Below are 54997 nucleotides of genomic sequence, written 5' to 3'. Positions count from 1 at the left end.
CGCTGTTGAGTTCTCAAAGATCGGACGCACCCGGGTTCCAGCCTCACGGCCATCTCCCCAGGGCAACTTCTCTATCTTACACACCCTGTCTCGCTAGTCAAGTCGGCGTGTTCCGAAGCACAAGGGCTCCCGACACGATCGACCGGCGATCCGGAGGAGTGGAAGAAATCCCATCCTAGACCGGAACCGGACAACCCGCCAGAAGCGGGATCGGATGGGGTGGTCCGCTGCTTGAGGGGAGCCAGACCTTCCGGTCTTCGCTCAAACCCTTTGGGGCGAACTCGTAATACTTTACGTGCGCCTGGCGGGTCCGTCGAATCATCCCGGCATCCCGGGCGTGTCGCACCTCGACTGCCCCGGAAAGACGCGGGACCGGCATCCACTCGGGTACCGCGCTAGCGTTGACGGCATGACCGAAGAACGCTGGGTGTGGGGCGCGGGCCTCGCCACGATCGCCGAAGACGGAACCGTGCTCGACACGTGGTTCCCCTCCCCCGTCGCAGGACGCATCCCGCTCGGGTACGACCCGCAGCTGCCGCCCGACGAGCTCGACCGCCTGGCGGTGCCGGACCCGCGCCGCGCCGTCGACGTGGAGATCGTCACGATCGAGATCGACCTCGCAGCCGCTCCCGCGTCGACCTCCGACGCCTACCTGCGCCTCCACGCGCTCTCGCACCGCCTGGCAGAGCCGAACACTGTCAACCTCGACGGGATCTTCGCCTTCCTGCCGAACGTCGCGTGGACCAATGCCGGCCCCGTCCACCCCGATGCCCTCGCCCGGCTGCGGCCCTTCCTCGCGCGCGAAGGGATCCAGGTCCAGGGACTCGACAAGTTCCCCCGCCTGCTCGATTACGTCACGCCGGCCGGCGTGCGGATCGCGGACGCCTCGCGCGTGCGCCTGGGTGCGTACCTCTCCCCCGGGACCACCGTCATGCACGAGGGCTTCGTCAACTTCAATGCCGGAACCTTGGGCCAGAGCATGGTCGAGGGCCGCATCTCGCAGGGCGTCGTGGTCGGCGACGGCAGCGACATCGGCGGCGGCGCCTCGATCATGGGCACCCTGTCGGGCGGCGGCACCCACAAGGTCTCGGTCGGCGCGCGCACCCTGCTCGGCGCCAACGCAGGAATCGGAATCTCGCTCGGCGACGACTGCGTCGTCGAGGCCGGTCTGTATGTGACCGCGGGCACGAAGGTCATCCTCGCCGACGAACCGCGACGCGCCGATGGCTCGCCCACGACCGCGAAGGGCGCTGACCTGTCGGGCCGCGACGGGCTGCTGTTCCGTCGCAACTCGCTCACGGGCGCTGTCGAGGCGGTGCGCCGCGCGGGCGTCGGCGTCACCCTGAATGAGGCGCTTCACGCCTGATCCCCGTGGAGGACAGGCCGTCGGCGGATGCCGGCGGCCTTTCCCGTCAGCGGCGGATGGCGTTGATCGCGAGATCCAGCACGCGGGTGCGCTGCGCATCGTCGTCGAACGACGCGACGGCGGCGACACCCGAGACCAGCTTCACCACATCGCCGATCGTGACGTCCGGCACCACTTCGCCCGCCTCCTGCGCACGGGCGAGCAGCGGCTCCCCCGCCGCGAACATGATCGTGCGGCACTCGGCCAGGACCGGTGACCGGCGGTTGAGCCCCTCGAGCAGAGCGTGCTTCGTGCCCACATAGGCGACGAACCGTTCGAGCCACGCACGCAGCGCGTCCCAGGGTTCCCGGCCCGAGAGCTCGTCGGCCGCACGAACCAGCGCGTCGACCTCGCCGAGGTACAGCGTCTCGATGAGGTCGTCCCGCGTCGGGAAGTTGCGGTACAGCGTCCCGATACCCACGCCCGCACGCCGGGCGATGTCTTCGAGGGATGCCGCCGACCCCTGCTCCGCGAAGGCCTCACGGCCGGCGGCGACGAGCGCGTCGAAGTTGCGCGCGGCGTCCGCTCGCTGGGGACGGCGCGCCTCCAGCGCTGAGATCCGCTCGGCGACCGGCATCGCATTGACCTCCGGGGTGACGAAAAGAGATGGTTGCGAAACGGAGGCATCCTCCGCTAATCTCCAAAGCGGAGGCTCCCTCCGTTCGGAGACCTACCTCCACTTTATACGGATCCGCTCGGATCCGCACCCATCGGAAGGCCACTCGATGCCCCTCTCCACCTCATCCTCCCGCGCGGCGTTCGCTGCGATCGCTATCAGCGTCGCCTCCCTCGCGCTCCTGCAGAACCTCGTCATCCCCGTCATCCCGCTGATCGCCGCGGACTTCGGCGTCACACCCGACGCGGCATCATGGACCAATACCGCGTGGCTCATCGCCGCGGCCGTCGCGACTCCGCTGCTCGGCCGCATCGGCGATCTGCGCGGTCGCCGCAACACGTTCCTCGTCGTGCTCGCCGTCGTCGCGATCGGCGACATCGTCGCCTCGTTCGCGGCGAACCTGCCCGTGCTGATCCTCGCGCGGGTGCTGCAGGGCGTCGGCGGCGCCCTGTTCCCCCTCGCCTTCGGGCTCCTGCGCGACGTCATGCCGCGCGAGCGGCTCACCGGCGCGATCGGCGCCACCAGCGCCATCATCGGCATCGGCGGCGCGGCCGGCAGCGTGCTCGCGGGGCCCCTCGCGGGCCTGCTGGGCTGGCACGGCATCTTCGCGGTGCCCTTCATCGCCGCCGTGGCCGGCATCGTGCTGACCATCTCGCTCGTCCCCCGCATCGGCGCGCGCGCGCACGGGCACGTCAACGTGCTCTCGGCGACGCTGCTGTCGGGCTGGCTCATCGCACTGCTGGTCCCGCTCAGCTCGGGCGCGCGCTGGGGCTGGACCTCTCCGCTCACGCTCGGACTGTTCGCCCTGGCCCTCGTGCTCATGATCGGGTGGGTCGTGTCGGAACTGCGTTCGGACAGCCCGCTCGTCGACCTGCGGCTGATGGCCGCGCGGGCGATCTGGCCGGTCAACGCCGCCGCACTGCTCATCGGCGTCGCGGCGTTCGGATTCTGGGGCTACCTGCCGCAGTTCCTCGAGACACCGGCCGGCTCGGGCTGGGGTCTCGGACTCTCGGTGCAGGCCGCCGGCTTCGCGCTGCTGCCTCTTCTGATCGGCATGTCCGGCGTCGGGTTCGCCGCGGGGGCGATCGCGCGCATCGTCCCGCTGCGGGTGATGATGGCGACCGGCGCACTGTTCATGGCCGGCGGAGTCGTCCTGGCGGTCGTCGAGCACAGCACGCTCACGACGCTCGCCATCGCGGGCGGCGTGTTCGGCGTCGGCATCGGCCTCGCCTACGCGTCCGCCGCGAGCATCATCGTCGAGAGCGTGCCCGCCGACCGCACCGGCATCGCCACCGGCGTCAACGCGAACCTGCGCACGATCGGCTCGGCGATCGGCTCGGCCTTCACCACGGCGGTCGTGTTCGGGTCGGTCGCCCCCGGCGACTCCCCCGCGTTCGACCAGTACGCGGTGGCGTGGCTGAGCATCGCAGGCGCGGCGGTCGTCGCGGCGGTGATCGTGCTCGCAGTGCGGCCTCGTCGGACGGATGCCACCACCGCGCGTCCGCTCGAGACCGCTGACGAATCACCGGCATTCGCTGAAGCCGCCTGACGCCATGGGCGCGCGTCGCAGCGTGCCGCACAAGCGATGGATGCCGCACCCCTCGGGGTGCGGCATCCATTCGTCTTCTCAGCCGAGGCCGGGGTACGTGCGCTCGGGCGCACCCACGTACAGCTGCTGCGGGCGCCCGATCTTCGTCTGCGGGTCGCTCGCGGCCTCGCGCCACTGCGCGAGCCAGCCGGGGAGCCGGCCGATCGCGAACAGCACGGTGAACATGCGCGTGGGGAAGCCCATCGCCTTGTAGATCACGCCGGTGTAGAAATCGACGTTCGGGTACAGGCGGCGGTCCTGGAAGTACGCGTCGTTGAGCGCGATCTCTTCCAGCTCCTTGGCGAGGTCCAGCAGCGGGTCGCTCACGCCGAGCGCCGACAGCACCTCGTCGGCGGACTCTTTCACGAGCTTCGCGCGCGGGTCGTAGTTCTTGTAGACGCGGTGACCGAAGCCCATGAGCTTCACGCCGTCTTCTTTGTTCTTGACGCGCTCGACGAAGCGCTGGACGCTCTCGCCCGAGTCCCGGATGCGCGCCAGCATGTCGAGCACCGCCTCGTTCGCGCCGCCGTGCAGCGGGCCGTAGAGGGCGTTGATGCCGGCAGAGATCGACGAGAACTGGTTCGCGCCGGTCGAGCCGACCAGACGCACGGTCGAGGTCGATGCGTTCTGCTCGTGGTCCTCGTGGAGGATCAGCAGACGCTCGAGCGCCCGCGACATCACCGGGTCGACCTCGTACACCTCGGACAGCACGCCGAAGTTGAGCTTCAGGAAGTTGTCGACGAAGCCGAGCGAGTTGTCGGGGTACAGGAAGGCCTGGCCGATGCTCTTCTTGTGCGCGTATGCCGCGATCACGGGCAGCTTCGCGAGCATGCGGATCGTGTTGAGCTCCACGTGCTCGGGGTTGTTCGGGTCGGACTGGTGCTCGTAGTACGTCGACAGCGCCGAGACCGCCGACGACAGCACCGACATCGGGTGCGCCGTGTGCGGCAGCGCCGAGAAGAAGCGCTTGAGGTCTTCGTGCAGCAGCGTGTGCCGGCGGATCTTCTCGTCGAACTCGCCCAGTTCGTCGGCCGTCGGCAGCTCCCCGTAGATGAGCAGCCACGCCACCTCGAGGTACGTGCTGTTCTTCGCCAGCTGCTCGATCGGGTACCCGCGGTAGCGCAGGATGCCCTGATCGCCGTCGATGTACGTGATCGCCGACTTGGTCGCCGCCGTGTTCACGAAGCCGTAGTCGAGAGCGGTGTGGCCGGTCTGGCGGGTGAAGGTGGAGAAGTCCACGCTCGGCGTGCCGTCGGTGCCCCGCAGCAGCGGGAACTCCGCGGTGGTATCACCGATCGTGAGGGTGGCCTTCTCCTGCTGGGTGCCCGCGTCGTTCACGGCGCCTCCTCGCGATTTCTGGTCGTGCCGGGGGTGTCGTCCTGTCCTGGGCGATGCCGTGACGGCTTCTGCCTCAGAACGGAGATACGGGACGGGGGATGCCGCGTCGCCGCGTCCTACAGCCTAGTCCGCTGCCGCGCCTACTGCTGACACAGCCAAAGGGACGAGGCATCCGATGGAGGATTCATCAATCTTCGAGAACCGATGCCGCGCGCAGCCGTTCCGCCGCCGTGGCGATGCGCTCGTCGGTCGCCGTGAGCGACAGCCGGACGTGCTGCGGGAAGTGCGTGCCGTAGAAGTGCCCGGGGCCGGCCAGGATGCCGAGGTCGGCGAGACGGCCGAGGCTGTCCCATGCGTCACGGCCCTCGGTCGCCCACAGATACAGGCCGCCCTCGCTGCCGTCGATGTGGAAGCCGGCGGCCTCGACGGCGGGCTTGAGCACCTCGCGGCGGCGCCGGTATCGCTCACGCTGCGCGGCCACGTGCTCGTCGTCGTCGAGGGCCGCCGCCATCGCCGCCTGGACCGGGAGCGGCAGCATGAGGCCGAGGTGCTTGCGGGCCGTGAGCAGTTGCGCGACGAGCTCGGGATCGCCCGCGAGGAAGGCCGCGCGGTAGCCCGCGAGGTTGGACTGCTTGCTCAGCGAGTAGACCGAGAGGATGCCGCGCACGTCGCCGCCGGTCACCTGGGGATCCAGCGCCGAGGGCACCGGTTGGGCGTCCCACGGGGCCTCCCAGCCGAGTTCGGCGTAGCACTCGTCCGAGGCGAGCACGGCACCGAGCTCACGGGCGCGCGCGGTCGCCGCACGCAGCGCGGCGACATCGAGCACACGTCCGTCGGGGTTGCCCGGCGAGTTCACCCAGACCAGACGCGTCTCGGCGGGCCACTCGGCGGGATCGTCCGACGCGAGCGGCGTGGCCCCCACCAGCCGGGCACCGACCTCGTAGGTGGGGTAGGCCGCGCGCGGGTGCACCACGACATCGCCCGGACCGAGTCCGAGCAGGAGCGGCAGCAGGGCCACGAGCTCCTTGGAGCCGACCGTGGGCAGGACGTGGGCGGGAGTGAGCCCCGGGACCCCGCGACGACGGTCGTACCAGCGCACGATCGCCTCACGCAGGGCGGGCGTCCCCACGGTCTGCGGATACGCGTGCGCGTCGGTCGCGGCACGAAGGGCCTCGGCGACGACCGGCGGGGTCGCGTCGACGGGAGAGCCGATCGAGAGGTCGACCAGTCCGTCCGGGTGGGATCGCGCGCGCTCGGCGTACGGCGCCACCGCATCCCAGGGGTAGTCCGCGAGGTCCGCGACCCCCACGTCAGTGTTCCTGCGGGGGAAGCGCCTCGATGATCGGGTGGTCCTTGTGGATCACGCCGACCTTGGCCGCGCCGCCGGGCGAGCCGATGTCGTCGAAGAACTCGACGTTGGCCTTGTAGTAGTCCTGCCACTCGTCGGGCAGGTCGTCCTCGTAGTAGATCGCCTCGACCGGGCACACCGGCTCGCAGGCGCCGCAGTCCACGCACTCGTCGGGGTGGATGTACAGCGAGCGATCACCCTCGTAGATGCAGTCCACCGGACACTCGTCGATGCAGGCGCGGTCCTTGACGTCCACGCAGGGAAGGGCGATCACGTACGTCACACGGCCAGTCTAGCCGCGGCGTCCATGGCACGGCGGCCGTGCGTCGTTCCGTCCGGTCAGTCCTCCTCGGACGCAGCGGGCGCCACCGGCCCCATGCGCGGGAGGGTGTCGGGCCACGCGATCACGACTGTCGCGGCCAGCGGCACGATGATCGTCCAGAGGATGCCGGGGTTGAACTCCCCCGCGGGCGCCTGCGGCACGACGACGGACCCGCCGGGCCCGGCGCCCGAGAACACGAGGGTCGCCACCATCACACCCAGGCCCGTGGCCAGCGCCGCCCAGCGATCGCCGGTCAGCAGTCGCACCGCGACCAGCAGCGCGATCACGCCGATGAGGGCCAGCACCAGGCCGAGCGGGAACCACCCCAGTTCATACGCCTGGGCGATCGTGCCGGCCACGCCGTAGACGGCGCCGACGACGAACGCGACCACCCAGGTGCCGAACCTGGACCACGAGAATCTCACCGGCCAAGTCTAGGTCTCACGCCGCCCAGCCCCACAGCCGCAGAAGCGCGGCCACGACGGCCGCGGCGACCACCACGACGAGGAACGGCGCGCGCAGCAGCAGCAGGCCCGCCGCGACGAGCACCGCAGGCACGCGTGCGTCGACGACGACCGCCTGACCGGCCCCGAGCGTCTGCACGGCGACGAGCGCGGCCAGCAGCGCCACGGTCAGCAGGTCTGCGATCCGCATCGGCCGCGGTGCCTCGACCCACCGGGGCGGGATCAGATAGCCGACGGTCTTGAGCGCCACGCAGACGATGGATGCCACCAGCACGGCGGTCCACATGGTCACGGCAGTCCCTCCCGCTCGGCGACGTCGTCGGGTTCGGCATCGGGGCTGTCGTCACGGCCCAGCCAGTTCGTCCAGCCCACGACGACCGCCACCAGCGCGGCGACGATGACCGGCAGGCCGGGCATCAGCACAGGGGTCAGCACGGTCGCCACGACCGCCGCCGCGACGCCGACCACGATGGGCTGACGCGCACGCAGGCGAGGCCACAGCAGGGCGAGGAACGCGGCGGCGGCCGCGGCATCCAATCCGTACACGCGCGGGTCGCCCAGCACGTCGCCGAGCAGTGCCCCGGCGAGCGTCGACAGGTTCCAGCCGATGTAGATGCCGAGTCCGGTCACCCAGAAGCCGAGCGTGCGCGCACGCCGCGTCGTCTGCGCGAGCGACACGGCGGTGGACTCGTCGATCGTGAACTGCGCGGCCGCCGCGCGTCGCCAGAAGCCCGCGCCGATCACGGGCGACATGCGGATGCCGTAGGCGACGTTGCGCACGCCCAGCAGAGCCGCCGAGGCGATCGCCGCCGGGACGGCCGCGAGTCCGCCGGCGCCGACGATCCCGACGAAGGCGTACTGCGAACCACCGGTGAACATCACGAGGCTGAGGACGCACGTCTGCCACACGTCGAGACCCGCGGCCACCGCGAGGGCGCCGAACGAGATGCCGTACGCACTCGTCGCCAGCGCGACGCCGAGCGCCTCGCGCACCGCACGGCGCGACTGGACGGCACCGTGTGCGTCGTCGAAGTGCGGGTCGAGAGTCACGGGGTCGATCGTAGCGACGGGCTCCCCCACCGATCGCATCTTGCGCTCCAGGCTGTTCGACAGCATGCTGGTCGCACCGCAGAAAACGCTTCCTCGCTTGTGGGTGCCGATGCGCCCGTTCTCATCACGGATTCTGCCCAGGACGAAGGAGTCCCATGAGAACGACGTTGCACGCGCCCGCCCGCCGGCACCCGGGCAGGAGGCACATGCTCGCGATCGGCGCCGCCGCGATCGTGATCGCGATCGCACCGATCACCGCGGCCGCCGCCGCGGCGCCCGCCTCCGCCGCGGCATCCGCGGGCGCGACCGACCTCGGCACCGAGGTGCTCCCGGCCGGGGACGGCTGGGCATCGTGGACCGGGACGACCTCGCCCGAGCGCGTCACCCGCGACGCCGAGCCGGTCACCGGCGGCTCGGCGGCAGCGCCCGCCGAGGTGTACGCGGTCGGCACGTGGCAAGAACTGCGCGACGCCCTCGCCGGCGCATCGGGCGGTTCGCAGAACGATGCCCGCTACAACCAGGTGCCGCGGATCGTGTACGTCACAGGCACCATCGACCCGTGGCTGCGAGTCGACGGTAGCCGGCTCACCTGCGACGAGATCGCATCGCAGATCGCGGTGCCCGGCACCGGAGCGCCGTTCGCGATGGCCGACTACATCGCCGCCTTCGGCCCCGGTGTCGACCCGTCCGGGCCGCTCGAGCAGGCGCGCGTCGCCGCCGCAGCGCTGCAGGCGACCCTGACGCTCCAGCACATCGGCTCGAACGTGACCCTCGTCGGGGTAGGGGACGACGCGCGTGTGGTCGGGGCATCCCTCCGCATCCGCGACGCGCACAACGTCATCGTCCGCAACCTGACGCTGTCGGACGCGTACGACTGCTTCCCGCAGTGGGACGCGGGGGATGCCGGCGGCAACTGGAACTCCGCGTACGACAACCTGTCGGTGTGGACCTCGACGAGCGTCTGGGTCGACCACAGTACGTTCGATGACGGCGACAACCCCGCCGAGAGCCTGCCCACCGTGTACGGCCGCCCGTTCGAGGTGCACGACGGCCTGCTCGATGTGACCCACGGCTCGGATCTCGTGACCATGTCGTGGAACTGGTTCCAGCACCACGACAAGACCGACATCATCGGCTCGTCGGACTCGCGCACGCAGGATCGCGGGCAGCACCGCGTGACCCAGCACCACAACAGGTGGACCGACATCGGTCAGCGCGGCCCGCGGGTGCGCTTCGGCGATGTGCACGTGTACAACAACCTGTACGAGCAGACCGCGGTCACCACCGCGGCCTCCTCACCCGATCATGCGTTCTTCCAGTACTTCTGGGGCGCCGGCAAAGAGAGCAGCATCGTCGCCGAGTCCAACGCCGTCGAGCTCGTCGACCCCGCGAGCGTGTCGCGCATCGTCGCCGGGTGGGGTGGCACCGAGCTGCAGGCGGCCGACACCCTCGTGAACGGCGAGCCGGTCGACGTGCTCGCGGCCTACAACGCGACAGCGCCGGCTCCGCTGTCGGCGGCCGTGCGGTGGAACCCCGCCGACGCCTACCCCTACACGCTGGACCCCGTGGCGGACGTGGCGTCGACCGTCCGCGCAGGCGCGGGCGCCGGCATCCTCGATTCGGGCACGCCGGGAGCCACAGCCGCACCGGGGGCGTTCGCCGTCTCAGACGACAACGCCCGCGACACCGGACTGCGCGACGGCGCCTACCGGATCCTCGCCGACCTGTGGTGGGGGCAGAACGCGACGATCGTGAAGCTCTACGAGAACGGCACGCTCGTCGCCGCGCAGCGGCTCGATCCGGCTACCCCCGGCGCGCAGCATGCCTCGTTCGTGCTCAGCGGACGCGTCGACGGCACGTACGAGTACCGGGTCGTCGCGCTGAACCCGCTCGGCGAGGCCGTCTCGCGCACGCACACCGTCCGCGTCACCGACGCGGCGCCGGCGCGGGCGGTGCTGTCGGCGTCGGGGATGCGCACCGGAGATGTCACCGTCGCGGCCGATCTGTGGTGGGGCACCAATGCGGACGAGTACGTGCTGCTCCAGGACGGCATCGAGATCGACCGGCAGACGCTCGTCGCGGCGACGCCGGGCGCGCAGCACGTCGTCACGGCCGTCGGCGCACTGGCGCCGGGCACCTACGTGTTCACGGCCGTGCTGTCCAATGCGGCGGGGTCCACCGCGGCGGCACCGGTGACGGTCACGATCCGATGAGACGAAGGATGCCGCGCCCCGAGCTTCAGCAGGCTCGGGGCGCGGCATCCACTCGATCCGTGTCAGGCGTTCGCGTCCTGGCGCTTCAGGCGCGAGGCTGCACGGCCGCGCTCGGTGGCGTCGAGGACGACCTTGCGGATGCGCACCTTCTCGGGCGTCACCTCGACGCATTCGTCGTCACGGGCGAACTCGAGGCTCTCCTCGAGGGTGAGCACGCGCGGCGGGGTCATCGATTCGAAGGAGTCCGAGGTCGACGAACGCATGTTCGTGAGCTTCTTCTCCTTGGTGATGTTGACGTCCATGTCGTCGGCGCGCGAGTTCTCGCCGATGACCATGCCCTCGTAGACCTCTTCGGTCGGCTGCACGAAGAAGCTCATGCGCTCCTGGAGGGCGATCATGGCGAAGGGGGTGACGACACCCATGCGGTCGGCGACGATCGAGCCGTTCTGGCGCGTGGTGATGGCGCCCGCCCAGTCGTCGTAGCCGTGCGAGATCGCGTTGGCGATGCCGGTGCCGCGGGTCATCGTGAGGAACTCGCTGCGGAAGCCGATGAGGCCGCGCGACGGGACGATGAACTCCATGCGGACCCAGCCGGTGCCGTGGTTGGTCATCGTGTCCATGCGGCCCTTGCGGGCTGCCATGAGCTGCGTGATCGCGCCGAGGTGCTCCTCGGGGGCGTCGATCGTGAGGTGCTCGAACGGCTCCTTGACCTTGCCGTCCTCGCCCTTCTTGGTGACCACCTGGGGCTTGCCGACCGTGAGCTCGAAGCCCTCGCGGCGCATGTTCTCGACCAGGATCGCGAGAGCCAGCTCGCCGCGGCCCTGCACTTCCCACGCGTCGGGGCGTCCGATGTCGACGACCTTCAGCGACACATTGCCGATGAGCTCGCGGTCGAGGCGGTCCTTCACCATGCGCGCGGTCAGCTTGTGCCCCTTCACCTTGCCCATGAGGGGCGAGGTGTTGGTGCCGATCGTCATCGAGATGGCGGGGTCGTCGACGTGGATCGCGGGCAGCGGCCGGACGTCCTCGGGGTCGGCGATCGTCTCGCCGATCGTGATGTTCTCGATGCCGGCGATGGCGACGATGTCGCCGGGGCCGGCCTCTTCGGCGGGGTAGCGCTCGAGGGCGCGGGTCTTCAGCAGCTCGGTGATGCGCGCGTTCGAGTGCGAGCCGTCGTGGCGCACCCAGGCGACGGTCTGGCCCTTCTTCAGCGTGCCGTTGAAGACGCGCAGCAGCGCGAGGCGGCCGAGGAACGGGCTCGAGTCGAGGTTCGTCACCCACGCCTGCAGCGGGGCCTCGTCGTCGTACGACGGCGCCGGGACGTGCTCGAGGATCGCCTCGAACAGCGGCTCGAGGTCGGCGTTGTCGGGCAGCTCGCCGTTGGCGGGACGCGTACGCGACGCCGCGCCGGCACGGCCGGAGGCGTACACGACGGGGACGTCGAGCAGAGCGTCGACATCGAGGTCGGGGACGTCCTCGTGCAGGTCGGACGCGAGACCGAGGAGCAGGTCGTGGGCCTCCTCCTCGACCTCGGCGATGCGCGCGTCCGGGCGGTCGGTCTTGTTGACCAGCAGGATCACGGGAAGCTTCGCCTCGAGCGCCTTGCGCAGCACGAAGCGCGTCTGGGGCAGCGGGCCCTCGCTCGCGTCGACGAGCAGCACGACGCCGTCGACCATCGACAGGCCGCGCTCGACCTCGCCGCCGAAGTCGGCGTGGCCGGGGGTGTCGATCACGTTGATCGTCACCGGCACGTCGGTGTGAGCGCCGTTGTAGGTGATCGCCGTGTTCTTGGCGAGGATCGTGATGCCCTTCTCGCGCTCGAGGTCGTTCGAGTCCATCGCCCGCTCTTCGACGTGAGCGTGCTCGCCGAACGAGCCGGTCTGGCGGAGCATGGCGTCGACCAGAGTGGTCTTGCCATGGTCGACGTGGGCGACGATCGCGACGTTGCGGAGGTCCGGACGGAGGGCGCGCGCCATGAGGGAATCCTTGAAAGAGAAGGGGGATGCCGGAATGCCGGCATCCCCCATTCTATCGGGCGCACCTGAACGTCGCCTCGCGGCGCCCGATCAGGGGTTTCGGATCAGCTCTCGGCGCCTCCGGTGGACGCGATGAGCGCGGCGCGCGCCTCGCGGCGCAGCCTCTGCTCCTCGGGGTTCGGCACGGGGACGGCGGCGATGAGACGCTGCGTGTACGGGTCGGTGGCCCCGCGCAGGATCTCGTCGCGCGTGCCCGTCTCCACGAGCTTGCCGTGGTGCATCACCGCGATGCGGTGCGCCAGGATGTCGACGACCGCGAGGTCGTGGCTGATGAACAGGCAGGCGAACTGCAGCTGCTGCTGCAGTTCCTGCAGCAGGTCGAGGAAGCGCGCCTGCACCGACACGTCGAGGGCCGACGTGGGCTCGTCGGCCACCAGCAGCTCGGGCGCGAGCGCCAGGGCGCGCGCGATGCCGACCCGCTGACGCTGACCGCCCGACAGCTCGTGCGGGAAGCGGTTGCGGTACGACCGGGGCAGCTCGACCTGGCTGAGCAGCTCCTCGACGCGCTTGTCGAGGTCCTTGCCCTTGGCCACGCCGGCGAGCAGGATCGGCTCGCCGATGGACTCGCCGATCGGCATGCGGGGGTTCAGCGACGACGCCGGGTCCTGGAACACGATGCCGGTACGGCGCCGGATCGCGAAGAGGTCCTTCGAGGTCGGCTTCGAGATGTCGGTGCCCACCGCGGTGAGCTTGCCCTCGGCGATCGGCAGCAGCCCGATGGCGGAGCGGCCGAGTGTCGTCTTGCCCGACCCCGATTCGCCCACGAGGCCCACGATCTCGCCGGGGTAGATGGCGAGGTCGATGTGCTCCGCCGCGCGGAACGCCGGGATGCGGCCGCGCTTCGGGTAGTCGATCGCGACGTCCTCGAACGCCAGCACCGGCTTGCGCGTCTCGACGATCTCGTCCGCGACCTCGGTCGCCCGCTCACGGATCGACGACACCGAAGGCATGGTCGACGTCTCGGTGACGACCTCGTCGGTCACCGCGGCCTCGGTCTCGAGCACGCCGAGACCCAGGTGCGGCACCGACGCCAGCAGCTGCTGGGTGTAGGGGTGCTTCGGGTCGTGGAAGATCTGCTCGACCGAGCCCGACTCCACCACGACGCCGTTCTTCATCACCATGATGCGGTCGGCGAGGTCGGCCACCACGCCCATGTCGTGCGTGATCAGGATGATCGCGGAGTCGAGGCGCTTGTGCAGGTTGCGCAGCAGGTCGAGGACCTCGGCCTGCACCGTCACGTCGAGCGCGGTGGTCGGCTCGTCGGCGATGAGCAGCAGCGGGTCGCACGAGATCGACTGCGCGATCATCGCGCGCTGGCGCTGGCCGCCCGACAGCTGGTGCGGGTACTTGTTGAACGACTGCTCGGGGTTGGGCATCTCGACCATGCGCAGCAGGTCGATCGCCTTCTCCTTCGCGATGCTCGGCGCGAGGCCGCGGTCGTGCGAGCGCAGCGACTCCATGATCTGGAAGCCGACCGTGTAGACCGGGTTCAACGCCGTCATCGGCTCCTGGAAGATCACCGCGATCTCGTTGCCGCGCAGCGACCTCAGCGTCACCGGGTCGGCGCCGCGCAGCTCGCGGCCGAGGAGCTTGATCGATCCCGTGACGCGCGCGTTCTCGGGGAGCAGACCGAGCAGCGACATCGAGCTGGTGCTCTTGCCGGAGCCGGACTCGCCCACGATGGCGAGCACCTCGCCGCGGCGCACCTCGTAGTTCATGTCGATGGCTGCCGGGTAGAACTCGCCCTCGACCCAGAACTCGACGCCCAGGTTCTCGACCTTGAGGATCGTCTCGGGAAGGGCCTCGTGCGAAGCCGTGGTTTCGGCCTCGACGCCCGTCGTGTCAGTCATTCTGTGGTGTCCCATCTGCAAAGCTTGAAGTCATGTCGTTCCAGGAGGTCTTCTACCGGCCGGTCTTCGGCCGCGTCCTCGCCATCGTGACCATCGTCGTGTGCGCCCTCGGCGCCGTCGGGCTGTTCTGGTCGGACCCCGCCGCCGCGTTGCGCTTCGTGTGGCCGATCATCCTCGTCGCCGTCGTGGCCTGGGCGCTGTTCTGGCGTCCGAGCCTGCGGGTCCAGGAGCACGGCATCACGGTCGAGAACGTGCTGCGCACGCACTTCGTGCCGTGGCCGTCGATCGTCTCCATCGATACGCGCTACTCGCTCACCCTGCACACCGCCGAGGGCCGCGTTCAGGTGTGGGCGGCGCCGTCGCCGGGGCGTCACCGCACACTCGGTCTCGCCCCGAAGGACTTCGACGGAGTGAGCGGATCCGCCCGCGGCGAGGCGGGTGGCCTGCGACCTGCCGATGCCATGTCGGTACCGACCGGCAATCTCGCCCAGCTGATCCGCGGCCACTGGGAGCGGCTGCGGGATGCCGGAGCCTTCGCCAGCGGCGTCGACCCGGAGGCCGCCACCGTGACGTGGCACTGGGCGACGATCGTGGTCGTCGCGGCGCTGGCCGCGGCGACCACGATCGGTCTGCTGGTCTAGCCCTGGCGCTGCCGGCAGAACAAGCACCGTCGTCACCGCTCCGGATCGAGCGGTTCGTGCTGGACGTCGCCCGGTTCTTCGCGGCGCGGATCGTTGAAATTGACGATCGTGTCGCCGGAGTACGCGGTCTGGATCCCCACGTCGACCATGTGCGTGTCACCTGTCGTCGCGGGCGTCGTGTCGACGCTCGGGACGAGAGGTCCGCTCGCACGGCCGGCACGGGCCATCGCACGCTCGCTCGGCATCTTCTTCTGGCGCGGGTCGAACGCGTCGCGCAGACCGTCGCCGATGAAGTTGACGCACAAGGCGATCGCGATGATGAACAGACCCGGCCACCAGAACAGCCACGGACGCGTGGAGAACGCGGCCTGGTTCTCGGAGATGATCTTGCCGAGCGACGTGTCGGGCGACTGCACGCCGAACCCGAGGAAGCTCAGCGCCGACTCGAGCAGGATCGCTCCCGCCATCAGCAGCGTCGCATTCACGACGATGATGCCCACCGCATTCGGCAGGATGTGGCGGAAGATGATCCGGCGGTCACGCGCCCCCGACACACGGGCGGCGTCGACGAATTCGCGCTCTCGCAGCGTGAGGAACTCACCGCGGACGAGGCGGGCCATCGTGGTCCAGGCGAAGAAGCCGATCACCACGCCCAGCAGGGCCGCACCCAGGCTGCCCAGCGCGAAGCCGAGCACCGAGCCGATCACGATCAGCGGGATCGTGATGATGATGTCGGTGAACCGCATGAGCACCGAGTCGGTCCACTTGCCGTAGTAGCCGGCGGTCGCGCCGACGAGGACGCCGAGGAGCGTCGCCACGACGCCCACGATCACCATGACCATGATCGACTGCTGGGTGCCGCGCATGACGACCGCGAAGATGTCACGGCCGACCTCGTCCTGTCCGAACGGGTGGTCGCCGAACTGCAGCGGCCACAGGCTCATCGTGGGCGCGCCGTTGTTGACCTTCGGCGGGATCTCCTCCCACGAGTACTGCCACCAGCCCGGGATGCGGATGCCCCATAGCGCGACGCCCACCGACGTGAACGCCAGGATGATGATGAACGCGAGCACGATCATCGAGATCAGCGCGCCACGGTGCCGGAAGAACCGGCGACGGACGATCTGACCCTGGCTGAGACCCTCGGTCTCTTTCTGCTCGATCGAGATCTCGGCCAGTGCCTGTGTCTCGGTGCCGGGCTGTTCAGTGAGGGAAGTGTTCATGTCAGCCCACCTTGATTCTCGGGTCGAGGGCCGCATAGACGAGGTCCGCGATGAGGTTGAAGATGACCGCGAGCGTGCCTGTCACCACGAAGAACGCCATGACCGGGTTGGGGTCGTGCATTCCGAGTGCCGTCACGAACAGACGGCCCATACCGACCCAGCCGAACACCGTCTCGGTGATGACCGCGCCGCCGATGAGGGCGCCTACGTCGAACGCGATGATCGTGGTGATCGGGATCAGCGCGTTGCGGAAGGCGTGACGGACGACGACGGTGCGCTCGGTGAGGCCCTTGGAACGCGCGGTGCGGATGTAGTCCTGGTTCATGACCTCGAGCAGGCTCGCCCGCGAGTAGCGGGTGTAGCTCGCGAACGAGATCAGGACGATCGCGATCGTCGGCAGCAGCAGGTGGGTGTACAGGTCGATGCCCTGCACCCAGAAGTTGCCCCCGAGGCCCGGCGTGGACGAGCCGACCGTGGCGATCGGACGCCCGCGGACCCGACTGGAGTTCGCATACGCGTGCCAATACGACATGTACTTGTCGAGCGCGATGAAGGCGGCGACGAAGAACCCGACGATCGCCGTGGTCCGCACGACCGGCCCGCGGTCGGGCGCGCCCATGAACCAGCCGATCGCCCCGCTGACGACGACCGCGATCACGGCCAGCAGCAGGAAGAACCACAGCGTCATCCCGTTGAGGATGTAGTTCATCATCGGGAAGTACAGCGCGATGCCGATCACCGCGACGATCAGCGACGCGTACAGCGCCTTGCGGTTGCGCAGGCCCGTGGAGATCGCGGTCACGCCGACGGCGATGCCGAGGGCGAGGAACGCGTAGACCACGATGCCGATGCTCGGGTCCGCGAACCACTGCGTCGCCGACAGGAACGTCAGCACTGCAGCGGTGGCCACCGCCGCGATCGCGAAGACGGTGAGGCGCTTGCGCCATCTGCCGCCGAGGATCGACATCCACAGCAGGCCCGACACGACCGACAAGCCGATGATCACGGGTATGGAGATCGTCGGATCACCCAGCCAGTCGTTCAGCTGGATCGCGCCGTACTGCTTGAGGAGCACGGCGACCCAGAAGATCGGGAGCGAGAAGAACAGGAACGCGATGAGCGTCACGCTGTAGTCGAACCCGGTGTACTGGCGCAGCGCCGACACGATGCCGACGGTGATTCCCAGGACCATCGCGACGACGGTCGCGGTCGTGACCAGCGTCAGCGTCGACGTGATCGCGTTGCCCAGGAGGGCGTTCACGGGCTGGTTCTGGATGGAGATGCCGAAGTCGCCGCGGAAGATGCCGCCGAGCCACAGGAAGTAGCGCAGCGGCGGAGGGACGTCGAGGTTGAGGAGCTTGGTGCGCGCCTCGATGAGGGACTCCTTGTTAGGAGCGTTGCTCAGCCGGAGGTCTTCAAGGGGATCACCCGAGTAAGCCACCAGCAGATACATCAGGAATGTCGCGGCGAAGAGCACGAAGATCGATGCGATCAATCGCCGAATGATGAATGAAGCCATGTTGTGGCCGCCTGCCAATCGATGAATCAGCAGGGGCAGGAGCCGGCGTGCTGCCGACCTCGTGCCCGCCGCTGAGAGGAGTGTAACGCGGCGAGGTGCAGGTCCCCCAGGGGGACCTGCACCCCACCTCGGTGGTCAGTGCCGAAGCACGGTGACTACCGCGTGACTGTTACTCTCCCGAGTCGGTGACGGCCCAGTCCCACGCGTTCCAGAAGATCGTGGGAGCGAGGATCGACGGGTCGATGCCCTCCACACGGTCGCTGAAGGCGGTGACGCCCGGGAACTGGAAGATGGTGACACCGTAGAAGTCGTTCCACAGGATCTTGTCCATCTGCTGCTGCAGCTCGATCTGCTTGTCGGCGTCGAACTCCACGTTCAGCTGGCCGACGAGGTCGTCGAGCTCAGCGTTCGAGTAGAAGTTCATGTTGTTGATGGCGCCGGTCTGGAACGTCGGGCCGGAGCTGGTCACACCGAGGCTGGTCGACTGCCACCCGAAGAGCGACGCGTCGTAGGCACCCGGGGTGCCCAGGAGGCCGCCCCACTTCTCGGAACCGCAGTCGGTGACGTTGAAGCCGGCCTGCGCAGCGGACTGCTGGATCAGGGCGAACTCGTTGACACGACGGGGGTTGTTCGACGCGTAGAGGATGCAGACCGAGGTGTCGGTGATGCCCGACTCGGCCAGCAGCGCCTTGGCGCCCTCGATGTCGACCTCGGCGAACGCGTCGGAGCCGTTGTTCTTCACGGACTCGTCGTAGCCCTCGGCGCCCGGCACGAAGATCTGCGAGCTGCGCAGGGTCGCGTCGTCGCCCGAGATCGGCTTGATCAGCGTGTCCAGGATCTCCTGGCGCGGGATCGTCTTGAGGAATGCCTCGCGAGCCTTCGCGTTCGAGAAGATGTTCTGGGTGTTCTTGCCCTGGTCGAACTGCAGGTCGACGTGCTCGTACGTGCCCTCGAGACCGGTCTTGACGGTGATGCCGTCGACCGCGTCGAGCGCCGTCTTGATGTCGGCCGTGGCCTGGGGCGAGATGACGTCGACTTCACCGTTCTGCAGAGCCTGGACCGCGGCGAGCGGGTCCGGGATGAAGCGGATGGTGATCTCCTCGATGTTCGGGGTGTTGTCACCCTTGTACTCGGGGTTCGCCTTCAGCGTCACGTACTGGTCAGCGACGAAGTCGGTGATCATGTACGGACCGCTGGCCGTGACGAGGTCGGCGTCGTCAGGCATCTCGGTGAAGTTGAAGCCCGAGTTCCAGAACGACGAGATCGGCGCAAGGGCCGCGGCGTCGTTGTCCTGGATCGCCGACACGACGGCGTCCTTGGCCTTCTTGGCGTCGTCGAGGTTGAGGGCCTTCTCACCGATGATGTGCGCCGGCAGCGGGCTCGGGAAGGCGAGCTCCCAGTCCACGTACGGGGCGTCGTACACGAGGGTGATCGACTTGCCGTCCTCGCTGACCTCGGGGGTCTGCGAGACGAGGCCGAGGCCCGCGTCCGGCGTGGCACCGGAGTCGAAGTACACGACGTCCGTGGGGAGGTCGCCCGTGAACTCACCGGTCTCGGCGTCCTGGTACTGGGTCGGGTCGAAGTCCGGCGTGTCGAGCGACCGCGAGACCGCGGCCCAGTTCAGCAGGAGGTCGGACGCGTCGACGTCGACACCGTCGGACCACTTGACGCCGTCGGCGATCGTGTACTTGATCGTCAGCGGGTCGTCCGAGAGCTTCTCGTACGAGCCGAACGACTTGTTCTCGATGAGCTTCGGGGTGTTGTCGTAGTAGTTGAAGCCGTCGAGGACGAGGTAGTTGATGTTGTTGTTCGCCGTGGCGTTGCCGAACGAGGTGTTGCCGTTCATCGAGTAGAACGCCTGGTTCCACGCCGCCGTGATCGACGAGCCCTCGACGAGACCGGAGTCGTCGCCCGAGCTGTTGTCGCCGCCGTTGCCGGCGGCGCAACCCGAGATCGCCAGTGCGCCGACTGCGGTGAGTGCCACCGCAGCCGAGATGCGCTTCATTCTCACTGTTCCTCCTGTGCAGGGTTTGTGCGCGCGCGTCTAGCGGAGGCCGGACGGGCGCGCGGATGGGAAAACGATAAGCATCGCTGGTGAGATGGTCAAAACGATCGGCCAAAACGTTACAGAGCCTTAACTCAATCGACGCGAAGTGTGACAATCTGACAAGGTGACCCCCTCTTTCCCACCCTCCGACAGTGTGGTATCGAGTACCCTGTCCCCCAGCACTCGGTATCAGCGCCGCCGGATCACCTGGGAGATCTGGATCGTCCTGGCGGTCACCGTCGGCCAGTCCGCGCTGTACTCCGTCCTCTCGCTCGTGCGCAAGCTCCTGGCGCCCGTTCCGCTGGGCTCGCAGCAGACGCAGGTGAACCCGTCGCGCGACGCGCAGGCGGTGTGGGACGTCGTCTACCAGCTGCTCGCGGTGTTCTTCGCGCTCGCTCTCGTGGCGCTCGTGGTCTATCTGCTCTGGGAGCCGGGCAGCAACGCGCTGCGCCGCGTCGGCCTGGACTTCACCCGCTTCGGGGGCGACCTGTGGCGCGGCGTCGTGCTCGCCGCCGTGATCGGGCTCCCCGGGCTCGGCCTCTACGCGGCCGGGCGCGCACTCGGCATCACCGTCGCGGTCGTCGCCTCGCCGCTGGATGCCGCCTGGTGGACGATCCCGCTGCTGGTGCTCTCGGCGCTGCGGGCCGGTCTCACCGAAGAGGTCATCTTCATCGGCTACCTGTTCGACCGCCTGCGCAGGCTCGGCTGGAGCGACTGGACGATCATCCTCTCGGCCGCGGCGCTGCGCGGCGCCTATCACGCCTACCAGGGCTTCGGCGCGATCGTCGGCAACGTCGTGATGGGCGTCGTCTTCGGCTGGTGCTACCGCCGCTGGGGGCGTGTCATGCCACTCGTGATCGCCCACACGATCCTCGACATCGTCGCCTTCGTCGGCTACCCGCTCGCGGCCGCGCTCTGGCCCGGCGTGTTCGCTCCCGTGCCCATGCCGACGCCGACGCCGACGAACTGAGAGGACGGGATGCCGGGGGCACCGGCATCCCGTCCTCGCAGCGTGTCAGGCGAAGGCCTCGATCGGCGGGCACGCGCACACGAGGTTGCGGTCGCCGTAGGCCTGGTCGATGCGGCGCACCGGAGGCCAGTACTTCGTGCGCACGAGGGCGTGGACGGGGTACACCGCAGTCTCGCGCGAGTACGGGTGGTCCCACTCCCCTGCGACGACCGATTCGGCCGTGTGCGGGGCGTTCACGAGCGGGTTGTCGGCCTGCGGCCACTCCCCCGCCGCGACGCGGTCGGCCTCGGCCCTGATCGCGATCATGGCCTCGATGAAGCGCTCGATCTCGCCCAGGTCCTCGGACTCGGTCGGTTCGACCATCAGGGTGCCCGCGACCGGGAACGACATCGTCGGCGCGTGGAAGCCGTAGTCGATGAGCCGCTTCGCGACGTCGTCGACGGTGACCCCGGTGGCCTCCTTCAGCGGACGCAGGTCGAGGATGCACTCGTGCGCGACCAGCCCCGCTTCCCCCGCGTACAGCACCGGGTAGTGATCGCGCAGGCGGAACGCGATGTAGTTGGCCGACAGCACCGCCGCCGCGGTGGCGCGGCGCAGCCCCTCCGCGCCCATCATGCGCACGTACGCCCATGAGATCGGCAGGATGCCCGCCGAGCCGTGCGGGGCGGCCGAGATCGGCCCGCCGTCGAACACGCCGCCCGGGTGGTCCCGGCGCTGCGAGAACGGGTGGCTCGGGAGGTACGGCGCCAGATGCGCCTTCGCCGCGACGGGTCCCACGCCGGGCCCGCCACCGCCGTGCGGGATCGCGAACGTCTTGTGCAGGTTCAGGTGCGAGACGTCGCCGCCCAGATCGCCGAAGCGCGCGTAGCCGAGCAGCGCATTGAGGTTCGCGCCGTCGACGTACACCTGACCGCCCGCGTCGTGCACGGCTTGCGTGATGTCGAGCACGTCGTGCTCGTACACGCCGTGCGTGGACGGGTACGTGATCATCAAGGCCGCCAGTTCGTCGGCGTGCGCGGCGATCTTGGCGCGCAGGTCGTCGAGGTCGACGTTGCCGGCGTCGTCACAGGCGACCACGACGACGCGCATGCCCGCCAGCACGGCGGAGGCCGCGTTCGTGCCGTGCGCCGACGACGGAATGAGGCACACCGTGCGCTGGAAGTCGCCGTTGGCACGGTGATAACCGCGGATCGCCATCAGGCCCGCCAGTTCTCCCTGCGAACCTGCGTTCGGCTGCAGCGACACGGCGTCATAGCCGGTGACCTCTGCCAGCCAGACCTCGAGCTGCTCGATCATCGCGAGGTAGCCGCGTACGTCGTCCTCGGGCGCGAACGGGTGCACGCGCGAGAACTCCGGCCACGACACCGCCGCCATCTCGGTCGCCGCGTTGAGCTTCATGGTGCACGAGCCGAGCGGGATCATGCCGCGGTCCAGCGCGTAGTCGCGGTCCGACAGCTGCTTGAGGTAGCGCATCATGGCGGTCTCGGAGCGGTGCGCGTTGAACACCGGGTGCGTCAGGAACGCCTCGACGCGGTGCAGCTCTGCGGGCACTGCGGCCAGCGGCGCGGCATCCGCGTAGGACAGTTCGCGTTCGCCCTGCTCACCCGCACCGGAGAACTCGCCCTCGGGCAGGCCGAACGCCCACGCCACGGCGGCGAGGTCGTCGGCGGTCGTGGTCTCGTCGACCGAGACGCCGACCGTGGCGTCGTCGATCCACGCCAGCTGGTATCCGCGCGTGCGGGCGCGCTCGATCACGCGGCGCGACGGCCCGGGGGTCGCCACGCGGATCGTGTCGAAGAAGGCGTCCGCGCGCAGTGACAGCCCGTACTCGCGCAGGCGTCCGGCGAGCGCCTCGGCCTTCTTCGCGACGTCGGTCGCGATCGCGCGCAGGCCGTCGGGCCCGTGGTAGACGGCGTACATCGAGGCCATGACGGCCAGCAGCACCTGAGAGGTGCAGATGTTGGATGTGGCCTTCTCCCGGCGGATGTGCTGCTCGCGCGTCTGCAGCGCGAGGCGGTACGCGGGGTGGCCGGCGGCATCCTGCGAGACCCCGACGAGACGGCCGGGCAACTGGCGCTCCAGACCCTGACGCACGGCCATGTAGCCGGCGTGCGGCCCGCCGAAGCCGAGCGGCACGCCGAAGCGCTGCGTCGTGCCCACGGCGACGTCGGCGCCGAGCGAGCCCGGCGAGCGCAGCAGCGTGAGCGCCAGCAGATCGGCCGCGACCACGACCAGCCCGCCGGCCACGTGCGCGGCATCCACCACTCCTGACGGGTCCCACACGCGACCCGAAGCCCCGGGGTACTGCACGAGGACGCCGAAGTGCTCGTCGGGGAGCGTCGCGCCGTGCGCGAGGTCGAGCTCGACGAGCTCGATGCCGACGGCGGCGGCACGGTGCGCGAGGAGCGCGCGCGTCTGCGGCAGCGCGTCGGCGTCGACCACGAACACGTTCGACGCGGACTTCGAGCCGCGCCGGGCGACCAGCATCCCCTCGACGACGGCGGTCGCCTCGTCGAGCATCGACGCGTTGGCGGTCGCGAGCCCGGTGAGGTCGGTCACCATCGTCTGGAAGTTGATGAGCGCCTCCAGACGCCCCTGCGAGATCTCGGGCTGGTACGGCGTGTAGGCGGTGTACCAGGACGGGTTCTCGAGCACGTTGCGCGCGATCACCGACGGCGTGAACGTGTCGGAGTACCCCAGCCCGATCATCGGGCGTGCGACCCGGTTCTGCGATGCCAGTGCGCGTAGCTCGGCGAGTGCCTCGGCCTCGGTCGCGGCCGGCGGGATGTCGCTCGTGGCGCGCGGCTTCGCGTGGATGGATGCCGGCACCGCCGCCTCGACGAGGGCGTCGACGGTGGCGTAGCCGAGGGCGTCGAGCATCGTGCGCTGGGCGGCGGCATCCGTCCCGATGTGACGGTCGGCGAACAGCTCCGTCATTCGGCGCCGCCCGTGAGCGAGATGTACGCGTCGCGGTCGAGAAGGCCCTCGACCGCCGCCGGGTCCACCGTGATCCTGACGAGCCAGCCGGCGCCGAACGGGTCGGTGTTCACGAGCGACGGGTCGTCCACCACGGCGTCGTTGACCGCGACGACCTCGCCGGTCAGCGGCGCGTAGAGCTCGCCGACCGACTTGGTCGACTCGATCTCGCCGACGACGGTGGCAGCGGTCACCGCGGTGCCGACGGCCGGCAGCTCGACGAACACGACGTCGCCGAGCTTGTCGGCGGCGTACTCGGTGATGCCGACGGTCGCGGTGTCGCCGTCCAGGGCGACCCACTCGTGCTCGGCTGTGTACTTGAGGGCGGTCAGGTCGGTCATGTGTTCCTCCGGTGGATGGTTCAGCGGGCGCGCTGGTAGAACGGCAGGGCGGCGACGGTCGCGGGGATGCGGGTGCCGCGCACATCGATGAAGAGCGCGGTGTCGAGGCCGCTCGAGGCGGGTGCGACGAGCGCCATGGCGATGGGATGCCCGAGCGTCGGGCTGAGCGCGCCGCTGGTGATCTCTCCCACCGTGTCGCCTGCCTCGTTCAGCACGGCGTAGCCCGCGCGTCCGGCGCGGCGCCCCTCGGCGACGAGTCCGACGAGGACGGGCGCGTCGGGAGCGACGACGGCGGCCAGCGCGGTCTTGCCCACGAAGTCGGGCTTGTCGGCGGCGACGACGCGGCCGAGACCTGCCTGGGCCGGGACGATGTCGAGCGACAGCTCGTGGCCGTACAGCGGCATCCCCGCCTCCAGTCGCAGCGTGTCGCGCGCGGCGAGGCCGGCGGGGACGAGGCCGAGCGGCGCACCGGCAGCGGTGAGGGCGTCCCACAGCGCGGGAGCGGCCTCGTTGCGGACCAGCAGCTCGAAACCGTCCTCGCCGGTGTATCCGGTGCGGGCGACGAACAGCGGCGCGGCCTCGAACGTCCCCGCCGCCCAGGCGTAGTAGCCGAGGTCGGCCAGAGCCGGCTGCACGTCGGCGATGCCCGCGGTCGCCTCGACCACCGCACGGGCGATCGGGCCCTGAACGGCGATGAGCGAGTAGGCGTCGGTGCTGTCGACGACCTCGGTGTCGAACCCGGTGACGCGCTCGGTGAACGCCGCGGCGACGGCTTCCCGGTTCCCGGCGTTCGCGATCACCAGGAATCGGTCGTCGGCCAGGCGGTAGGCGATCACGTCGTCGACGATGCCGCCGGACTCGGCGAGCACGAGCGAGTACTTCGCCTTGCCGCTGCGCATCGGCGAGATCGCGCCGGCGAGCGCGTAGTCGAGGAAGGCGCCCGACTCCGGCCCCGTCACCTCGAACTCGGCCATGTGCGAGATGTCGAACAGGCCTGCCGCGGTGCGCACCGCGTGGTGCTCGGCGAGGTCGGACGTGTAGCGCACCGGCATGAGCCAGCCGCCGAAGTCGGTGAAGGAGGCGCCGAGCGCCTCGTGGCGGTCGTGCAGGGCGGTGGTGCGAAGGTCGGTCATCGAGTTCTCCCGGTCGTGGGCGGGCAGGCGCCTGGCGACGCCTGTGAACTCCCCCTCTGTCATGAGCCTGAGAGCTTCGCCCGGCCCCGAGGGGTGCGGACTTTCACCGTCGGCGGATTCGCGAGCGATCACGTGGAGACGCGTAGCGGTTGTCTCACGTGAGAGGTTTCGATGCGGCGCTGGCGCGCCTTACCTCAACCCGATTTCTTGCTTCGCTCGAAATCGCTTTTCAGAGTCGGCCTGCCCGAACGGTACGCGTACCTGAGAGATTGGCGGGGAGGCTTGCTCCTTCGGTGCTCGGCGATCGCGCTGCCGAGGCTCTCCCGCCCGGGTTGTGGGCCGTGTGTTGACTTGCCGTGCCAGCATACCGGGCGCGGCGCGGATCGACGGTGTGCGGCGATCTGCGGCTGTCAGTCGGTGCAGCGGCCCGACGAGACGGTGTCGGTGAACGACGACGCCTGCGCCGCCACCGGCGTCAGTTCGGCCATCGTCATCGCGTACCCGACCTCTGGGTCGTTCTCGGCGCGTGCGAACACGACGCCGGCCACCGACCCGTCGGCGGTGAGCAGCGGTCCGCCCGAGTTGCCGGGGCGCACCTCGGCGTCGAGGGCATAGATCTCGCGAGGGCTCCACGACGAGTCGTACACGTCGGGCACGCTCGCAGTGCCCACCGAGCGCACTCCCGCCGACACCATCGTGAACGGACCGCCGTACGGGTAGCCCTGCACGACGGCGGCATCGCCCGCCGCGAGCGTCGGCGAGAAGGGAAGCGGCCGTGCGTCGAGGTCCTCGACGGCGATCACGGCGAGATCGTCGGTCGGGTCGAAGTACACGATGCGCCCCTCGCGCGCGGGCACGCCCGGCAGTTCCACGATGGGCGTGTCGACACCCGCGACGACGTGCGCGTTCGTGACCACGCGGTCGGCGGCGATCACGAAGCCCGTGCCGCTGGAGCCCCGGCCGCACGCATACGCGTTCCCCGACACGCGGGCCACGGAAGCCGCAGCGGTCTCCAGCGCCGGATCGTCGAGGGCGACCGGCGGGGCGGGTTCGACGGTGCCCGGTGCGAGCAGCGTGCCGAGTCCGGGCAGTCCGTCGTCGAGCACCGCACCGCGCAGCTCGGCGAGCGCTGCGGCCACCGGATCGGGCGTCGCCGCCTCAATCCCTCGCAGCACCGTGGACGACGCGACGGCGGACGACACCACCGGGATGCCGGCGACCGCGATCGCCGGTCCGACCAGCGCGAGCGCCAGCCCTGCAGCCACCACCGAGGCCACGCCGCCGAGTGCGCGCTCCAGGCCGCCGAGCTTGAGGCGGTCGGCACCGGACCGCAGCACGGAGCCGAGCGCCGCGCCCGCCGCGGCGCCGAGAGCCACCAGGCCGAGTGCGGTCACGAGCACCGCTGGGCCGCGCCACAGCGGCGACGGCACCCATGTGCTCACCAGCGGCGTCAGCCAGAACGCCGCCACTGCTCCCGCCGCGAGGCCCGCGAGCGTTCCGATGCTCGCGAAGAAGCCGCGATGGATGCCGGCGATCAAGGCGCCGACGAGGATCAGCACGATCAGCACGTCGACGACGATCATGCCCATCCCTTCCGCACGTCCGGAGCGTCTCGCCAGGCTACGCACCGAGCCTGGGAGACGACCGCGACCCGCGGGGTCAGGGCTGCTGCCCGGTGAGCTCCCTCCGCACCTCGTCGCGCAGCATCCCCTGGTTCTCGGGATCAGGCGCGGCACCCAGCAGGGTGCGGGTGTACTCGTGCTGCGGCTCGAGGATGACGCGATCCGCCGGGCCGCGCTCGACGATGTCGCCGTGGTACATCACGAGGATCTCGTCCGAGAAATGGCGCGCGGTGGCCAGGTCGTGCGTGATGTAGAGGACACCGAGGTGGTCCTCACGCTGCAGCTGGGCGAGGAGGTTCAGCACGCCCAGGCGGATCGACACGTCGAGCATCGACACCGGCTCGTCGGCGATGATGAACTGCGCGCCCGGGGCCAGCGCCCGAGCGATCGCGACGCGCTGCCGCTGCCCGCCCGAGAGCTCGTGCGGGCGCCGTTCGGCCATCCGGTCGCTGGGGACGAGCCGCACCCGGTCCAGCAGCTCCAGCACTCGCCTTCGCAGCTCGGCGCGCCCGATCCCCGGGTTGTGGATCTTCAGCGGCCGCTCCAGATGGTGGGCGATCGAGTGGAACGGGTTCAGCGACGCGAAGGGGTCCTGGAACACCATCTGCACGTCACCGCGGTACGCGGCCGCATGACGGCCCCCGCGGCCGGCGGGTTTGCCGTCGAGCAGGATCTGCCCGCTCGTGGGCGTCTCCAGATGCGCCAGCATCTTCGCGATCGTGGACTTGCCCGAACCCGACTCCCCTACGAGCGCGATCGTGCGGCCCGCCTCCAGGGTGAACGAGACGTCCTTCACGGCATGCAGGGTCGAGAAGGACAGGCCGCTGCGCAGCCGGAAGTCCTTCACGAGGTTGCGTGCCTCCAACGTGCGCGGCGCGGACGCGGTGGACGCGGCGGTCATGCCGCACCTCCTTCGAGAGAGGCCCTCGGCCCGAGCGTCGCCGACACGGACTGCGAACCGGTGCGCACGAAGTCGCCCCGTTCACCCCGCAGGCTGGGGAAGCTCGACAGCAGCTTCTGCGTGTACTCGTGCTGCGGAGTGCGGTACACCTCGGTCGCCGTGCCCAGCTCGACGATCTCGCCCTGCAGCATCACCGCGATGCGGTCCGAGATCTCGATCAGCATCGGCAGGTCGTGCGTGATGAAGATGACCGCGAACCCGAGCTTCTCGCGCAGCCGCATGATCTCGCGGATGATGCCGCGCTGCACGACGACGTCGAGTGCCGTCGTCGGCTCGTCCATGATCATCACCTGGGGGTCCAGCGCGAGGGCCATCGCGATCATGACGCGCTGGCGCATGCCGCCGGACAGCTCGTGCGGGAAGCTCGACAGCCGCTTCGGGTCGACCCCGACGAGCTCCAGGAGCTCCTCGCTGCGCTGCTGCTTCTGCCGCTTCGACATATCCGGACGGTGCGTCGTGAACACATCGAACAACTGGGCGCGGATGTTGATGACCGGGTTCAGCGAGTTCATCGCGCCCTGGAACACCATCGACACCTTGTCCCACCGGAACCGACGCAGCTCCTCGTCGGCGAGCGCGACGACGTTGATGTCCTCACCCGAACGGTCGTGGAACACGACCTCGCCGGCCGTCATGAGTGCCGGCGGCTTGAGCAGCCGGTTCATGCCGTACGCGAGGGTGGTCTTGCCGCATCCCGACTCCCCCGCGAGTCCGAGGATCTCGCCGCGGTTGAGGGTCAGCGACACGTTGCGCACCGCCTTCACCGGCGGGTCGACCTCGTACTCGATCGACACGTTGGTCGCGGTCAGCACGGCGTCGCCGGTCATGCCTCTCCTCCGTTCAGGGTGTGCGCGGTGTCGACGCCGCGCCCGGCGCGCTTGGCCTGACGCACGCGGCGGGCGTTCTGCGGGGCGAGACGCAGCTTCGGGTTGATGATCTCGTCGATCGAGAAGTTGATGAGCGACAGGCCCGCACCGAGGAGGGCGATCATGAGGCCCGGCGGCACGAACCACCACCATGCCCCGGTCCCGAGCGCCTGCCCGCTCTGCGCGTCGTTGAGCATCGTGCCCCAGGTGATCGAGCCCGTCGGCCCGAGCCCCAGGTACGACAGGCCCGCCTCGCCGAGGATCGCGAAGATGATCGCGAAGAGGAACTGCGCTGTCAGCAGCGGCAGCAGGTTGGGGAGGATCTCGACCGCGATGATGCGGCCGGTCTTCTCGCCCGCGACGCGGCTCGCTGCCACGTAGTCGCGCGAGCGCAGCGAGCGTGACTGGGCACGCAGCACGACGGCGGAGCCCGCCCATCCGGTGATGCCGAGGACGAGCGCGATGAAGAGCCAGTTGCGCACGGGCATGTAACTCGAGATCACCATGACGAGGGGGAGCCCGGGGATCACCAGCATGATGTTCGTGAACAGCGACAGGATCTCGTCCCACCAGCCGCCCTTGTAGCCGGCGACGATGCCGAAGACCAGTGACAGCACGAGCGCGATGAAGCCGGCGATGAACCCCACCATGAGCGAGCCCTGCGCGCCCGTGGCCAGTTGCGCGAAGACGTCGTAGCCGAGTTTGGTCGTGCCGAGGATGTGCTCCGGGCTGGGCGGCTGCAGGGCCGGATTGTCGGAGTCGCGAGGATCCTGCGCGAAGATCGGCGCGATGATCGCGAAGAGCACGATGCCGACCACGATCACCAGGCCGATCGCGAGCTTGAGCGACATGCGCGGCAACAGCTGACGGATGCCGCGGCGGGCCGCCCGCGCCTCGTCGCGGGCCGTGACGATGTCTACTGTCGCAGGCGGCGTCATGATGGCGCCGGGCGCGATGATCGCAGGATCGATGGTGCGGTCCGACAGCGTCTGGGGCTCGTCGAGCGCGGTGCGCGGGTCGGTCACTTCGGTTTCCTCAGACATTGTGGCGCGCCCTCGGGTCGATGAATCCGTAGACGAGGTCCATGATGAAGTTCGCCGCGAGCACCGCGATCGTGATCACGAGGAACACGCCCTGCATGAGCGCGTAGTCGCTGTTCTGCACGGACTGGATCATCAGCTTGCCGACGCCCGGGTAGGTGAACACCTGCTCCATGACGATGGAGCCGGCCACCACGAAGCCGAGCGAGATGCTGAAGCCCGCGATCGAGGGGATGGCGGCGTTGCGGGTGGCGTACGTGCGGAGGATGCGCATGGGCTTCAGGCCCTTCGCCTCCGCGGTGACGATGTAGTCCTCCGACACTGTCGACACCATCATGTTGCGCATGCCCAGCAGCCACCCGCCGACCGAGCTGATCACGATCGTGAGCGCCGGCAGGAAGCCGTGGTAGATCGCATTCCCGATGAAGGCCCAGCTCCACTCCGGCCCGTCGGGGTATTCGAACACGTCGTACCCGCCGATGATCGGGAACCACCCCAGCGCGACCGAGAAGATCGCGACGAGCACGAGCGCGAGCCAGAAGTAGGGAATGGACTGGAGCACCGTCGTGAACGGCACCAGGTGGTCGACCCACGTGCCACGGCGCCATCCGACCCAGGCGCCGATGCCGATGCCGAGGACGAACGAGATGACGGTGGCCAGCCCGACGAGGATCACCGTCCACGGCAGCGCCGCGGAGATGAGGTCCACCACCGGAGTCGGGTACTTCGTGATAGAGATGCCGAGATCCCCCTGAAGCAGCCGACTCCAGTAGTTGATGTACTGCTCCCACATCGACTGGTCAGTGCCCCCGAGCAGGGCCTTGATGTTGCGGATCTGGGTCTCGCTGATCTCCCCGCCGGCACGCTGCATCTTGGCGATCATGATGTCGGCGGGGTCGCCGGGCAGAAGCCTCGGCAGGAGGAAGTTGAGGGAGATCGTCGCCCACAGTGTCACCACATAGAACGCGATCCGCCGCGCATAGAACTTCATTGCGGCTTGCTCCTCCGTGCCGCGGCTTCTGCCCGGTTCTGCATTACTTCACCGGCTCCAGGTGCTGGAGGATGTAGCCGGCCGCCACCGAGCCCCACGCGGGCGGGAAGGCATACAGGTCATCCTCGGTCGGCCAGCCCGTGAAGTCCTTCGAGTTGTAGAACGTCTGGGTGGCGTTGATGACCAGCGGGATGTACGGCAGGTCGCGCACGATCTCGGTCTGGACCTTGGCGTACGCCTCCTTCTTGACGGCCTCGTCATTCGTCGCGGCAGCGGCGGCCACGGCCTCGTTCACGACGGGGTTGTCATAGCGGCTGAAGTTCCAGCGGCCCGTGGGGACCTCCGAGCCGACCTGCGAGGTCGACTCACCGGTGAACCAGTCCTTGTAGATCTGGAACGGGTCGGCGACCGACGTGCCGATGACGCCACCCATGATCAGCTGGTACTGACCGGTCTGGCGCGAGTCCGAGAACTCCTGCCACTGCACGGTCGACGCGGTGACCTTGATCCCGGCCTCGGCCGCCTCTTCGGCGATGAGCTTCGCGGCGTCGTTGTAGTCGGTCCAGCCGTCCACCGAGGTGAGGCTCAGCTCGATCGGCGTGCCGTCCTTGCCGTAGAACCCGTCGCTGCCCTTGGTGTAGCCGGCGGCCTCGAGGATCTCTCCGGCCTTGGCCGCGTCGGGCGACTGCGGGCTGGTCTCGTTCGCCGGGTCGGCGAGCCACTTGGCGTCACGCGGCATCAGCGTGAAGGCAGGCGAGATGTCGCCGGTGAGGCCGACGAACGCCTTCTCCTTGATCGTGCCGCGGTCGATCGCGACGTTGAGCGCCTGGCGGACGGCGACGTCGGTCTGCGGGCCGGTGCAGCCGAGCTCGGCGTTCGAGCACGTGTACAGGACCGTCGGGTCCTGCGGCGTGTTGAGCATGCTGATGACGCCCTTGTCGGTGACCGAGTCGGGGTTGGGCACGAACATGCCGGTCCAGTCGAGCTTGCCGGCCGTCAGCAGGTCCTGCGCCGACTGGTTCGCGTCGATGCCGATGTACTGCACCTTCTTGATCGCGGGAACGCCCTCGTCGCGGAAGTTCTCGTTCGCGACGACCGTGTATGACGCGTCCGTGACCTTGTCGACCACGTACGGGCCGGTGCCGACCGGGTCCTCGTCGGTGAACGTCGAGTAGTCCTTGACGTCCTTCCAGATGTGCTCCGGGAGCATCCACGTCGTGCCGAGGATCTGGAACTCGTTCGTGTACTGCGGCGTCGAGTACGTCAGGACGAGCGTGGTGTCGTCGGTCGCCTCCGCCGAGACCAGCCCGTCGCGGTGATTGGGCTCGTAGTTGAACGTGAAGGCGGCATCCTCGGCGGAGAAGTCCTCGCCGTCGCTCCACTTCACGCCGTCCTTGAGCTTGACGGTGATGACGGTGCCGTCCTCGTTGTACTCGAAGCTCTCGCCGAGCATCGGCGCGGGCGCGTCGTCGGCGGTCTTGTTGTAGAAGAAGAGCGGCTCGTAGATCGGGCCGAGCGCAGCGTGGAGCACGCTCGGCGAGAACGGGTTGAAGTTCGCCTCGATGGGAGTCTGGCTTCCCGCCCAGACCCGCAGGGTACGTCCCTCAGAGGAGGAGTCATTGCCCCCGCCTCCACCGGCACAGCCCGACAGGCCGAGACCGAGGATCGCTGCCCCGGCGACGGCGAGAAGCGCGGCGCGGCGCTTCGCGTTTCGAATCATCATTGGTTCTTTCTCTCGTGCGGCATTGCAGGGAGGAGTGCAAGGGCACTCGGACGTTCATTAGTTCTGTGTCCTAACAAACGTTTGAACGTAAACCTAACAAACAATCACCCGACGCGCACCACGGATACGTCACGTTCCGGCAACGGTTCCCAGCCGCCACTCAGGAGGCGCGAATGTTTCGCCGCCGGTTTGGCTTCAGGTCAGAGTGACACTATGATCGGCGATAGTTAGAGTCATCATGACCAGAACAACCATGCGATCCCCTGCTCCCACCGAAGCCGCCGCGGCCCCGGCCGATGCCACGCGCGTCGCGGTGTCGACAGTGATCTTCGCCCTGCGCCGGCTCGACGGCAGCGACACGGCCCGGGTCGCGCTGCCGCTGGTACGCCGCACGCGCGACCCCCACGAAGGTCAATGGGCACTGCCGGGCGGATGGCTCGACCTCGCCGAGAGCCTCGACGCGGCGGCATCCCGCACCCTCGCCGAGACGACCGGGCTGGCACCGAGCTATCTCGAGCAGCTGTACGCGTTCGGCGCGGTCGACCGATCCCCCACGCGTGTGATCTCGATCGTGTACTGGGCGCTGATCCGCGCCGACGAGATCTCGGAGGACGCGGTCCAGCCGCTGTTCGCCACCGAGAACGTGCAGTGGTTCGATGCCGCCGCACTCCCCCGGCTGGCGTTCGACCACAACGAGATCGTCGACTACGCGCTGTGGCGTCTGCGCAACAAGGTCGGATACAGCCGCATCGCACACGGCCTGCTCGCGGACGAGTTCACGCTCGCCGATCTGCGCGAGGTCTACGAGGCGATCCTTGCGCGGCGCCTGGACCCGGCGAACTTCCGCCGCCAGGTCGAGAACTCCGGCACGCTCATCCCCACCGACCGCTTCCGCACGGGCAGCCACCGCCCCGCGCGGCTGTACCGCTACAACCAGGACGTCGAACTCGCCGATCGCGGCCCGCTCGGCGCCCGCGACTGATCCATCCCGAACGGAGCGCCCGACATGCCTGCCGTCAACATCACCCTCCAGCCCCGGCCCGAGCTCGACCCGTCGGTCGACCACGAGATCCAGGCCATCGTCGCGGGAGCGCTGCAGGGTGAGACCTGCAACACCGACCTCGCCGCCGGCCCATGGGACTTCGACACGCGCCCCGGCTACGGCCCCGGCTCGTCGATGGGCGACGTCATCCCGACCGGATCGCCCCGTCAGGGCGAGCTGCCGCTGGAGTACCGCAAGGCATCCGAGGCGGAGCTCGCCGAACGCGTCCGCGCCGCCAAGGCGACCCTCGGCGACCGCGTGGTCGTGCTCGGCCACTTCTACCAGCGGGAAGAGGTCGTGGTCCACGCCGACTACGTGGGCGACTCGTTCCAGCTCGCGAACGCGGCGCTGGAGCACCCCGACGCCGAGGCGATCGTGTTCTGCGGCGTGCACTTCATGGCTGAGACCGCCGACCTGCTCTCGCGTCCCGAGCAGGCCGTGATCCTCCCCAACCTCGCCGCCGGCTGCTCGATGGCCGACATGGCCGACATCGACCAGGTCGAAGAGGCGTGGGAGCAGCTCGCCGAGATCTACGGAGACATGGATGCGAAGGATGCCGACGGCCTCGTGCCCGTCGTGCCGGTGACGTACATGAACTCCAGCGCCGCCATCAAGGGCTTCGTCGGCCGCCACGGCGGCATCGTGTGCACGTCGTCCAACGCCCGCACCGTGCTGGAGTGGGCGTTCGCGCGCGGTCGCCGCGTGCTCTTCTTCCCCGACCAGCACCTCGGCCGCAACACCGCGAAGGCGATGGGCGTGCCCCTGGAGCAGATGCCGATGTGGAACCCGCGCAAGCCGTACGGCGGCTCGGACGCGCAGACCCTTGCCGACGCCCGCGTCATCCTCTGGCACGGCTTCTGCTCGGTGCACCGCCGCTTCTCGGTGGACCAGATCGAGAAGGCACGCGCCGAGCACCCCGGCGTGCGGGTCATCGTGCACCCGGAGTGCCCGATGGAGGTCGTCGACGCGGCCGACGAGGCCGGCTCGACCGACTACATCCGCAAGGCGATCGAGGCCGCGACAGAGCCTGCGACCTTCGCCATCGGCACCGAGGTGAACCTCGTGCAGCGCCTCGCCGCCGAGCACCCGCAGCACGAGATCTTCTGCCTCGACCCTGTCGTGTGCCCGTGCTCGACGATGTACCGCATCCACCCCGGCTACCTCGCCTGGGTGCTGGAGGGCCTGGTCGACGGCGAGGTGCGCAACCGCATCACCGTCCCTTCGTCTGTGGCCGACCCGGCTCGCCTCGCCTTGGAGCGGATGCTGGCGGCCAAGCCTCCGGCAGCGCCCGTGGCCGATTGGGAGAACGCCTCATGACCGCACCCCACGCGATCGTGGTCGGCTCCGGCATCGCCGGGCTGCTGACCGCGCTGCACGCGGTCGACCACGGCTGCCGGGTGACGCTGGTCACCAAGGACGTGCTCGAGCACGCCAACACCCGTTTCGCGCAGGGCGGCATCGCCGGGGTGATGTTCGACGACGACCGCGCCGAGGACCACGTGCGCGACACGCTCGTCGCCGGCGCAGGGCTCAGCGACGAGGACGCCGTCCGCGTGCTGGTCGCCGAGGGGCCGGACCGGATCCGCGAGCTCATCGCCCTCGGCGTCGCGTTCGACCGCGACGCGACCGGCGGGTTCGTCAAGGGCCTCGAAGCCGCGCACTCCTACCCGCGCATCCTTCACGCCGGCGGCGATGCGACCGGCACCGTGATCGAGAAGGCGCTCGTTTCGCGCCTGCGCGCGAGCGACGTGTCGGTCGTCGAGCACGCGTTCCTCGTCGACCTGATCGTGAGGAACGGTCGCGTCGCGGGCGTCGAGCTCATCGTCGGCGAGCAGGTCGCCGCCCCCGGGCGCCGCGAGACGCTCACGGCCGACGCGATCGTGCTCGCGACGGGCGGCGCCGGCGAGCTGTACGCGCACTCGACGAACCCTGAGGTGGCCACGGGCGACGGCATCGCCGCCGCGATCCGCGCCGGCGCGGAGGTGCGCGACCTCGAGTTCTTCCAGTTCCACCCCACGGTCTTGGCCGTAGGCGACTCGTTCCTCGTGTCGGAGGCCGTGCGCGGCGAGGGGGCGACCCTCGTCGACGAGCACGGCCGCCGGTTCGCATTCGACGCGCACCCCGACGGCGAGCTCGCACCGCGCGATGTGGTCGCCCGTGCGATCGCGCACCAGATGGAGGCGCAGGACGGACGACCGGTGTACCTCGATGCGACGCACCTCCATGGTGCCGAGGCGACAGGCGAGGACGACGTCGACGAGCGTGCCGCGTTCCTCGCGCGCCGGTTCCCCACGATCGACGCGGCAGTGCGCGAGCGCGGGCTGGACTGGGCGCGCGAGCCGATCCCGGTCACCCCGGCGGCCCACTACCTGATGGGCGGCGTCGCCACCGATCTGGTCGGGCGCACGACGCTCCCCGGCCTGTACGCGGTCGGTGAGGCCGCCCGCACCGGCGTGCACGGCGCAAACCGCCTCGCGTCGAACTCGCTGCTGGAGGGCGCCGTGTTCGGCGCCCGCGCGGGCGACGCGATCGCGGCGGACGCGGCATCCGGCTCCTGGCCCACCCCCGTTCATCCGTCACAGCGTTACGCCGACCCAGCCGATCCCCGTACATCCCTGACGAACGAGCAGAGCGACCATGGGGAACCGGCGGCACCGGCGTTCTCGCGCGCGGCGCTGCAGGAGCTGATGTGGGAGGACGCGGGACTCGTGCGGGACGAAGCCGGCCTCAGGCATGCGGCATCCCTCATCGCCGCATGGCGCGCGCAGCCGCGCACCCCGCGCAGCGAGCACGACTTCGAGGACGAGAACCTGCTGCTCGTGGCCGAGCAGGCCGTCGCGGCCGCCCGTGCCCGGCGCGGCTCGGTCGGCGCCCACTACCGCAGCGACGACACCGTCGCGCCCGTCGCCGAGCCCCAGAAGGAGGCCGTCGCATGCTGACCCGAGCCATGATCGACCGCACCGTGACGGCCGCGCTCGAAGAGGACGCGCCATGGGGCGATCTCACGAGCGAAGCCCTCATCCCGGAGACCGCCATCGCCCGTGCCGACCTCGTCGCCCGCGAGCGCGGTGTGTTCTCGGGCGGCGAGGTGTTCGAGGCGGCCTTCCGGCTCACCGATCCGCGTATCGACGTGCAGCTGGTCGTCGAGGACGGCGAGTGGTTCGAGCCCGGCGCCGTGCTCGCGGTGGTCACGGGACCTGCGCGCGGCGTACTCACCGCCGAGCGCATCGGCCTCAACTTCGTGCAGCGCATGTCGGGCATCGCGACCCTCACCGGGGCGTACGTCGCCGAGGTCGCCCACACCGGCACGCGCATCGCCGACACCCGCAAGACCACTCCGGGACTCCGCGCCTTCGAGCGCAAGGCCGTGCGTGACGGCGGCGGGCGCAACCACCGCCATTCCCTCTCGGATGCCGTCATGGCCAAGGACAACCATCTCGCCGTGCTCGCGCAGAAGGGGGTGTCGACAACCGACGCGCTGCTCGCCGCGAAGGACTTCCTCCCCCACACGACCCACCTCGAGGTCGAGGTGGACCGCCTCGACCAGATCGAGCCCGTGCTCGCGGCCGGCATCGGCACGATCATGCTCGACAACTTCTCGCTCGACGACCTGCGCACCGGCGTCGCCCAGGTCGCGGGGCGCGCGACGGTGGAGGCCTCGGGCGGCGTCTCGCTCGAGACGGTGCGGGCGATCGCCGAGACCGGTGTCGACGTCGTCTCGGTGGGCGCGCTCACGCACTCGGCGCGGGCGCTCGACCTCGGACTCGACGTCAGGATCGACGCGGCCTGAGACGCCGGAGCCCCCGATGAGCCTGCTCTACCTCGACAACGCCGCCACCACGCCGGTGCGCCCGGAGGTGCTCGAGGCGATGATGCCGTACCTCACCCGCTGGTACGGCAACCCGTCGAGCCACCACACCGTGGGCGAAGCGGCGGCGGATGCCCTGGCCGATGCGCGGGCGCGCGTCGCACGGGTCCTCGGGCTGCGCGCCGGCGACGTCGTCTTCACGAGCGGCGGCACCGAGTCGAACAACCTTGCGATCAAAGGCATCGCGATCGCCGCGGCGCTCGGACGCGACGACCGTCGCGCGCATGTCGTGACGACGCCCATCGAGCACGAATCCGTGCTCGAATCGGTCGAATACCTGCGGCGGGTCCATGGGTTCGAGGTGACCTTCGTGCCCGTCGACGACGTCGGGCGCGTCTCGGGGGATGCCGTCGCCGCCGGTCTGCGCGACGACACCGCACTCGTGACAGTCGGCTATGCGAACAACGAGATCGGGACGATCCAGGATGCCGCCGCTCTCGCCGCGGTCGCGCACGAGCGCGGCATCCCCTTCCACCTCGACGCGGTCCAGGCCGCCGGGTGGCTGCCGCTGTCGACGACAGGGCTCGGATACGACGCCGTCTCGCTCGCGGGGCACAAGATCGGCGCCCCCAAGGGCACCGGGGTGCTGGGCGTCCGCGGTCGCATCCCGCTCGAGCCCCTGCTGCACGGCGGCGGGCAGGAGCGAGGGCGCCGCAGCGGCACCGAGGATGTCGCCGGAGCCGTGGGCATCGCGACGGCGCTGGAGCTCGCCGAGGCGGAGCGGGACGAGGCATCCGCCCGCGTCACCGCGATCCGGGACCGGTTCGTCGCGCGCGTGCTCGACCGCGTGCCGTCGGCGCGGCTCACCGGCGACCCCGTGCACCGGCTTCCCGGCACCGCCAGCTTCACCTTCGCGGGAACGAGCGGCGAGGCCGTGCTGCTGGAGCTCGAGCGCCGCGGGGTCGTGTCGTCGAGCGGGTCCGCGTGCGCCGCCGGGAGCGACGAGCCGTCCCACGTGCTCGTCGCACTGGGAGTGGCTCCCGAGGTTGCGCAGACAGCCGTGCGCTTCACCTTCCCGCGCTGGCTGAACGCCCCGCTGGACGCCGTCGCCGACGCCGTCGATGCATCGGTCGCCGCGGTCGCCGGATGACGCGGACGGGCCGGCCGCCGCGGATCGCCGCATAGGATCGGGGACGTGCAGACCCCTGTCGTGACCGTCATCGTGCCCGGCTACGACGTGGGGCTCTACGCCGCCGAAGCGCTCGAGTCGCTGCGCGCCCAGACGCTGACGGACTGGGTCGCCGTGCTGGTGGACGACGCGTCCACCGACCACACCGGCACGCTGTTCGACGCCGCAGCCGCGGCCGACGAGCGCTTCCGCGTCGTGCACCACCGCGAGCGCGGCGGACTGAGCGCCGCCCGCAACACCGGGCTCGACCTGGTGCGCACGCCGCTGCTCGGCTTCCTCGACGCCGACGACCGCTACACCCCGCACGCCCTCGAGCGCCTCGTCGGCACCGTCACCGCCAGCGGCAGCGACCTCGCACTGGGCGCCTACGTGCGCCTGCGGCCGGATGCCGACGGCGGCTACACCGCCGGCAGCGTCCAGCCGTGGGTGACCGCCGCCACCCACCCCGAGCGCACCGGCACGACGCTGGACGCGCATCCCGACGCGTCAGGCAACATCGTCGCATGGTCCAAGGTCAGCCGCACCGAGCTGTGGCAGCGCACCGGGCTGCGCTTCCCCGTCGGCAAGGCGTACGAGGATCAGGTCGTCGCACAGCAGCTCTACACGCGCGCCCGCGCGTTCGACGTCATCCCCGACGTCGTCGTCGAATGGCGCGAACGCGCCGACGGCTCCTCGATCACGCAGCACAAGGACGAGCTTCCCGTGCTGCGCGACTATCTCGAGGCGCTCGCAGGGGGCATCGCGGTCCTGGATGCCGCCGGCCAGACACGCGCGGCGGCCTCGCGGGTGCGCCTCATCCTCGCGATGGATCTGCCGCCTCTCGTCGAGCTGGCGCGCGACCACCCCGACCCCGCGTACCGGCGGGAGCTCGGCACGTTCGCCCGCACCCTGTGGGCGCGTGCGGAGCGCGTCGGGCTCGCCGAGCCCGCGGCGACGGCTGTCGCCGCGGCGCAGTTGTGGTGATCCTGCCGCGCTGAGTGCGGTGACCGCCGCCGCGGGGTGGCCGACCTGTCAGTCCTCGCTGTCGAGCGCCTCTTCGGCTTCGAGGATGCGCGACGATGCCAGCTGCTGCGCCGCGAGCTCGGCGTACAGGCCCCCGGCGGCGATCAGCTCGGCGTGCGTCCCGGACTCCACGATGCGTCCGGCCTCGACGACGTGGATCACGTCTGCGCCGATCACCGTCGACAGGCGGTGCGCGATGGTGAGCGTGGTGCGGCCGCGGGCCGCGGCATCCAGTGCCTCCTGCACGACGCGCTCCGACACCGTGTCGAGCGCCGACGTCGCCTCGTCCAGCAGCAGCACCGGCGGGTCCTTCAGCAGCACGCGCGCGATGGCGATGCGCTGCTTCTCGCCGCCCGAGAGCCGGTAGCCGCGTTCGCCGACGACGGTGTCGTAGCCCTGCTCGAACCCGACGATCACATGGTGGATGTTCGCCGCGCGGCAGGCGGCCTCGAGCTCGGCGTCGGTCGCCTCGGGCTTGGCATAGCGGAGGTTCTCGCGGATCGTGGCGTGGAAGAGATAGGTCTCCTGCGAGACGATGCCGACGCTGTCGACGATCGACGCCTGCCGGAGGTGCCGAACCTCCTCGCCCGCGAACAGCACGGATCCTTCGGATGCCTCGTAGAGCCGCGGCGTGAGATACAGCACCGTGGTCTTGCCCGCACCGGACGGCCCCACGAAGGCGACGTGCTGGCCGGGTTCGGCCACGAACGACACCCCGCGCAGCGTCGGGCGCGCGTCGGGTGCGGCATCCGGATACCGGAACACCACGTCGCGGAACTCGATGCGGCCCTGCGGACCGGGAGCGTCTGCGACATCGACGGCGTGAACCGGGTCGGTGATCGCGGGAACCAGGTCGAGGTACTCGAAGATGCGGGCGAACAGCGCCGACGAGGTCTGCAGCTCGAGCGAGACGCGCATCAGGCTCATGAGCGGCATCAGCAGGCGCGCCTGGACGGTGGTGAAGGCGACGATGGTGCCGGCGGTGATCACATCGGCGCTGCCCGTGATCAGGTAGCCCGCGACGAGGTAGATGATCGCGGGGACGCTCGCCATGATCACCTGGACGACGCCGAAGAAGCCCTGGCCGCTCATCGCCCGCCGCACCTGCAGCCGCACCTGGTTGCGGTTCTCGTCCGCGTAGCGCGCTGATTCGGTGCGCTGGCGGTTGAAGGACTTCGAGAGCAGGATGCCCGACACGCTCAGGGTCTCCTGCGTGATCGAGGTCAGCTCCGACAGCGATTCCTGCGTCTCGCCGGCGATCCGCGCGCGCACCTGGCCGACGCGGCGCTGCACGAAGACCAGGAACGGCATGATCACCACCGCGATCAGCGTCAGACGCCAGTCGATGATGATCATCGCCACGAGCGACGCCACGACGGTGACCGCGCTGCCCAGGATGCTGGTGACGGTGTTCGTCAGCACGCCCGCGACGCCGCCGACGTCGTTCTGGAGCCGGGACTGGATGACCCCGGTCTTGGTGCGGGTGAAGAACGCCAGCTCCATCGACTGCAGGTGGTCGAACAGCGTGATGCGCAGGTCGCCGGTGACACGGTTGCCGACCGTGGACGTGAGCCAGGTCTGGATCACGCTGAGGCCCGCCCCCAGCAGGAACAGGACGATCATCGCGACGACCAGCTCCCACAGCAGCACCAGGTCGGGTGCCGATCCGTCGACGGGGAACAGCGCGTCGTCGAACACGCGCTGCACCAGCAGCGGCGGGATCACCGCGATGCCGGCGCCGGCGATCACCAGCACGCCGGTGATGACGATGGACCACCGATAGGGGCGGAAGAGCCCCACCACGCGCGACCCGAGGTTCGCGATGCGGGGCGCCGAGGCGTTCGCGCGTCGCTGCGCCTCGGTGTCGACCGGCCGGAAGCCGGGATGCCCTCCCCCGCCACCGCCGCGCATACTCACTCCGTCAGCCTAGTGAGCGTCTCGACATCCGCGGCCGCGCCGCTAGGCTCGCGGTATGACCTCGACTCCCGACGCCCCCGAGCACGACGGCAGCGACCTCGCGGAGCTCCGCGCAGAGATCGACGAGCTCAAGGCGATCCCTCACGAAGAGATCGTGAACCCGCTGCCCCATAGCCTCGAAGAGCGCGAGCCCGCGGCCGAGCCGACCGACGCGATCGGCTCGGAGGACTGGAACGCGCCCGACGAGGAGCCCGCCGACAGCTGACCCGCGGTCGACGCGACGACATCGCATTCCCCGGATCGGGAATGCGATGTCGGACCCCGCGGTTACCTTGGAGGCTTGCCATCCTCGGATGGCACATTGCTGTCCATCCGAGCCGCGAGGAGACGACCCATGGCCGCCATCGAGACGACACCCGGAACCGGCAGCATCCCCGCTGCCTCAGGGCCCGGCGCCGCACCGGCGCTCCGGCCCGAAGAGAGCCGCGTCGTGTGGCTGCTGCTCGCAGCCGCCTTCGTCGCGATCCTCAACGAGACCACGATGGGTGTGGCGATCCCGCACCTCATCACCGACCTCGGCATCACCGCGCTCGCTGCGCAGTGGCTGACGACAGCCTTCATGCTGACGATGGCGGTGGTCATCCCGATCACCGGCTTCCTGCTGCGCCGCTTCACGACCCGCACGATGTTCGTCGCGGCGATGGGCCTGTTCTCGGTCGGCACGCTCATCGCGTTCCTGTCGCCCGGGTTCACGATGCTGCTCGTGGCCCGCGTCGTGCAGGCGTCGGGCACGGCGATCATGATGCCGCTGCTCATGACCACGCTCATGACCGTCGTGCCGCCCGCGATCCGCGGACGCATGATGGGCCGCGTCAGCATCGTGATGTCGCTCGCTCCCGCGATTGGCCCCACCCTCGCCGGCGCACTGCTGAACAACTTCGAGTGGCGCTGGATCTTCGGGGTCGTGCTGCCGATCGCCGTCGTGGCTCTGGTGGTCGGCGCCCGATGGATCCACAACCTCGGCGAGACCACGCACGCCCCCATCGACGTGCTCTCGGTGATCCTGTCGGCGCTCGGATTCGGCGGCCTGGTCTTCGGCCTCAGCCAGCTGGGCGCAGGCGGTCACGGCAGCGGGGCGGATGCCGCAGCCGCCAGCGCCGCGTCGACCACGACGCTCATCGTGGCCCTCACCGTCGGCGTCGTGTCGCTGGGCCTGTTCGGCTGGCGCCAGGTCGTGCTGCAGCGCAAGGACGACGCGCTGCTCGACCTGCGCGTGTTCACGAGCGCGAACTTCTCGCTCTCGATCGCGCAGATGGCGATCATGTCGATGGCCTTCTTCGGCGCGATCACTGTGGTGCCGCTCTACCTGCAGGACGTCCTCGGCGTCGACCCGCTCACCACGGGCCTGGTGGTCCTGCCGGGTGCGCTTGCGATGGGTCTGGCCGGTCCGCTGATCGGCCGTGTCTACGACCGCTGGGGCACGCGCATCCTGCTGGTCCCGGGCGCGATCATCACCAGCGCCATGCTGTGGTTCTACACGACCTTCACGGCCACGACCCCGGTCTGGGTGCTCGCCGTCGCGCAGACCGTGCTGTCGATCGGCCTCGCGCTGTCGTTCACGCCGCTGTTCACCGCCTCGCTGGGCTCGCTGCAGCCCAAGTTCTACTCGTACGGCTCGGCGGTCGTCGGCACCGTGCAGCAGGTGGCGGGCGCCGCGGGCATCGCGCTGATGTTCGGCGTGATGGCAGCGGCGACCGCCGGCGCGACCGAGGCGGGCGCCGACACCGTGACCGCGGGTGCCGCCGGGACGCATGCGGCGTTCCTGACGGCCGCGATCCTGTCGCTGCCGCTGCTGGTCGGCGCGTTCCTCATCCGCAAGCCGGCGGACCAGCCCGAGGGCATGCCCGCAGGTCACTGACCGGCACACGTATCTCGGCGATGCCCCGCTCCCTCGACAGGGAGCGGGGCATCCGTGATTCTGGATGCACCCGACACACACCTGCTGGAGGCATCCATGATCGTCACCACCCCGGCGCTCGACAGCGCCACCGGCCATGTCGCCGACATGTACGCGGCCGACCAACGCGAGGACGGCCTCGTGTACGGCCACACCCGCGCGATGGCGGTCAACCCCGAGGCGCATCAAGCGTTCGAGGCGCTGGTCCGCGCGATCGTGCCGTCGATCGGGTTGCGCACGTACGAACTGGCGACGCTCGGCGCCGCGCGCGCGATCGGCTCGCAGCACTGCTTGCTGGCGCACGGGCGCAGGAGCCTGCGCGCAGGGCTGTTCGATGAGGACCAGCTCGCACATCTCGTGCGGGACGAGCCCGGAAGCGGTCTCGACGACGCCGACGTCGCGGTGCTCGCGTTCGCCGAGAAGCTCTCGACGGATGCCGCCGCCATGACGGACGCCGACGCCCAGCGACTGCGCGAGGCCGGCTTCGACGACCGGCAGATCGTCGACATCGCCCTCGCCGCGGGTGTGCGCAACTACTTCAGTCGCGCGCTGCAGGCGCTGGCGGTCCCCGTCGACGACGTGCCCGGGCTGAGCCCGGCGCTGTCCAGCGCGCTGCGCGAGGCAGCGGGTCCTCGCGCCGACGACGTCAGTGGTGGATGAACGCCTTCAGCGCGATGAGGATCACGCCGAAACCGGCGGTGATAAAGGCGCTCAGCAGGCGCGGCAAGAACCGGCTCGTCCAGCGCGCCACGGCAATCCAGCCGAACACGCCGAGCAGGATCGCGTTGACCACGAGCGCCGTCCAGATCGCGAGCATGTCGTCGATGAGGTGCGTCGTGCCCAGCAGCAGGATCACGAGCGGAGCAATGGACGCGAGCAGCATGCCCACGGAGTGGCGGGCGGCCTCGCGGATGCTCGTGCCCAGTTCGGCGCCACCCTCTGTGGCCGCGAGGCGGCCGAGCGTCCCGGCGTAGACGTGCGCCAGATAGAACACGACGACAGTGATCGCCACGGTCGCCAGCGCGTTGCCCGATGTTCCCACGAGCGTGCCGCTGACGACGATCATGCCCGAAACGAGGATCAGCCCGTAGACCGCCTCTTCCGACATCAGGACGCGGGTGACGGCCTTCGGGATGTGCAGTTGCTCGTCGGTCATCGTGACCTCGACCGGCGATTCAGGCAGAGCTGATCAGCCGATGCTGCAGCTGCCGCCGCCGCAGCACGAGTCGCCGGCCTCGACGACCGACAGAAGGTTCTTGTCGTCCGGCACGGGAGCGAGGGTGATCGTGGCCGGCTGCTGCGGGGTGCTCATGCTCCCCATGCTACCTGCGCAGGAGGGGTGGGGCCGGTCACAGGATCGCTCCCCCGGTCTGGCAGGTCGGGCAGTACTGCGCCGTCGTGCTCGCGAACGCGAAGTCGCGGATCGTGTCCGCGCACACCGGACAGGCTCCGCCCGCCCGCCCGTGCACACGCATCGAGGCGACCTTGCGCGCCTTGAGCTGATCGATCGGGATGCCCCGCTGAGCCTCGATCGCGCCGCGGACGGTGGACAGCGTGGCCTCGAACAGCCGATCGGCTCCCGCGTCGTCCAGCGCCGACGCGTGCACGACCGGCGACACGCGGGCGAGGTGGAGGATCTCGTCGGAGTAGGCGTTGCCGATGCCGGCGAGCGACTCCTGCTCCTGCAGGATCGCCTTGACCTGCTTGCGTCGGCGACCGAGCGCGGCATCGAAGTCCGCGCGCACGAACGCAGGGTCCGCCGGGTCGGGACCGAGCTTGGCGATCGCGGGCACCTCACCCGCGTCGCCCACGACGTAGAGCCCCAGCGACACCCAGTTGCCGGCATCCGTCGTCTGCAGGGTGACGTCACCCGACATCGCGAACGTGGCAAGTGCGGGTGGCAGGTCGCCGCCGGGCTCCGGTGCGCCCGCCTCGAGCCAGCGCATCCAGCCGTGGCGGCCGAGCGACACGACCAGGCTCACGTCGTCCAGCACCAGCTCGACGTGCTTGCCATGACGCGCAGCGCCCCTGATCGTCCGGCCCACGAGGCTCGTCGGCGGCGCCGCGCGGGTCTTGACGGTGCGGAACTCCAGCACGTCGGCGCCGAGGATCTCGCGGCCGGACCCCGCGTCTGCGAGGAACCGGGTGAGGGCCTCGACCTCGGGTGACTCAGGCATGCGCCCATCCTGCCACCGGGGCCCGACACCGCGTCAGGCGCGCGCCGGGGGGTGGTGCGGGATCGGCGACGGCTTGAGGGGCCCGAGGCTGACCGACTGCTCCAGCAGCCGCAGCGCCGCGCGGAGCATCGCCTCGACGGTGGTGAACCGCGAGGCCCCGACACCGGTGGACACCCACACGGCCTCGTAAGCGCCGTCCTGGAGCAGCTCCACGTACGCGACGACGCTCTGCGCATCACGGCCGGACACGCTTCGGTCGCACAGCCGCCACGTGCCGGCGGCCAGCGGGGTGAGCTCGAGCTGATGGATGTCGCCGTGTCGCCTGCCCCGACCCTCCGCCGCCGCCGTTGCCGCAGCGAGGGGCTTGACTCCGAGCCCGGCACGTGAGTGCAGTCCGGTGGCGGCGCCGGCGGTCCGTGCTCACGGTCGACGAGTCGGCCGTGAGCCGCCGACGTGATGCGGCTTCCCGTCGCCCGGCGCTCAGCGGGTCGTGACGACGTCGTGCGGCTCACGCTCTCGCGATCTCCGCAGTTCCCAGCCCACTCCTGCGATCGCCACCACCCCGAGGATCGCCGTCGCGCCCACGATCGCGAGGGCGATGGTCCAGCCCCAGAGCACGGTCGCCTCGAACGGGTCGTACCCCGCGTAGTCGGTGACCTGGGCGATGACCCCCCACAGCATGAAGGCGACCACGAACGCGAAGCCTGCGACGACGAGCAGCGAGATCTGGAACGGGTTGCGCATCAGCGGAATCCTCCTCGACGGACTTCTCGAAGGATGCCGCACGAGAGCCCGGGGCGCCAGCATCGTCGTCAAGGGCGGTGGCGCCCGCGCTCGTTGCCGTGCTTGTACTGTCCGCTCGCGCGCGCCATCACGTGCTGCGGATCGGCCCGCTCGTCCCGATCGACGCGTCGTACTCGCGTCTCAGGTACTTCGGCGCCTGCACCCGCCACGCCTCCGTCACGAGCTCGGCGAAGTGGTCGGCGTCGATGCCGGCCATGCGGAACGCGATCTTCGGCTCACCCCACCTCGATGTCGACGGCAGGAACACGTCGGGCTCCATCTCGCGCAGCGCGAGGGCGTCCTCGGGATCGCCGATCTTCACGCCCACGACCAGTTCGGACGCCAGGATCGGCCGCACGTCCTCGGGGGTGCTCGGCCACGGCTGACACTCCCACGCGTACAGCTTGCTGCGCACGAACCACGCGGCGCCGCCGGTCGTCGCCCGTTCCTCGCTGCCCGGCAGCCCCGCGGCGACGGCGCGGAGATCGTCGAGGGTGGCCATGGCACCGAGCGTACGCGGCACCCCCGACACCGGCGCCGCCACGACGCACCGCCGCACCGGACCCGGCATCCCATTGACCCGCGCTCGCGCCACTGCTCTGATGAGCGCATGGAGACGAAGGTCGACGTCGACTACGTCGTCGTCGGGGCGGGGGCCATGGGGATGGCGTTCGTCGACGCGCTCATCGGCGCCAGCAGCGACGTGTCCGTGGCGCTCGTCGACCGGCGGCTCGGAGCCGGCGGGCATTGGCTCGACGCCTACGGGTTCGTCCGGCTGCATCAGGCCTCCGCGTTCTACGGCGTGGCGTCGACGCTGCTCGGCGGCGGCCGCATCCAGACGACCGGACCCGAGCGCGGGCTGCATGAGCGTGCGGGCGTCGCGGAAGTGTGCGACTACTACGCCCGCGTGCTCGAGCGCCTCCTCGCGACCGGCCGGGTCGTGTTCCACGGGCGCAGCGAGTACCTGGGCGATCGCCGCTTCCGATCGCTGCTCAGCGGTGCGGGCTTCCATGCCCCTCATGCGCGCGTCGTCGACGCACGGTACCTCTCGCCCGACATCCCCTTGCTGACGCCGCCCCCGTTCGCGGTCGACGAGGGCGCGCGCGTCATCCCGGTGAACGGGCTCGGAGCCATCGACGCGGCACCGGGGAGGTACGTCATCGTCGGCGCGGGCAAGACCGCGATCGACACGTGCGTGTGGCTTCTCCGTGGCGGCGTCGCACCCGATGCGATCACCTGGGTGCGCCCACGCGATCCGTGGCTGCTCAACCGGGCCGTCGTCCAGCCGGACCCGGCGATCTTCCTGGCGATGGGCGCCGACACGATGGCCGCCGCGGCCGCGTCCGCCGACCCGGACGACGTCTTCTTCCGGATGGAGGATGCCGGCATCATGCTCCGCATCGACCCCGGTGTCACCCCGACCATGGCCAAGACTCCGACACTCGCGCAGTGGGAGCTCGAGCTCGTGCGCACGATCGACGACGTGGTCCGTCGCGGCCACCTCCAGGCGGTCTCGCCGGGCCGTCTCCGATTCGCGAACGGCGACGTGCGCATCCCCGGGGACGCGCTGATCGTGCACTGCGCCGCCGAGGGGCTGAAGTATCCCGGTCTGCGGCCGATCTGGATGCCGCAGGCGATCACCCCGCAGCCGGTGCGCGTCGGGTTCCCGTGCTTCGGGGCCGCTCTCGTCGGCTACGTGGAGGCCACCCGCGACGACGACTCCGAGAAGAACCGGATCTGTCGCCCGTCCCCCTATGCCGACACGACGGCAGGCTGGGCGGCCATGCAGGTGATCGGCGGGGACGCCTCACTGGCGATGTCGAAAGAGGCCGATCTGCGAGCGTGGGGCAACAGCACGACGCTCAATCCGGCTCGTATCCCCGACGACCGCGTCGACGATCCGGCGGTCGTCGGCGCGCTCGCGCGCGTCCGGCAGCACATTGGCGCGGGCCGCACGAGACTCGCCGAGTTCGCGGCACGCTGACCGCTCCAGGACATGCCGAGGTCAGGCCGGCACGGGTGCGACGGTCAGTCCCAGTCGAGGTAGTCCTCGATCGGCCACGACGTCGCGCCGACGTGCGTGACAGGGAACAGGTGTCCGCCGCCCTCGACGGTGACGATGCTCACGCGGTCGGGCGCCGAAGCCTGCAGCCGTTCGCCGTTGGCGACGGGCGTCAGGGTGTCTTCCGTGCCCTGGATCACGAGCACCGGCACGGCGGGCGCCAGCGACGACCACTCCAGGTCGGGGGTGGCATCCTGAGCCGCCCGCTGCATCGCGTCGACCTCGACGTCGCGTGCACCCTCCGGGATCCCGGATCCGCCGGCGTTCAGCTCATCGGTCTGCTCGGCGCCCTCGACGCCCAGCAGCAGCACGCCGCCGACACGGTCGAGGTGATCCAGCGAGACGGTACGGGCGACCGAGCCGCCGAACGCGTGGCCGCCGATCCAGGCGTGCCCGAGGCCGATGTGGTCCATGACGTCGACCACGTCCTGCGCGAGGTCGTGCATCGAGACGACGGCGTCCGCCGCGGACGAGGGATGCCGCGGCCCGACGCGCACGATACGGAAGTCCTCCTCGATCAGCGCGTGGGCGAGCGGGCCCAGGTAGCTGATGTTCAGGCCGCGACCCGGGATCAGCACCACGGCGGGACCGCTGTCGGTTCCCTCGTCGACGAAGGGGATCGCGCGGCCGTCGGGTTCGAAGATCTGGGTGTCGGCCAAGGTGGTTCCTCTCGCGTGGCGTACGTGCTCCGGGCGCGCGCATTCGGACGAACGCGGGCCCCGGCCATCTACGTTACGCGGATCTGCTCGCCGCCTGCTCGCCGGCGACAACCTCGACGGCGGGTCTGCTCAGCCGCGCGCGGCGAGGAACGTCAGCGTGCGCTCGACGACCAGACCCGCCGCCGCCGGGTCGTACGACGCCAGCGATGCATCGGCGAACAGGTGCGCCGTGCCCGCGTACAGGTACAGCTCGACCTGCGGCGTCGAGTCCGCGAGCGCGCGGGCGGCCTCGAGGTCCTCGGCGAACCACTCGTCGTCGAGGCCGCCGTGGACCTGGGCGGGCAGCGCCTCGGGCCAGGCACCGAATTCCTCGACGGGCAGGCAGGCGTCGAAGAACAGCGCTCCCACCGCGCCCGCCCGGGTCTGCGCCAGCTTCTGCGCGGGCATCACGCCCATCGAGAACCCCGCGTAGACGACGTTCGCGGGCAGGCTCTCCGCGGCCGCGACGCCCCGCTCGAGCAGCGTTCCGAAGCCGATCGCGCGCGCGTAGGCGATGCCGGCCTCCAGATCGCCGAACGTGTGCCCGTCGAAGAGGTCGGGCAGGTGCACGGTGTGACCCGCGGCGGTCAGCTCGCCGGCGAAGGCGCGCAGCCCGTCGGTGAGGCCCTGGGCGTGGTGGAACAGGACGATCTCGGACATGCTTCCCTCTCGCGAATGATCCATGAAACTCGTACGTTCGAGAACGCTAGTATGTTCGTCCATGGAAGGCAACACGCCCGACTACGAGCTCGACGACCGCCGTGTGCTGACGACGGCGGAGCAGGTGCGGGCGCTCGGCAACCCGTTGCGCAACACGATCCTGGGCCTGCTCCACGAACGCGCCGCGAGCGTCACGGAGCTCAGCGCGGCGATCGGGCGCCCCAAGAGCACCGTCGCCCATCACGTCAAGGTGCTCGCCGAGACGGGGCTCGTCCGCGTCGTCCGCACGCGTCGGATCCGGGCGGTCGACGAGGCGTTCTACGGTCGTACGGCACGCATGTTCACCGTCGCGCTCGACGGGCCGGAGAGCTCCGCTGACCCCCGACCGTACGACTTCAACGACTTCGAGGTCGCAGCGAGCGAGTCCGGCCCGGCCTTCGCCGCCGGGGAGCTGTGGGGCTTCATCCGCCATGCACGCATCGACGACGATCAGAAGCAGGAGTTCTGGCAGCGCATGAAGGCGCTCGTCGACGAGTTCGACACGCTCCCCCGCCGCGGCGACGTCGTGCACGGCTTCGCGGTCGGGATCTATCCGATCCCGGACCACCCGCGACTGCCGGACGCGGCGGTGTGACGGTCGTCGCGATCAGACGTTGAAGCGGAACTCCACGACGTCGCCGTCCTGCATGACGTAGTCCTTGCCCTCCAGGCGCGCCTTGCCCTTCGAGCGGGCCTCGACGACCGACCCGGTCTCGACGAGGTCATCGAACGAGATGACCTCGGCCTTGATGAAGCCCTTCTCGAAGTCGGTGTGGATGACGCCGGCGGCCTGCGGGGCCTTCCAGCCTTTGCCGATCGTCCACGCGCGGGCCTCCTTGGGGCCGGCGGTGAGGTAGGTCTGCAGGCCGAGCGTGTCGAAGCCGATGCGGGCGAGCTGGTCGAGACCGGACTCGTCCTGGCCGGTCGAGGCGAGCAGCTCCGCGGCCTCTTCGGGGTCGAGGTCGATCAGCTCCGACTCGATCTTCGCGTCGAGGAACACGGCCTTGGCGGGCGCCACCAGGGCCTCGAGCTCAGCCTTGCGGGCAGCATCCGTCAGCACCGCCTCGTCCACGTTGAAGACGAAGATGAAGGGCTTCGCGGTGAGCAGGCCGAGCTCCTTGATGGGCTCGAGGTCGATCTTCGACCCCGACAGCAGCTCGCCGCGCTGCAGTGCGTCGCGGGCATCGACGGCGGTCTGGAGCACGACGGGGTCCAGCTTCTTCCCGCGGACCTCCTTCTCGTACCGCGTGATCGCCTTCTCGAGCGTCTCGAGGTCGGCCAGCTGCAGCTCGGCGTTGATGGTCTCCATGTCGCTCTGCGGGTTCACCGCGCCGTCGACGTGCACCACGTCGTCGTCGGCGAAGCCGCGCACCACCTGGGCGATCGCGTCGGCCTCGCGGATGTTCGCCAGGAACTTGTTGCCGAGCCCCTCGCCCTCGCTCGCACCGCGCACGATGCCGGCGATGTCGACGAACGACACGGCGGCCGGCAGGATGCGCTCGGAGCCGAAGATCCCGGCGAGCGTGTCGAGCCGCGGGTCGGGCAGGTTTACCACGCCGATGTTGGGCTCGATCGTCGCGAACGGGTAGTTCGCCGCGAGCACCTGGTTCTTGGTCAGGGCGTTGAAGAGGGTCGACTTGCCGACGTTCGGGAGTCCGACGATTCCGATGGTGAGAGCCACGGGCATCCAGTCTAGTTGGGGCGGGATGCCTCACCCGCCCGGTGCCGTCAGCGGGGTCGACATGCCAGCGGTCCGGGAGCATCGGCGCCGTGCCTCAGGGCGTCGTCGTCCGCACGCCCACCCGTTGCCCGCCCGGCGCGGCGCGGCGATACTGGCGCCATGGACGACTGCTGCGCCCCGCAGCCGCCGAGCGGCTACGACCGCGAGTTCGACGAACGCTTCGCACGCCGGCTCGCCCGTCGCTATCGCACGGAGGGGCTGACGCCGAGCGCCCGGCTGATCCTCTCGTTCGCAGCATCCGTCGGACTCGACGGCGCGTCGGTGCTCGAGATCGGCGGCGGGATCGGCGACATCCAGCTCGAGGCGCTCAAACGCGGCGCGGCGCACGCGACGAACGTCGAACTCTCCTCGGCGTACGAGCCCGAGGCCGCCCGTCTGCTCGACGAGGCAGGGCTGCGGGACCGCGCGACGAGAGTGCTGGGGGTGGACCTCGCCGGCACACCCGAGGCCGTCGAGCGCGCCGACATCGTCGTGCTGCACCGCGTGGTGTGCTGCTACCCCGACTACCGCCGGCTGCTGGGCGCGGCCGCCGGACGCGGCAACCGCGCCGTGGTGTTCAGTCATCCGACGCACAGTCTCGGCACCCGCCTCATGGCGCGCCTGATCAACGGCTGGTACACGGTGACGGGCAACCCGTACCGCGCGTTCGCGCACGCGCCGGACGCGATGATCGAGGTGCTGCGCGAGCGCGGCTTCGAGCCGCGCTACCGGGAGCGCAGCGGCCCGTGGCACGTGATCGGCGCCGTCCGGGCGTGACGACGAGGAGCGACGTCAGGAGCGGATGGCGCGGTAGGCACGCGTCGCGTACGGCAGGCTGATGGTCTCGACGCCGCTCTCTGCCCTGGCGCCCTCGGTGCGGACACGCTCGTCGAACAGGCCGGTGACGTTCGCGAGGATCTCGGTGCGCTCGGCCTCGGTCGCGGTGATGATGTAGCTGCGGGATGCCACCATGTCCAGGAGTGCCGGCTTCGTGAGCATCCGCGTCCACTGCCACCGACGCTCTTCGAGCCCCTCGAACGGCGCGGCCACCCGCGGCCCGTCGCCCGCGAGCATCTCTTCGGCATGGCTGCCGTGCATCGCCGCGGTCAGGCGTGCCACCCACGGGTCGGACTCGTCGCGGATGTTCCACACGAGGCCCAGCACACCGCCCGCGCGCAGCACCCGGGCGACCTCGGCCGACGCCGGCCCGACATCGACCCAGTGCCACGCCTGGCCGAGCAGCACCGCGTCGACCGACGCGTCGGGAAGCGGCATCCGCTCCGCCGTCCCCACGAAGGTGGGCACGCCGTGGACGTTCTCGCGCAGCGTGGCGAGCATCTCTGGATCGGGCTCGACGGCCACGACCTCCGCGCCCGCCTCGACGATCGTGCGGGTGAGCTTGCCGGTGCCGGCGCCCACGTCAGCGACCCGCAGCGCTCGATCGTGCTGGCGCACGGGCTCCAGCATCCAGTCCACCGCCTCGCGCGGATAGTCCGGACGGCCCGACTCGTACGCCCCGGCGGCGGCTCCGAACGACAACGACATCTCTTCGCGACTGGCCATGCTCCGACCCTATGACGATGCCCGGATGCGGCGCGCCTTCCCGGGTTCCCGGCGCCGCCGGGTGAATCTGAAGTCGTGGCACTGGATTTCACCGCGATCGACTTCGAGACGGCGAACTCCAGCAACGCCTCGGCCTGCGCCGTCGGGCTCGTCCGGGTCCGTGACGGCGAGATCGTCGACAAGACCGGCTGGCTCATCCGCCCGCCCGCCGGCCACGACGTGTTCTTCGAGCTCAACGTGCGCATCCACGGGATCCAGCCCGAAGATGTCGAGGACGCCGCCGGCTGGAGCGAGCAGCTCGCCGACCTCGTCGCGTTCACCGGCGACGACGTCCTCGTCGCGCACAACGCCGGCTTCGACATGGCGGTGATCAAGCGCGCGTGCGATGCGACCGGCGACGAGTACCCGCCGTACCGCTACGCGTGCAGCCTGCAGGTCGCACGCAAGGTCTACCGGCTCGACTCGTACCGGCTGCCGTTCGTGGCCGCCGAGGCCGGATTCGCCGACTTCCCCCACCACAATGCGACAGCGGACGCGCTCGCCTGCGCCCACGTGATGGTGGATGCCGCGCACCGTGTCGGCGCCGGCTCGATCGCCGAGCTCGCCGAGGCCGTCGGCGTCCGGGTGTCGCAGATCGCGACCGCCGACGCCCCCGCCGTGTCGTTCGCGGCGTAGCCCCCGAACGGCGCGGGTCCGGTCCGGCCCTCCCGTTCGGCTGCGAGCCGGTACGGCGCGGCCCTCCCGTTCGCTCCCCTGGGCGCCCCGGCTCGCTCCCCTGGACCCTCTCTCCTGGGCGCTCCGAATATCGGACGATGAGCCCGTTTCCGGAGCTTTCTGCCCGTGGGGTCCGGAAACGACGCGATCGTCCGAGATTCGGACCGCCGCGAGGAGGACGGACGAGTGGATGCGCGCCCGCGGCCGTCGCGATGTCGGAGGCCTCGGGCACGATGTGGGCATGGACGCAGTCGTGGTCAGTGTCGTGGTGATCGTCGCCCTCGTGCTCGGAGCCGTCGCCGGATGGGCGATGGGCCTCGCCCGCGGGGCGGCGCGCAGCGCGCGCGAGCAGGCCGACCTGACCGCGCGCCTGGCGGGTGCGGAGGCCGCCCGTCACGGCGTGCAGGCGCAGCTCGAGCACCAGCAGCTGCTGTACCGCGAGCTGTCAGGGCAGGCACGGCACGACCAGGCGGCGCGCGAAGAGCGCGAGCGCCGCGAGCAGTCGGTGCTGCGCGCCCTCGCGCCGGTGCAAGAGACGCTCGCCGCCATGCACGCCAAGGTCGACGACCTCGAGCGCGATCGGCACACCCAGTTCGGCACGCTCGCCGAGCAGCTGCGTCGGGCGCACGAGTCCGACGAGGCGCTGCGGGCGACCACCGAGTCGCTCGCGAGCGCACTGCGCTCCGGCAGCACCCGCGGCGTATGGGGCGAGACGCAGCTGCGTCGCGTCGTCGAGGCCGCGGGTCTCACGCGTCATGTCGACTTCGACCTGCAGGCGTCGATCACGACGGATGCCGGCGCCGGGCGCCCTGACATGGTGATCCGCCTCCCCGGCGACAAGGCCATCGCCGTCGATGCCAAGGTGCCGCTAGACGCATACCTCGAGGCGAGCGCCATCCCGCTGACCGCGCAGGGCGCGGAGGGTGCGCGGCGCCAGAGCCTGCTCGAGAAGCACGTCAAGGCGGTGCGCGCGCATGTCGACGCGCTGGCCCGCAAGACATACTGGGCGGGTCTGTCGTCGAGCCCCGAGTTCGTGGTGTGCTTCGTCCCCAGCGAGTCGCTGCTCGCGGCGGCGCTCGAAGAGGATCCGGCGCTCCTGGACTACGCGTTCGGCAAGCGGGTCGCGCTCGCGTCGCCGGTGAACCTGTGGGCCGTGCTCAAGACCGTCGCCTACACGTGGACCCAGCAGGACGTGTCACAAGAGGCGCGTGCGCTGTTCGACCTCGGCAACCAGCTGTACGAGCGGCTCGGCTCCCTCGCCTCCCACGCCGACGATCTGCGCCGCGCCATCGAGCGCACGGTCGACAGCTACAACCGGTTCGCGGGTTCGCTCGAGACGCGCGTGCTCGTCAGCGCCCGCAAGTTCCCGGGCATCGACGCGAC

51 protein-coding genes and 1 riboswitch (1 of these 52 running past the window's edge) are annotated in these 54997 nt (G+C 70.0%); of the genes, 19 read left to right on the top strand and 32 right to left on the bottom strand.

What is annotated here, in order from left to right; translation table 11 throughout:
- Positions 1-409 precede the first annotated feature (409 nt).
- On the top strand, positions 410-1366 hold the full coding sequence (dapD, locus tag ABEA46_RS04215) for a 2,3,4,5-tetrahydropyridine-2,6-dicarboxylate N-succinyltransferase (RefSeq protein ID WP_345543103.1): 957 nt from the start codon (positions 410-412) through the stop codon (positions 1364-1366).
- A 46-nt stretch (positions 1367-1412) separates the two neighbouring features.
- Here dapD and ABEA46_RS04210 read toward each other — a convergent pair whose 3' ends face one another.
- Positions 1413-1982, bottom strand: coding sequence for a TetR/AcrR family transcriptional regulator (locus ABEA46_RS04210; protein WP_345543101.1), 570 nt, complete (start codon positions 1980-1982; stop codon positions 1413-1415).
- 148 nt (positions 1983-2130) lie between these two features.
- Here ABEA46_RS04210 and ABEA46_RS04205 point away from each other — a divergent pair, with 148 nt between their 5' ends.
- Positions 2131-3570: an MFS transporter gene (locus ABEA46_RS04205; RefSeq protein WP_345543100.1), complete on the top strand. Its 1440-nt coding sequence runs from the start codon at positions 2131-2133 to the stop codon at positions 3568-3570.
- 78 nt (positions 3571-3648) lie between these two features.
- Here the strand turns inward: ABEA46_RS04205 and ABEA46_RS04200 are convergent, their stop codons facing one another.
- The 6 genes from ABEA46_RS04200 to ABEA46_RS04175 all read right to left on the bottom strand — a co-directional run bounded on the left by ABEA46_RS04200 (position 3649) and on the right by ABEA46_RS04175 (position 8170).
- Complete coding sequence (locus ABEA46_RS04200; protein ID WP_345543099.1) at positions 3649-4947, bottom strand: citrate synthase; 1299 nt, start codon at positions 4945-4947, stop codon at positions 3649-3651.
- Positions 4948-5134: 187 nt separating this feature from the next.
- Positions 5135-6256 (bottom strand): succinyldiaminopimelate transaminase, encoded by a 1122-nt coding sequence (gene dapC, locus ABEA46_RS04195; RefSeq protein WP_345543098.1) that lies wholly within the window; start codon positions 6254-6256, stop codon positions 5135-5137.
- A gap of 1 nt (position 6257) precedes the next feature.
- Positions 6258-6578 (bottom strand): ferredoxin, encoded by a 321-nt coding sequence (gene fdxA, locus ABEA46_RS04190; RefSeq protein ID WP_018170155.1) that lies wholly within the window; start codon positions 6576-6578, stop codon positions 6258-6260.
- 56 nt (positions 6579-6634) lie between these two features.
- Complete coding sequence (locus ABEA46_RS04185) at positions 6635-7042, bottom strand: DUF6113 family protein (RefSeq protein WP_345543097.1); 408 nt, start codon at positions 7040-7042, stop codon at positions 6635-6637.
- Between the two features lie 16 nt (positions 7043-7058).
- Positions 7059-7373, bottom strand: coding sequence for an AzlD domain-containing protein (locus tag ABEA46_RS04180; RefSeq protein WP_345543096.1), 315 nt, complete (start codon positions 7371-7373; stop codon positions 7059-7061).
- Positions 7370-8170, bottom strand: coding sequence for an AzlC family ABC transporter permease (locus tag ABEA46_RS04175; protein ID WP_345543117.1), 801 nt, complete (start codon positions 8168-8170; stop codon positions 7370-7372). Before ABEA46_RS04175 ends, ABEA46_RS04180 begins: the two co-directional genes overlap by 4 nt.
- Before the next feature lie 167 nt (positions 8171-8337).
- Between ABEA46_RS04175 and ABEA46_RS04170 the strand changes: the two genes are divergently transcribed.
- Complete coding sequence (locus tag ABEA46_RS04170; RefSeq protein WP_345543095.1) at positions 8338-10344, top strand: pectate lyase family protein; 2007 nt, start codon at positions 8338-8340, stop codon at positions 10342-10344.
- Between the two features lie 62 nt (positions 10345-10406).
- Here ABEA46_RS04170 and typA read toward each other — a convergent pair whose 3' ends face one another.
- Positions 10407-12320 carry a translational GTPase TypA gene (gene typA, locus ABEA46_RS04165; RefSeq protein WP_345543094.1) on the bottom strand — a complete coding sequence of 638 codons (1914 nt, stop codon included), beginning with the start codon at positions 12318-12320 and terminating at the stop codon, positions 10407-10409.
- 104 nt (positions 12321-12424) lie between these two features.
- A complete protein-coding gene (locus ABEA46_RS04160; protein WP_345543093.1) occupies positions 12425-14230 on the bottom strand; it encodes a dipeptide ABC transporter ATP-binding protein in 1806 nt (601 codons plus the stop codon).
- Between the two features lie 32 nt (positions 14231-14262).
- On the opposite strand from ABEA46_RS04160, the gene ABEA46_RS04155 reads away from it, so the two are divergent.
- Complete coding sequence (locus ABEA46_RS04155) at positions 14263-14871, top strand: PH domain-containing protein (protein ID WP_345543092.1); 609 nt, start codon at positions 14263-14265, stop codon at positions 14869-14871.
- Positions 14872-14903: 32 nt separating this feature from the next.
- On the opposite strand, the gene ABEA46_RS04150 is transcribed toward ABEA46_RS04155, so the two are convergent.
- From ABEA46_RS04150 to ABEA46_RS04140, 3 genes are all read right to left on the bottom strand, one after another.
- The gene (locus ABEA46_RS04150; RefSeq protein ID WP_345543091.1) at positions 14904-16094 is read right to left on the bottom strand and encodes an ABC transporter permease; all 1191 of its coding nucleotides are present in this window, start codon (positions 16092-16094) and stop codon (positions 14904-14906) included.
- Between the two features lies 1 nt (position 16095).
- Positions 16096-17613: an ABC transporter permease gene (locus ABEA46_RS04145; protein WP_345543090.1), complete on the bottom strand. Its 1518-nt coding sequence runs from the start codon at positions 17611-17613 to the stop codon at positions 16096-16098.
- 169 nt (positions 17614-17782) lie between these two features.
- A complete protein-coding gene (locus tag ABEA46_RS04140; RefSeq protein ID WP_345543089.1) occupies positions 17783-19618 on the bottom strand; it encodes an ABC transporter family substrate-binding protein in 1836 nt (611 codons plus the stop codon).
- Between the two features lie 196 nt (positions 19619-19814).
- Between ABEA46_RS04140 and ABEA46_RS04135 the strand changes: the two genes are divergently transcribed.
- Positions 19815-20630, top strand: coding sequence for a CPBP family intramembrane glutamic endopeptidase (locus ABEA46_RS04135; protein WP_345543088.1), 816 nt, complete (start codon positions 19815-19817; stop codon positions 20628-20630).
- A 45-nt stretch (positions 20631-20675) separates the two neighbouring features.
- Here ABEA46_RS04135 and gcvP read toward each other — a convergent pair whose 3' ends face one another.
- The 9 genes from gcvP to ABEA46_RS04090 form a co-directional block, all read right to left on the bottom strand.
- A complete protein-coding gene (gcvP, locus tag ABEA46_RS04130; protein ID WP_345543087.1) occupies positions 20676-23567 on the bottom strand; it encodes an aminomethyl-transferring glycine dehydrogenase in 2892 nt (963 codons plus the stop codon).
- Entirely contained in the window at positions 23564-23947 is a 384-nt protein-coding gene (gcvH, locus tag ABEA46_RS04125; RefSeq protein WP_345543086.1) for a glycine cleavage system protein GcvH, read from the bottom strand. Before gcvH ends, gcvP begins: the two co-directional genes overlap by 4 nt.
- 20 nt (positions 23948-23967) lie before the next feature.
- Entirely contained in the window at positions 23968-25080 is a 1113-nt protein-coding gene (gene gcvT, locus ABEA46_RS04120) for a glycine cleavage system aminomethyltransferase GcvT (RefSeq protein ID WP_345543085.1), read from the bottom strand.
- A 239-nt stretch (positions 25081-25319) separates the two neighbouring features.
- Positions 25320-25416, bottom strand: a riboswitch (glycine riboswitch).
- Between the two features lie 74 nt (positions 25417-25490).
- Positions 25491-26663, bottom strand: coding sequence for a MarP family serine protease (locus ABEA46_RS04115; RefSeq protein ID WP_345543084.1), 1173 nt, complete (start codon positions 26661-26663; stop codon positions 25491-25493).
- A gap of 76 nt (positions 26664-26739) precedes the next feature.
- Positions 26740-27603, bottom strand: a complete 864-nt coding sequence (locus ABEA46_RS04110) for an ABC transporter ATP-binding protein (protein WP_345543083.1) — start codon at positions 27601-27603, stop codon at positions 26740-26742.
- The gene (locus ABEA46_RS04105) at positions 27600-28490 is read right to left on the bottom strand and encodes an ABC transporter ATP-binding protein (protein ID WP_345543082.1); all 891 of its coding nucleotides are present in this window, start codon (positions 28488-28490) and stop codon (positions 27600-27602) included. The genes ABEA46_RS04110 and ABEA46_RS04105 overlap by 4 nt, the downstream gene beginning before the upstream one ends.
- Complete coding sequence (locus ABEA46_RS04100) at positions 28487-29554, bottom strand: ABC transporter permease (RefSeq protein ID WP_345543081.1); 1068 nt, start codon at positions 29552-29554, stop codon at positions 28487-28489. The genes ABEA46_RS04105 and ABEA46_RS04100 overlap by 4 nt, the downstream gene beginning before the upstream one ends.
- A 10-nt stretch (positions 29555-29564) precedes the next feature.
- Positions 29565-30560, bottom strand: a complete 996-nt coding sequence (locus tag ABEA46_RS04095) for an ABC transporter permease (RefSeq protein WP_345543079.1) — start codon at positions 30558-30560, stop codon at positions 29565-29567.
- Between the two features lie 43 nt (positions 30561-30603).
- A complete protein-coding gene (locus tag ABEA46_RS04090) occupies positions 30604-32283 on the bottom strand; it encodes an ABC transporter substrate-binding protein (RefSeq protein WP_345543078.1) in 1680 nt (559 codons plus the stop codon).
- A 253-nt stretch (positions 32284-32536) separates the two neighbouring features.
- Between ABEA46_RS04090 and ABEA46_RS04085 the strand changes: the two genes are divergently transcribed.
- From ABEA46_RS04085 to ABEA46_RS04060, 6 genes are read left to right on the top strand one after another with little or no spacing between them, the layout of a single operon-like run.
- On the top strand, positions 32537-33265 hold the full coding sequence (locus ABEA46_RS04085) for an NUDIX hydrolase (protein WP_345543116.1): 729 nt from the start codon (positions 32537-32539) through the stop codon (positions 33263-33265).
- Positions 33266-33289: 24 nt separating this feature from the next.
- On the top strand, positions 33290-34642 hold the full coding sequence (gene nadA / locus ABEA46_RS04080) for a quinolinate synthase NadA (RefSeq protein WP_345543077.1): 1353 nt from the start codon (positions 33290-33292) through the stop codon (positions 34640-34642).
- A complete protein-coding gene (nadB, locus tag ABEA46_RS04075; protein ID WP_345543076.1) occupies positions 34639-36264 on the top strand; it encodes an L-aspartate oxidase in 1626 nt (541 codons plus the stop codon). The genes nadA and nadB overlap by 4 nt, the downstream gene beginning before the upstream one ends.
- Positions 36258-37115: a carboxylating nicotinate-nucleotide diphosphorylase gene (nadC, locus tag ABEA46_RS04070; protein ID WP_345543075.1), complete on the top strand. Its 858-nt coding sequence runs from the start codon at positions 36258-36260 to the stop codon at positions 37113-37115. Before nadB ends, nadC begins: the two co-directional genes overlap by 7 nt.
- A 22-nt stretch (positions 37116-37137) precedes the next feature.
- Entirely contained in the window at positions 37138-38283 is a 1146-nt protein-coding gene (locus ABEA46_RS04065; RefSeq protein WP_345543115.1) for a cysteine desulfurase family protein, read from the top strand.
- Positions 38284-38328: 45 nt separating this feature from the next.
- A complete protein-coding gene (locus tag ABEA46_RS04060) occupies positions 38329-39285 on the top strand; it encodes a glycosyltransferase family 2 protein (protein WP_345543074.1) in 957 nt (318 codons plus the stop codon).
- Positions 39286-39333: 48 nt separating this feature from the next.
- On the opposite strand, the gene ABEA46_RS04055 is transcribed toward ABEA46_RS04060, so the two are convergent.
- A complete protein-coding gene (locus ABEA46_RS04055) occupies positions 39334-41235 on the bottom strand; it encodes an ABC transporter ATP-binding protein (RefSeq protein ID WP_345543114.1) in 1902 nt (633 codons plus the stop codon).
- Positions 41236-41296: 61 nt separating this feature from the next.
- On the opposite strand from ABEA46_RS04055, the gene ABEA46_RS04050 reads away from it, so the two are divergent.
- The 3 genes from ABEA46_RS04050 (at position 41297) to ABEA46_RS04040 (ending at position 43858) form a co-directional block, all read left to right on the top strand.
- A complete protein-coding gene (locus ABEA46_RS04050; protein ID WP_345543073.1) occupies positions 41297-41506 on the top strand; it encodes a hypothetical protein in 210 nt (69 codons plus the stop codon).
- A 129-nt stretch (positions 41507-41635) separates the two neighbouring features.
- Positions 41636-43159, top strand: a complete 1524-nt coding sequence (locus tag ABEA46_RS04045; RefSeq protein ID WP_345543071.1) for an MDR family MFS transporter — start codon at positions 41636-41638, stop codon at positions 43157-43159.
- A gap of 54 nt (positions 43160-43213) precedes the next feature.
- Positions 43214-43858: a carboxymuconolactone decarboxylase family protein gene (locus ABEA46_RS04040; protein WP_345543070.1), complete on the top strand. Its 645-nt coding sequence runs from the start codon at positions 43214-43216 to the stop codon at positions 43856-43858.
- Here the strand turns inward: ABEA46_RS04040 and ABEA46_RS04035 are convergent.
- From ABEA46_RS04035 to ABEA46_RS04010, 6 genes are all read right to left on the bottom strand, one after another.
- A complete protein-coding gene (locus ABEA46_RS04035; protein ID WP_345543069.1) occupies positions 43845-44354 on the bottom strand; it encodes a hypothetical protein in 510 nt (169 codons plus the stop codon). The two genes, ABEA46_RS04040 and ABEA46_RS04035, sit on opposite strands and share 14 nt — an antisense overlap.
- Positions 44355-44387: 33 nt before the next feature.
- Entirely contained in the window at positions 44388-44510 is a 123-nt protein-coding gene (locus ABEA46_RS04030) for a hypothetical protein (RefSeq protein WP_345543068.1), read from the bottom strand.
- 37 nt (positions 44511-44547) lie between these two features.
- Positions 44548-45375, bottom strand: a complete 828-nt coding sequence (locus ABEA46_RS04025; protein WP_345543067.1) for a DNA-formamidopyrimidine glycosylase family protein — start codon at positions 45373-45375, stop codon at positions 44548-44550.
- A 33-nt stretch (positions 45376-45408) separates the two neighbouring features.
- Positions 45409-45624, bottom strand: a complete 216-nt coding sequence (locus ABEA46_RS04020) for a hypothetical protein (protein WP_345543066.1) — start codon at positions 45622-45624, stop codon at positions 45409-45411.
- Positions 45625-45855: 231 nt separating this feature from the next.
- Positions 45856-46119 carry a hypothetical protein gene (locus tag ABEA46_RS04015; RefSeq protein ID WP_345543065.1) on the bottom strand — a complete coding sequence of 88 codons (264 nt, stop codon included), beginning with the start codon at positions 46117-46119 and terminating at the stop codon, positions 45856-45858.
- Positions 46120-46246: 127 nt separating this feature from the next.
- Positions 46247-46660 carry an MmcQ/YjbR family DNA-binding protein gene (locus tag ABEA46_RS04010; RefSeq protein WP_345543064.1) on the bottom strand — a complete coding sequence of 138 codons (414 nt, stop codon included), beginning with the start codon at positions 46658-46660 and terminating at the stop codon, positions 46247-46249.
- Positions 46661-46768: 108 nt separating this feature from the next.
- Between ABEA46_RS04010 and ABEA46_RS04005 the strand changes: the two genes are divergently transcribed.
- A complete protein-coding gene (locus ABEA46_RS04005) occupies positions 46769-48142 on the top strand; it encodes a pyridine nucleotide-disulfide oxidoreductase (RefSeq protein ID WP_345543063.1) in 1374 nt (457 codons plus the stop codon).
- A gap of 44 nt (positions 48143-48186) precedes the next feature.
- Here the strand turns inward: ABEA46_RS04005 and ABEA46_RS04000 are convergent, their stop codons facing one another.
- Entirely contained in the window at positions 48187-48879 is a 693-nt protein-coding gene (locus tag ABEA46_RS04000) for an alpha/beta fold hydrolase (protein WP_345543062.1), read from the bottom strand.
- A 129-nt stretch (positions 48880-49008) separates the two neighbouring features.
- Positions 49009-49578 (bottom strand): dienelactone hydrolase family protein, encoded by a 570-nt coding sequence (locus ABEA46_RS03995; protein WP_345543061.1) that lies wholly within the window; start codon positions 49576-49578, stop codon positions 49009-49011.
- Between the two features lie 61 nt (positions 49579-49639).
- On the opposite strand from ABEA46_RS03995, the gene ABEA46_RS03990 reads away from it, so the two are divergent.
- Positions 49640-50212 (top strand): ArsR/SmtB family transcription factor, encoded by a 573-nt coding sequence (locus ABEA46_RS03990; RefSeq protein ID WP_345543060.1) that lies wholly within the window; start codon positions 49640-49642, stop codon positions 50210-50212.
- Positions 50213-50224: 12 nt separating this feature from the next.
- Here ABEA46_RS03990 and ychF read toward each other — a convergent pair whose 3' ends face one another.
- Positions 50225-51298 carry a redox-regulated ATPase YchF gene (gene ychF, locus ABEA46_RS03985; RefSeq protein WP_345543059.1) on the bottom strand — a complete coding sequence of 358 codons (1074 nt, stop codon included), beginning with the start codon at positions 51296-51298 and terminating at the stop codon, positions 50225-50227.
- 159 nt (positions 51299-51457) lie between these two features.
- Here ychF and ABEA46_RS03980 point away from each other — a divergent pair, with 159 nt between their 5' ends.
- Complete coding sequence (locus ABEA46_RS03980; protein ID WP_345543058.1) at positions 51458-52114, top strand: class I SAM-dependent methyltransferase; 657 nt, start codon at positions 51458-51460, stop codon at positions 52112-52114.
- Between the two features lie 15 nt (positions 52115-52129).
- Here ABEA46_RS03980 and ABEA46_RS03975 read toward each other — a convergent pair whose 3' ends face one another.
- Positions 52130-52900, bottom strand: a complete 771-nt coding sequence (locus ABEA46_RS03975) for a class I SAM-dependent methyltransferase (protein WP_345543057.1) — start codon at positions 52898-52900, stop codon at positions 52130-52132.
- A gap of 75 nt (positions 52901-52975) precedes the next feature.
- On the opposite strand from ABEA46_RS03975, the gene ABEA46_RS03970 reads away from it, so the two are divergent.
- Together ABEA46_RS03970 and ABEA46_RS03965 are read left to right on the top strand one after the other, a co-directional pair.
- Positions 52976-53575 (top strand): 3'-5' exonuclease, encoded by a 600-nt coding sequence (locus ABEA46_RS03970; protein WP_345543056.1) that lies wholly within the window; start codon positions 52976-52978, stop codon positions 53573-53575.
- Between the two features lie 280 nt (positions 53576-53855).
- On the top strand, positions 53856-54997 hold the 5' portion of the coding sequence (locus tag ABEA46_RS03965; RefSeq protein WP_345543055.1) for a DNA recombination protein RmuC. 181 nt of this gene lie beyond the right edge of the window; 1142 of the gene's 1323 nt are visible here — the first part of the coding sequence; it begins with the start codon at positions 53856-53858; the stop codon falls past the right edge of the window.

This window comes from Microbacterium jejuense (assembly GCF_039544225.1).
GTDB lineage: Bacteria > Actinomycetota > Actinomycetes > Actinomycetales > Microbacteriaceae > Microbacterium > Microbacterium jejuense.
The sequence above is the reverse complement of the archived record's forward strand: the minus strand, read 5'-3'. Positions and strand labels throughout refer to the sequence as shown.

Excerpts from the sequence above, each read along its gene's own strand:
- dapD (WP_345543103.1), top strand. The coding sequence starts at position 410 with ATGACCGAAGAACGCTGGGTGTGGGGCGCGGGCCTCGCCACGATCGCC.
- ABEA46_RS04210 (WP_345543101.1), bottom strand. The coding sequence starts at position 1,982 with ATGCCGGTCGCCGAGCGGATCTCAGCGCTGGAGGCGCGCCGTCCCCAG.
- ABEA46_RS04205 (WP_345543100.1), top strand. The coding sequence starts at position 2,131 with ATGCCCCTCTCCACCTCATCCTCCCGCGCGGCGTTCGCTGCGATCGCT.
- ABEA46_RS04175 (WP_345543117.1), bottom strand. The coding sequence starts at position 8,170 with ATGCGATCGGTGGGGGAGCCCGTCGCTACGATCGACCCCGTGACTCTC.
- ABEA46_RS04170 (WP_345543095.1), top strand. The coding sequence starts at position 8,338 with ATGCTCGCGATCGGCGCCGCCGCGATCGTGATCGCGATCGCACCGATC.
- typA (WP_345543094.1), bottom strand. The coding sequence starts at position 12,320 with ATGGCGCGCGCCCTCCGTCCGGACCTCCGCAACGTCGCGATCGTCGCC.
- ABEA46_RS04160 (WP_345543093.1), bottom strand. The coding sequence starts at position 14,230 with ATGACTGACACGACGGGCGTCGAGGCCGAAACCACGGCTTCGCACGAG.
- ABEA46_RS04155 (WP_345543092.1), top strand. The coding sequence starts at position 14,263 with ATGTCGTTCCAGGAGGTCTTCTACCGGCCGGTCTTCGGCCGCGTCCTC.
- ABEA46_RS04150 (WP_345543091.1), bottom strand. The coding sequence starts at position 16,094 with ATGAACACTTCCCTCACTGAACAGCCCGGCACCGAGACACAGGCACTG.
- ABEA46_RS04145 (WP_345543090.1), bottom strand. The coding sequence starts at position 17,613 with ATGGCTTCATTCATCATTCGGCGATTGATCGCATCGATCTTCGTGCTC.
- ABEA46_RS04140 (WP_345543089.1), bottom strand. The coding sequence starts at position 19,618 with ATGAAGCGCATCTCGGCTGCGGTGGCACTCACCGCAGTCGGCGCACTG.
- gcvP (WP_345543087.1), bottom strand. The coding sequence starts at position 23,567 with ATGACGGAGCTGTTCGCCGACCGTCACATCGGGACGGATGCCGCCGCC.
- gcvH (WP_345543086.1), bottom strand. The coding sequence starts at position 23,947 with ATGACCGACCTGACCGCCCTCAAGTACACAGCCGAGCACGAGTGGGTC.
- gcvT (WP_345543085.1), bottom strand. The coding sequence starts at position 25,080 with ATGACCGACCTTCGCACCACCGCCCTGCACGACCGCCACGAGGCGCTC.
- ABEA46_RS04115 (WP_345543084.1), bottom strand. The coding sequence starts at position 26,663 with ATGATCGTCGTCGACGTGCTGATCGTGCTGATCCTCGTCGGCGCCTTG.
- ABEA46_RS04110 (WP_345543083.1), bottom strand. The coding sequence starts at position 27,603 with ATGACCGCCGCGTCCACCGCGTCCGCGCCGCGCACGTTGGAGGCACGC.
- ABEA46_RS04105 (WP_345543082.1), bottom strand. The coding sequence starts at position 28,490 with ATGACCGGCGACGCCGTGCTGACCGCGACCAACGTGTCGATCGAGTAC.
- ABEA46_RS04095 (WP_345543079.1), bottom strand. The coding sequence starts at position 30,560 with ATGAAGTTCTATGCGCGGCGGATCGCGTTCTATGTGGTGACACTGTGG.
- ABEA46_RS04090 (WP_345543078.1), bottom strand. The coding sequence starts at position 32,283 with ATGATGATTCGAAACGCGAAGCGCCGCGCCGCGCTTCTCGCCGTCGCC.
- ABEA46_RS04085 (WP_345543116.1), top strand. The coding sequence starts at position 32,537 with ATGCGATCCCCTGCTCCCACCGAAGCCGCCGCGGCCCCGGCCGATGCC.
- nadA (WP_345543077.1), top strand. The coding sequence starts at position 33,290 with ATGCCTGCCGTCAACATCACCCTCCAGCCCCGGCCCGAGCTCGACCCG.
- nadB (WP_345543076.1), top strand. The coding sequence starts at position 34,639 with ATGACCGCACCCCACGCGATCGTGGTCGGCTCCGGCATCGCCGGGCTG.
- nadC (WP_345543075.1), top strand. The coding sequence starts at position 36,258 with ATGCTGACCCGAGCCATGATCGACCGCACCGTGACGGCCGCGCTCGAA.
- ABEA46_RS04055 (WP_345543114.1), bottom strand. The coding sequence starts at position 41,235 with ATGCGCGGCGGTGGCGGGGGAGGGCATCCCGGCTTCCGGCCGGTCGAC.
- ABEA46_RS04050 (WP_345543073.1), top strand. The coding sequence starts at position 41,297 with ATGACCTCGACTCCCGACGCCCCCGAGCACGACGGCAGCGACCTCGCG.
- ABEA46_RS04045 (WP_345543071.1), top strand. The coding sequence starts at position 41,636 with ATGGCCGCCATCGAGACGACACCCGGAACCGGCAGCATCCCCGCTGCC.
- ABEA46_RS04035 (WP_345543069.1), bottom strand. The coding sequence starts at position 44,354 with ATGACCGACGAGCAACTGCACATCCCGAAGGCCGTCACCCGCGTCCTG.
- ABEA46_RS04030 (WP_345543068.1), bottom strand. The coding sequence starts at position 44,510 with ATGAGCACCCCGCAGCAGCCGGCCACGATCACCCTCGCTCCCGTGCCG.
- ABEA46_RS04025 (WP_345543067.1), bottom strand. The coding sequence starts at position 45,375 with ATGCCTGAGTCACCCGAGGTCGAGGCCCTCACCCGGTTCCTCGCAGAC.
- ABEA46_RS04015 (WP_345543065.1), bottom strand. The coding sequence starts at position 46,119 with ATGCGCAACCCGTTCCAGATCTCGCTGCTCGTCGTCGCAGGCTTCGCG.
- ABEA46_RS04010 (WP_345543064.1), bottom strand. The coding sequence starts at position 46,660 with ATGGCCACCCTCGACGATCTCCGCGCCGTCGCCGCGGGGCTGCCGGGC.
- ABEA46_RS04005 (WP_345543063.1), top strand. The coding sequence starts at position 46,769 with ATGGAGACGAAGGTCGACGTCGACTACGTCGTCGTCGGGGCGGGGGCC.
- ABEA46_RS03995 (WP_345543061.1), bottom strand. The coding sequence starts at position 49,578 with ATGTCCGAGATCGTCCTGTTCCACCACGCCCAGGGCCTCACCGACGGG.
- ABEA46_RS03990 (WP_345543060.1), top strand. The coding sequence starts at position 49,640 with ATGGAAGGCAACACGCCCGACTACGAGCTCGACGACCGCCGTGTGCTG.
- ABEA46_RS03980 (WP_345543058.1), top strand. The coding sequence starts at position 51,458 with ATGGACGACTGCTGCGCCCCGCAGCCGCCGAGCGGCTACGACCGCGAG.
- ABEA46_RS03975 (WP_345543057.1), bottom strand. The coding sequence starts at position 52,900 with ATGGCCAGTCGCGAAGAGATGTCGTTGTCGTTCGGAGCCGCCGCCGGG.